This is a genomic window from Sulfitobacter sp. EhC04 (assembly GCF_001650875.1).
Lineage (GTDB): Bacteria > Pseudomonadota > Alphaproteobacteria > Rhodobacterales > Rhodobacteraceae > Sulfitobacter.
This window is the reverse complement of record NZ_LXYI01000008.1, coordinates 110063-165537: the sequence shown is the minus strand read 5'-3', so window position 1 is coordinate 165537 and position 55475 is coordinate 110063. Positions and strand designations below refer to the sequence as shown.

Sequence of the window (55475 nt, the reverse complement as noted above, 5' to 3'; positions counted from 1 at the left end):
TGGACGCCTTCGGCGGCGTAGAGCAGCCCGAGCCTGCGTTTCAGATCCTGCGCCTCCGGGCTGATCTTGCGGGCGAAAAGGTAATCCTGGCTAAGCAGCAGCTCATAGTGGTCATTGTAGAAATTGACCGGCATCCCGTAATCCGTGAACATCAGGAAGGTCAGGGTCCGGCATCGGATTTCGACCTCGGGCACCAGGTGGCGAACCAGCGTCTGAAAGAAGGTTTCATCGGGTATCCAGGTGGACCGGAAGAAGCGGACGACATCGCGGCGCTTTTTCACGAAATCCAGCAGCCATTCCACCGTGCGGCGGCGCAGGCACCACCACTGGCTGCCGATCATGATCTGCAGGTCGGCGGGAATGTTGCGGGTCAGCCCCAGTTTTTTCTGGACCTCGTACATCCAGTAGAACCGCTTTTTCTGGGTCCGTTCATTGAACCAGTGCCGATAGATCAGACGTTCCTCTTTCCAGCCTGTCTTGATCCAGTCGCTTTCGAAGTAGTCGAAGCTTTCGATAAAGTCGGCATCATTGTCGTCAAGAAACTGATGGGTATATTCCGCCGACTTGATCGCCATGCAGTCGCCGGACAGCATGTAGAAATGTGTTGCCCGCGGAAACGCCTCCACTGCTGAGGTCAGGGCGCTGAGCGTTGCCTGCACCAAAGACCATTCTCCCCAGCCGCATTTCACGCGTTTCTTTGCGAAGATCACATTCGGGTTGTCGTCCAATGCCGCGCGGATCTGTTGGTAATGGGCGGGCTTCGCCCGAGAGTCGAAGTGGATCGACATATAGTCCCCGGCCGTCGTCAGCCGCTCAGCCTGCCGGATGATCGCAAACGGGTCCTTGTGACAGAGCAGTATGTAAGCAATTTTGGCCACGGGGGAAACGAACTGCCTCTTTACCTTGTATTGTTTACCTAGATAATGATGAAGCAACATTGAATAAACCGCATTTATTTGCTTTTTTGCGGCAACTCAAAACTGTTGCTGAAAACAGTCATGATAGAATGAGCGAGAGGCAGTCGACTATGGGGTTCCCCGGAACATGGATGACGGAAAGCGAAAGCGTGGTCTATCGGGTGGTGCCCAAGTGTGCCTGTTCGACAATCGGGCAGATCATGTACTACTCCGACCACGGCACGTTTTTCGACGGTGACATCCATGACGCGCAGTCCGGACTGCATAAATGGGCGCTGGATGCATCGCAACTGCCGATCACCGAGAACGTCAAGGGCCACAAGTCCTATGCCTTTACCTGCGTGCGCAATCCCTACACGCGGATATTGAGTTCGTTCTTCGACAAGATCTGTGGCATCCAGCGAAACGGCAAACGGTATCGCGGCAACCTGGTCCCCCTTCTGATCCAGAAATATGGCATCGAGGTGGGGGGCGATGACGGCAAGCAGGAGTTCGACCAGATTGCCAGTTTCCGCAGGTTCCTGTTGTTCGCCCGCGATACCATCCGGTGGCGGCGGCCGATGGACCCTGACATTCACTGGTCGGCCATGTCCGGCCATGTCAGCACCTTCATCGTGAATGGTGGGCGCTATGACAAGATATTCTGGACCGAGGCATTCAATGACGGGATGCAGGACGTGCTGGATGCGATTGACACATCGCACCTGGTCCAACTTGCCGATATCCCGCGCTTCAACGAGAGCGAGGGGCACGGCCCCAAACGGGCACATCCGGTAGAGGATTACTTCGACGATCTGTCGATGCATCTGGTGCGCGAAATCTACAAACGCGACTTTGAATTGTTCAAGTATGATTTCGAGAATCCGGGCAACAAGATGCCGGTGGGTGAAATCGACCTGGACGAAGTGCATGCCAAATTAGGCGACTAGGGGCGATGGCTGGCCCTGCCCAAGGGGCGATGCCATGAGCCTGGAAAGCCTTGTCAGCTATTTTGGTGTGCCGGCGCTTTTTCTTGGGTGTCTTGTCGAAGGGGAATCCGTTGCGATCACCGGGGGCGCGCTGGTGCACCGGCATATGTTGCCGTTTGTCCCGGTTCTGCTGGCCATCGGGTCGGGAGCCTGGGTCGCGGATACGCTGTTTTTCTGGCTCGGGCGGCGGTTCCGGGCTCATCTGTTTGTGCAGCGACAATTGGCGGGCAGCCGGATTGCATCTGTAATGGGCAAGATCAGAGCGCAGCCCGGCCGGTTTGCCGCGTTGTTCCGGTTCATACCCGGCATGCGGATACTGTTCCCCTTTGCATTGGCCCAGACGCAGATCACCTATCGCCGCTATGGTGCGATCACTGCTGCTTCCGCTGCAATTTGGGCAATGTTCTATATCGTGGTCGGGCACCTTGTCGGCGCGATTCTGGCGCGGGTGCTGGGCCACATCCACCATGCTCACGTCATTGTCTGGGGCGGCGGCATTGCCGCCACGCTTTCAGTGCTGCTTGCGGTACATCATCTGCGCCGCGGTCAGAAACGCAGACAATAGGCTAGTGCGCGCCAGAGATTGCTGCCAGGACGCGCTGCGCTGCGGCGGCACTCCCTTTGGCGGAGGGGTGGATCATATCCGCCGCATGAAAGCTGCCGTCGCCATAAGGCACCATGTCAGCGAGCGAGACAAAGGTAAAACCTGGGTCGAGCGCTGCCAGTCTTGCAATCCGCGCTTCCATTTTATCGCCCAAGGGTTTGCAGGCCTCGATCGGAGACCCCCGGCCAGGGCTGCGCAAATAGCCGACATAGATGACCTGCGCACCGTCACGGCGCGCGCGCAGCACGGTCGAAGGGATCGCGCCGCGCTTGCCGTCCGCCGTGATCAGCTTTTCCATCTTGCGGGTACATTTTCCGCAGCCACACCCCATCCATAGGTCGTTGCCACCGCCATTCATCACCACATAATCCCACTTTCCGGCCCGGTATTGCTTGGCGATTTTCATGCCAAGGCTGCCGGTCAGGGGCAGGTTGTAGAGATGCCGCGCGCCGGCGACGGCGGTGCTTTTGATCTTTGTGCGCAGCAGATCAGACAGGACGTCCGGAAAGGATTCATTTTCGGACCCGTTCGACGTCATGAAGCTGTCGCCCATGACAAGGATATTCATTCTTTCAGCGGCGCTGGCAGGGCCGCTGAATGACAGGCTCAGGGCAAGGCCCGCCAAGGCGAGTATAAGACGCATGACATCCCCTTTTCGTCACGTTACTGCCTTTTATCTGCCACATGAATTTGGCGAAAATATGGTGAACTCTCCTCGAAGTTGTGGACAATGCCATCGGTGTTTTCCGTATTGTGGACAATACAACTGCGAAAGCCCGTTGCCGAACCTTGCGCTGGCTTGGGGCGCGCTCTACATCTCCCTGCATGTCCCAGGTCAAAACCGCCACGAAATCTGATCCCAATTACAAGGTGATCGCTGAAAACCGCCGGGCGCGGTATGATTACGCTATCGAGGAAGACATCGAATGCGGTCTCATCCTGGAGGGGTCGGAGGTGAAGTCCCTTCGCCAAGGCGGCGCGAATATCGCGGAAAGCTATGCGGCGGTTGAAGAGGGCGAGCTGTGGTTGGTCAATTCCTACGTTGCGCCCTATGCGCAGGCCAAGACCTTTCAGCATGACGAAAGGCGGCGGCGCAAACTGCTCGTCTCGCGCAAGCAAATGGCGGATTTGTGGAATGCCACCCAGCGCAAGGGGATGACGCTGGTGCCGCTGGTGATGTATTTCAACCATCGCGGCATGGCCAAGCTGAAGATCGGCGTCGCCAAGGGCAAGAAGAATCACGACAAGCGCGAGACTGCGGCAAAGCGCGACTGGTCGCGGCAAAAGGCGCGTCTGCTCAAAGATCATGGCTGACGGGTTCACGCTGATCGGGTTCCGGCATTCGGTTTACACCCGGATCGTCCGGATGGCCCTGATCGAAATGGGCCTGCAGGCCAGCTATATCGAGGTGGACCCGTTTACCGATCCGCCCGCGTTGGTTCGTTTCACGCCGCTTGGTCGGGTGCCGGTCCTGCGCCGCGGTGATTTTTCGCTGACCGAAACGGCGGCGATCCTGCGGTATCTGGCGCGGACCTGCGGTGCCAGGCATCTTATGCCCAATGACGCACAGGCGCTGGCGCGGATGGATCAGGTCTTTGGCATTGTGGATACCAGCCTATACTGGCCGCTTGTCCGGCAGGTGTTCTCCAATGGGTTCTATGCGCCGCTGATGAACGAATCCGGTGACTTCGATCAGGTCGCGACCGGCATCGCAGCAGGCAGGCCGGGCCTGAAGCTTCTCGATACCATCGCGGCGGAAGGGCTGGTGCTGCGCGCGCAGGGTTTGACCCTTGCCGATCTGCATCTGGCCCCGGTCATCGACTATCTGACGCGGGTCAAGGCGGGGGCAGAGGTCCTGGCGGACTATCCTGACCTCTCGGCGTGGTGGTCCGACATTTCGGACAGCGCTTTGTTGCAGGAAACTGACCCGTTTCCCGGTCAGGAACGCCCCTAATCAACCCAACGTCGGGGCGCGCTCTTGCCAGTTTGCATCAGCGCGGCTAGGCAAGAATGGAGCCATTTTCTGGAAGGACTGCCCATGGTTGATGATCCCAAGACGCTCGTGTCCACCGCGTGGCTGGCCAAGCACCTCAAGGACCCGGACCTGCGGTTGCTGGATGCCTCATGGTATCTGCCGGACGCTGGCCGTGACGCCAAGGCCGAATATGACGCTGGCCATATTCCCGGTGCCCGGTTTTTCGACATTGATGAAATTTCGGATGGGCGCTCTGACTTGCCGCATATGGCACCGCCGGTTGAAAAATTCATGTCGCGGATGCGCGCGATGGGCGTGGGCGACGGGCATCAGGTGGTGGTCTATGACGGGGCCGGTCTGCTGTCTGCTGCGCGGGTCTGGTGGCTGTTCCGCCTTATGGGGCAGGAAAATGTCGCTGTGCTGGATGGCGGCTTGCCGAAATGGGTGGCCGAAGGGCAGCCGACAGAAGACATGCCACCAATTCCGCGTGATCGTCACATGACGGTCCGCCTGCAAAACCAGCTTGTCCGGGATGTCACGCAGGTGGCCCAGGCGTCAAAGCTGGGGGACCCGCAGATCGTCGATGCCCGGCCCCCGGCCCGGTTCCGTGGCGATGCGCCCGAACCACGCGAGGGGCTGCGCGCGGGCCACATTCCGGGGTCGCGCAATGTGCATTACGAGACCCTGTTGAACGATGACAAGACCATGAAGGCCCCCGAGGCACTGCGCGCAGTCTTCGAGGCCGCGGGCGTCGATCCCGTGAAACCGGTGATCACGACCTGCGGATCGGGTGTCACCGCCGCGATCCTGGCGCTGGCGCTAGAACGCATGGGACAGACCACTTGGTCGCTTTATGATGGATCATGGGCGGAATGGGGGATGTTCCCCACCGTGCCAATCGCTACCGGAGACGCATAAGATGTTCGAAACCCTACAAAGCCAGCCTGCGGACAAGATCCTTGCCCTGATGCAGATGTACCGCGACGACCCCCGAGACAACAAGATCGACCTTGGTGTCGGCGTCTACAAGGACGCGACGGGCCTCACCCCTGTGATGCGGGCGGTAAAGGCGGCAGAGCAGCAGATTTGGCAGTCACAGAACAGCAAGGTCTATACCGGGCTTGTCGGTGATCCGGCCTTTTCCGATGCGATGATCGAATTGGTGCTGGCGGGGGCTGTCGCGCGTGAAACCGTGGCTGCGGCGGCGACCCCAGGCGGCACCGGTGCGGTGCGTCAGGCGTTTGAGTTGATCCAGATGGCCCGTCCCGATGCGCGGGTGTTTGTGTCGGACCCGACTTGGCCCAACCACCTGTCGATCCTGAAATACCTCGGTATGGAGGTGGTGAATTACCGCTATTTCGACGATGAGACGCGCGGCGTTGATTTCGACGGCATGATCGCGGACCTCAAGGCAGCGCATGCGGGGGACGTGGTCCTGTTGCACGGGTGCTGTCACAACCCGACCGGGGCCAACCTGAACGCCAGCGAATGGGATGCCGTGATCAAGGTGTTGCAGGAAACCGGTGCCACGCCAATGATCGACATCGCCTATCAGGGCTTTGGCGACGGGCTGAACGAAGACGCCGCCGCGACGCGCAAGATCGTGGCAGCGGTGCCGGAATGCCTGATTGCCGCCAGTTGTTCAAAGAACTTCGGGATCTACCGGGAACGGACAGGTCTTCTGATGGCCATTGCTGCCGACCCGGCAGCGCGCAAACTCAATCAGGATACGTTGGCGTTTCTCAACCGCCAGAACTACAGCTTCCCGCCGGACCACGGGGCGCGGATCGTGACGACGATTCTGAATGATGCGGCGCTGCGGGCGGACTGGATGCAGGAGTTGGAAGACGTGCGCGGCACCATGCTGAACCTGCGGACCGAGCTTGCCGGTGAATTGCAACGCCTGTCAGGCTCGGATCGTTTCGGTTTCCTTGCGCAGCACCGCGGGATGTTTTCGCGCCTTGGTACAACGCCGGACAAGGTCGAGGAACTGCGTGCCAAACATGGGGTCTATATGGTGAGTGACAGCCGGATGAACATTGCCGGTCTGAACCAGCAGACGGTGCCGATCCTTGCCCGCGCGATTATCGACGTCGGAATCTGAGAATAACATCAAAGGGGCCCGCGCCGATCATTCGGCGCGGGCCCCCGGATGAATCAATCCCGGAAACCGGCGGGATCAGACCTTGTTGCCGAATGCGCCTTTGATCGCGCCCTTGGCCTTTTGTGCGTCACCCTTGATCTTCTGGGCTTCGCCTTCGGCCCTCAGCTTGTCATTTCCGGTCGCTTTTCCCGCCGCGGATTTCGCGGCGCCGATGGCCTTGTTGGCATTGCCTTTGGTCTTGTCTGCAATCTCACCCATGATCTCATCCTCTCAGGGTAGGTCAGGTACGGTTCGCGGTGATCGCGTGTCCGGCCTGATCTACATGGAAACCCGGCAGGGATGGTTGCGGTTCCCAAAGGGTGATCTTGATGAACGCGGGTCGGCCAGATTTGGCTGGTGGGCCAATTGGCGCAAGCGGCATAAAAAAACCCGGCCTCGAAAGGCCGGGTTCGCTGCCACAGGGTTCGAGGGGGATCAGCCCTTTGAGAACTCCGGATAGGCTTCCATGCCCAACTCGGTGGTATCAAGGCCCTGGATTTCCGCTTCTTCGCTCACCCGGATGCCCACCACGGCTTTCAGGATGCTGAAGACGATGAAGCTTGAGATGAAGACAAAGGCACCGATGGCGACAAAACCGATGATCTGTGTCACGAAGGATGTCCCGTCGGTATAGACCGGCACCACCAATGTGCCCCAGAAACCTGCGATCAGGTGGACCGGGATCGCACCGACCACGTCGTCGATCTTGAGCTTGTCAAGGAACGGCACCGCGAAGACCACGATGATACCGCCCACTGCGCCAATCCAGAGTGCGCCAAAGAGCGTCGGATCGAGCGGTCCAGCGGTGATGGAGACCAGACCGGCAAGTGCGCCGTTCAGAACCATCGTCAGGTCGACCTTGCGGTACAGGATCTGTGTCAGGATCAGTGCCGCGACCGCACCGGCCGCTGCGGCCATGTTGGTGTTGGCAAAGATCTGCGCAACCGCATCGACGTCTTCCAGCGTGCCCATGGCGAGCTGGGATGCACCGTTGAAGCCGAACCAGCCCATCCACAGGATGAACGTACCCAGTGTGGCCAGCGGAAGGCTCGAACCCGGCATGGGGACCACGCGACCGTCCTTTGCGTATTTGCCGATGCGCGGCCCCAGGATGAGAGCACCGGCAAGAGCAGCAAAACCACCTGCGGCATGCACCAGTGTGGAGCCCGCAAAGTCAGAGAAGCCCATCGCGGAAAGGAAACCGCCGCCCCACTGCCAGGATGCCTCGATCGGGTAGATGAGGCCGGTCAGCACGACAACGAAGATCAGGAAGGGCCACAGTTTCACACGTTCGGCCAGTGTGCCGGAAACAATGGAGGCGGTGGTGGCGCAGAACATCAACTGAAAGAAAAAGTCGGAAGCATTGGAATAGCCGCCTGCGTCGATCTCCGTTTTGACGTCCTTGGGGGAAATCGTGCCAAGCACGCCGTCCATCATCCAGTTGCCGTCACCGGGATACATGACGTTGTAGCCGATCAGCCAATACATGATCGCGGCGATGCCAAAGAGGCCCATGTTTTTGGTCAACTGTGTGGTGACGTTCTTGGACCGGACCAGCCCGGCTTCGAGCATGGCAAAGCCTGCGGCCATCCAGAACACCAGAAAGCCGCCGATCAGGAACAGCAGGGTGTTGAAGATGAATGTTGTCTGGGCGAGTGATGCAAATTCCGCATCCTGGGCCGCCCCCAGCGTGGGCACCAACGCAATCGCGGTGGCCAGCGGGATATACTTGAGTTTGTTCATTTCGGGTTTCCTCAGATCTAGGGGGAGGTTCAGATTGCGTCTTCGCCGGTTTCGCCGGTGCGCACGCGAACAGCTTGTTCGACATCGAGCACGAAAATCTTGCCGTCACCGATCTTGCCGGTCTGGGCCGTCTTGGAGATCACTTCGACCATCTGGTCCGCGACACTGTCGGCCACAACGAGTTCCAGCTTCACTTTGGGTACGAAGTTCACGACGTATTCGGCACCGCGATAGATCTCGGTATGACCTGACTGGGCGCCAAAACCCTTGATCTCGGTAACCATCAGCCCGCGGACACCCGCTTCGGTCAGAGCTTCGCGCACTTCCTCGAGCTTGAATGGTTTGATTGTAGCTATGATGAGTTTCACCTTCTGAGTCCCTCTTCCGGTTGGCAGGTTCGACCTGCATGATGCCCCCGCAGAAAACAGGGTATTGAACCTGAGGTGAAAGGTTTGACGCGGTTTTATGCGCTGAAAACCGCCTCCGACTGCGTATAAAATGAGCAAAAAACAATTTATGCCTAAAAAATAATCAAAGAAATGATGGGCTTTCCGGCCGGATGCGCTAAACAATCCAGCATTTGCAGCGTAGGATGCAAAAAAAGACAGGCGAGCAGGCCAGATTCATGAGTGATTCATCAAAACGTAAACGCCCGTTGGTGGCGGACAGGCGCTATCCGCCCAAAGGCAAGGCTGCGACGAAACCGCCCGCCAAGAAACCGACGGCAAAGAAGGCCCCGGTGCGGCGCAAACCGACCCGGACCAAGAAGCCCCGTCGCGGCGGGATCATTGGTCTGCTGTCAGCGCTGGTGTCGTGGATTCTGCGACTGATCTGGAAGATCACCTGGCGTGTGACGGCGGTTGCCATTCTGTGCCTCGCGCTGGCTGTAGGCTATTTCTATACCACACTGCCACCGCTGGAAGCGCTGCTGGATGGCCGTGCGCGCGGCTCTGTCACCCTGCTGGACCGCAACGGCGATGTCTTTGCCTGGCGCGGAGATCAGTTTGGCGGTGTGGTCACGGCGGACAGCGTGTCCAAGCACCTCAAGAACGCCGTTGTCGCGACCGAGGACAAGCGGTTCTATCGCCATCTCGGCGTCAGCCCGCGCGGCATTGCATCTGCTGTGCGCATCAACCTGAGCGAGGGGCGTGGGCCGCTTTCCGGGCACGGCGGTTCGACGATCACCCAGCAGACAGCCAAACTGATCTGCCTGGGCGAACCCTATGACCCCTCGACAGGCCAGACTGAAAAGGAATACGAGGCCGGTTGCCGCGCAGGCAACCTGCAGCGCAAGGCCAAGGAAGCGCTCTATGCCATGGCGATGGAGGTCAAGTATTCCAAGAACGATATCCTGTCGATCTATCTCAATCGCGCCTACATGGGCGGTGGTGCATATGGGGCAGAAGCCGCAGCGCAGCGGTTCTTTGGCAAATCCGCGGCGGCGGTCAACCCTTCCGAGGCCGCGATGCTGGCCGGGTTGCTGACCTCGCCTTCGGTCCTGTCGCCGACAAACGACCTCGACCGGGCGCAGAACCGGGCCGCGACGGTGATCCGGCTGATGCGTGAGCAGGGGTATCTTTCCCCGCAGGAGGCCGAAACGGCCACAGCGAACCCGGCCGAATTGTCCGAAGCGGCAGAAGCCCGCGCGGGCGGCTATTTCGCAGACTGGGTCATGTCCACGGGGCCGGAGTTCTTTACCCGCAACACGACCGAGGATGTAATCATCCGCACCACCCTGGATCAAGGCATCCAGAAGGCCGCCGAGGAAGGCCTGAAATGGGTGTTCGAAAACAAGGTCCGCGAAGGCTCGACAGCGCAGGCGGCGGTCATCATCATGTCGGCAGACGGTGCGGTGCGCGCCATGGTGGGCGGGCGCAAGACCAAGGTGGCAGGGGCCTTCAACCGTGCCACGCAGGCCCTGCGGCAGACGGGGTCCGCCTTCAAACCCTTTGTCTACGCTGCCGCGCTTGATCTGGGATATTCGCCCAATGACATCGTTGTGGATGAACCTTTTTGCATGAACATCCCCGGTTCCGGCCAATGGTGTCCGCGGAACTATACCAACCGCTTTGTCGGCCCGGTGACGCTGACCCATGCCTTGAAGGATTCGCTGAACATTCCTGCGGTAAAGATCTCGGAAAGCGTCGGGCGCGATCTGGTCAGCCGGGTGGCCGATCAATTCGGGATCAAGAATGACCTTGCTGCCGGTCCTGCGCTTGCGCTCGGGGCGTCGGAAAGCACGCTGGTCGAGATGACCGGCGCTTATGCGGGCATTCTCAACGGCGGCTCTTCGGTAACGCCCTACGGGCTGGTGGATCTGCGTCTGATGGGCGACACCGAGCCACTGATGGGGACTGGCGGCGGTATTGGTGAACGGGTCATTCAGGAAGAAGCGGCGCGGCAGCTGGTCTATATGATGGAAAAGGTGATTTCGGACGGCACCGGAAAGCGGGCACAATTCGGCGGGCGTGAGCTGGCCGGCAAAACCGGCACGACCTCGGCGGCCAAGGATGCATGGTTCATCGGATTTTCGGCGGATTATGTCGCCGGGGTCTGGATGGGCTATGATGATAACACACCGCTCAAAGGCGTGACCGGCGGTGGTCTGCCCACCGACATCTGGCGCGAGGCGATGAGCCGCGCGCACGAAGGTGTCGAACTGAAAGGTCTGCCCATGTCGCCCCCCGTCGCGCCCAGTGGTTTGGGTGAGGGTGATCCGATGCTGGCCTCCGATCCGATCCCGGTTGATAATACGGGCGGCAATCAAGGAACCGGCAACATCATTGACCAGGTTCTTCAGGACATCTTTGGCGGTGGCAGTACCGGATCGGGCAGTTCCTCTCCCCCGCCCAACCCATTGGACAGATAGCCTTTCAAAGTCGGTGACGGATATCTGCGGTTCCAGCTGCTGGATGCCCCGGTGTCGGAACGGCGCGCAGGATGTGAACGGGCCACAGTTGCCGGACTTGCTGATTCTTGGAATGGAAATTCCCTGTTAAACTGGCTATGCCATTACTGATCGGGCCTTTTGGGGCATAGTTGGGTCGACGCGCAGCTTTCGTCGCTGTCTGACCCGACACCGGAGATTTTAGACGGCCTTTGGGCGGGAAGGCGCAAATGCGTGATGAAGTAACTCAACGTGGCCTTGCGGAACTACGCTCTGTGCGCAAGCGCAGTCGCGCGCTTTTCTGGACGGTGGCGCTGTTCAGCCTGTTTGCTAACCTGCTTATGCTGACAGGCCCGATGTACATGTTGCAGGTCTACGACCGTGTTCTAGGCTCCGGCTCCGAGGAGACGCTGATCGCCCTGTCGATCCTGGTTGTGTTCCTCTACGGGGTGATGGGCGTGTTGGACCACACGCGGGGCCGTATCATGGCGCGTGTCGGGGCGCGGTTTCAGGATGCACTGGACCGGCGCGTCTTTGATGCGGTTGTGCGGAAATCGGCCATCGCGCCGGATACCCGGACCAATGCCAACCTGGCCGACCTCGAATCGGTGCAGCGTCTGCTGACCTCGCCGGTGTTGATGGCGTTCTTCGACATGCCTTGGACGCCGATCTTTTTCGCGGCGATCTTTATTTTCCACCCGATGTTGGGCTGGCTGGCTGTCTGCGGCGCTGCGGTCTTGATCGCGATTACATTTGCCAACCAGATCCTGTCCCGCAATTCGCAGGCAAAGGCGGGGATGGCAGGTCAGACCGCAGGCGCCATTGCGGACCAGATCAGGACAGAGGCGGAAATGGTGCAGGCCATGGGCATGCGCGACGCGGCCTTTGACCGCTGGCAGAAAGCCCGTGGCGAGGCGCTGGAAAGCCAGATCAGGGCGACGGATGTAGGTGGCACCTTTTCATCAATGACCAAGACGCTGCGCCTGTTCCTGCAGTCGGCGATGCTGGGGCTGGGTGCCTACCTAGTCTTGCAAGGCGAATTGACGCCGGGGGCGATGATCGCAGGGTCCATCCTGCTGGGTCGCGCGCTCGCGCCGGTGGAAATGGCGCTGAACCAGTGGCCCATCGTGCAGCGCGGCCGCGAAGGTTGGCAGAGCCTCGCGACGTTGCTGGGGGCCGTGGCACCCGAACTGCCGCGCACTGCGCTTCCGAAACCGGCGGCGAAACTGGTCGCCAAGAACCTGACCGTTGTCCCGCCGGGCGAAAGACAAGCCTCGCTCAAGTCCATCAACTTCAATGTCGAGCCGGGGCAGGCCGTTGGGGTGATCGGCCCGTCGGGCGCTGGCAAGACCACATTGGCCCGGACCTTGACCGGTGTCTGGCCGCCTGCCGGCGGATATGTGCGGCTCGACGGGGCGGCGCTGGACCATTACGGTGCCGAGGTGCTGGGCCAGCATATCGGCTACCTGCCGCAGCGGGTGCAGTTGTTCGATGGCACGATCGCGGAAAACATCGCACGCCTGTCGTCACAGCCCGACGATGCAAAGGTCGTCGAAGCGGCCAAGAAAGCGGCGGCGCATGAGATGATCCTCGAACTGCCCAAAGGGTATGACACACATGTCAGCGCCGGGCAGGTGCGCTTGTCAGGCGGTCAGATGCAACGGATCGGACTGGCCCGCGCGCTATACGACAATCCGGTGATCCTGGTGCTGGACGAACCGAATTCCAACCTCGACAATGTCGGCTCGCAGGCGCTGAATCACGCGATCCGGTCGATGAAAGCCGATGGTCGGTCTGTGCTGATCATGGCGCACCGCCCGGCGGCGATCCAGGAATGCGACACCCTGCTGGTGCTGGATGGCGGCATGCGCATGGCCTTTGGGCCCAAGGATGAGGTATTGGCAGGCATGGTCAAGAACGCCAAGGCGATCCAGTCGGCCCCTGCCGATGCAGGAGGCGTCACATGACCCCGCAACCGACGAGAAGGTGGTCTGCAACCAAGCCTGTTGTCATCGGGCTGCTGGGCCTTCTGGTGCTGGTCGGTGGGTTTGGCACCTGGGCGATGATGAGCCAGATTGCCGGCGCGGTGGTCGCATCGGGTCGCATCGAAGTGGAACGGAACCGGCAGATCGTGCAGCATGAAAATGGCGGTGTCGTTGCCGAGATCCGCGTCGTTGAGGGCGATACCGTTGTCGCAGGGGACATACTGTTGCAGTTGGACGGCCAGCAGATCGGCTCGCAATTGGCCATCGTCGAAGGGCAATTGTACGAACTGATGGCCCGCCGTGGCCGTTTCGAGGCCGAGCGCGACGAAGCCGAAGAAATTACGTATGACGAGGAACTGATTGCAACCGGCGCAAGCGACCCCGAAATCGCGGAACTGATGGAAGGCCAGCAGAACCTATTCGTCGCCCGCCGCGCCTCTGTCGCGCGGGAAATTGAGCAATTGGGCAAGCGGCGCAACCAGATCGGCGCTCAGATCAACGGCGTAACGGCGCAGGAAGACGCACTTGCCCAACAGCTTGGGCTGATCGAACAGGAACTGGCGAACCAGCAGTCCCTGTTGGATAAGGGATTGGCGCAAGCCTCCACCGTGCTGAACCTGCAAAGGGAAAAGGCCAGGTTGACCGGGCAGATCGGTGAACTTGCGGCCAGCCGGGCACAGTCCGAGGAACGGATTACCGAGATCGAGATCGAAATCCTGAAACTGGGCACCGCAGGTCGGGAAGAGGCGATCACACGTCTGCGCGATCTGCGCTACCGGGAGCTTGAACTGGTCGAGCAACGCCGCGCCTTGCTGAACGAGATCGAGCGCCTGTCGATCCGTGCACCCGTCTCCGGCATCATCTACGGGCTTCAGGTGCAAACGCCCCGCTCGGTCGTGCGGGCGGCGGAACCGCTGATGTTCCTGGTGCCGCAGGACAGGCCACTGGTGATTGCTGCGCGGGTTCTGCCGATCCACATCGACCAGATCGTTGTTGGCCAGCAGGTCAACCTGCGCATGTCGGCGCTGGACCAGCGCACGACGCCCGAGCTGGTGGGCCAGGTCATGCAGATTTCGGCCGATGCGATTGAGGACGACGCCACGGGACAATCCTACTTCCGTGCGGAAATCGCGCTGAACCCCGGTGAGATGGAAAAGCTGCCGGGTGGGACGATCCTGTTACCCGGCATGCCGGTGGAAGCATTTATCCGCACGGGCGAACGGTCCCCCATGGCCTATCTTGTGAAACCTGTTGCCGACTATTTCGCCCGCGCGTTCCGCGAAAGTTGATCGCGGGGCTTTCAGATTCCGCGCTGCGGCGCTAGTTTCTGCGTAAGCAATATTCGCGAAAGGACTTTCCATGAGTTTTGCAGACCGGTTGTCTGAACTGGGCGTTACCTTGCCCGATGCGCCTGCCCCGGCGGCCAACTATGTGCCTTACGTGCAGGTTGGAAACATCCTTTACGTCTCGGGCCAGATTTCCAACGGGCCGGACGGTTTCATCCTGGGGAAGCTGGGGGCTGACATGGCGGTTGAACAGGGGGCCGATGCGGCAAAATCCTGTGCAATCAGCCTGCTTGCACAGGTCAAGGCGGCTTGCGGCGGCGATATCGAGCGGTTGGTCCGGGTTATCAAACTGACCGGTTTCGTCAATTCCACCGCAGATTTCACTGATCAACCCAAGGTCATCAACGGCGCGTCCGACTTTCTGGTTGCAGCGCTGGGGGATGCGGGGCGGCATGCCCGTTCTGCCGTTTCGGCCCCTTCGCTGCCGTTGGGTGTCGCGGTCGAGATCGAAGGCATATTCGAGATCAAATGACCCTGTCGCGCGCATTCCACGCCATTCCGCTGGCCCACAGGGGCCTGCACGATGTGAACGCCGGGCGGCCTGAAAACAGCCGGGCCGCTATCCGCGCGGCCATCGCGGCAGGCTACGGAATCGAGATTGACTTGCAGCTCAGTGCTGATCATGCGGCGATGGTCTTTCACGACTATGCCCTGGAACGCCTGACGGCGGCGACCGGCGCGGTGCGGTTGCGCAAGGCTGACGAACTGGCACAGACCCAGTTGAAAGGCGGTGACGAGGGGATACCGCGCTTGCCAGAAGTCCTTGATCTGGTGGCGGGGCAAGTGCCCCTGCTGATCGAACTGAAGGATCAGGATGGCGGTATGGGCCCCGACATCGGTCCATTGGAAGCGGCGGTTGCCGCTGGGCTTGCTGGGTATGTCGGCCCAGTTGCAGTGATGTCCTTCAATCCGCATTCCGTGGCTCGCATCGCTGAATTGCTGCCCGACGTGCCCCGTGGCATCGTGACCAGCGCCTATCGGTATGAAGACTGGCCTCTGCCGCGTGCGACTTGCGATGCGCTGCGCGAAGTGCCGGATTTCGACCGGGTCGGCGCGTCCTTCATCAGCCACGAAGTTGACGATCTGGCGCGCCCCCGCGTGGTGGAAATCAAGGCGAGCGGTGCGATGGTCTGCTGCTGGACGGTACGCGATGCGGCGCAGGAGGCATGGGCGCGCAAGGTCGCGGATAATATCACCTTTGAAGGCTATATGCCGGCCATTCCCGCTTGAACCGGCGCGCGCCCGGACCAGATAAAGGGCAGGCAGGACAATTGGCATGAGCGCAAACGAGATTGAAATCAGGGTGGTTCCCCACCTGTCCGAGATTGGGCAGGCCGATTGGGATGCCTGTGCCTGCCCCGAGGCCAGCGATGGCAGTGCGCCATACGACCCCTTTACGACCTACCGTTTCCTATGCGCGCTGGAGGAAAGCGGCAGTGTTGGCACCGGCACGGGGTGGCAGCCCCAGTACCTGGCGGCCTCTGTAGCCGGACAGGTCATCGCGGTCGCACCGCTTTATGCGAAATCCCATTCGCAGGGCGAATACATTTTTGACCACAATTGGGCCCATGCCTATGAGCAGGCGGGCGGCCGGTATTACCCCAAGCTTCAGATCGCGGTGCCCCATACCCCCGCAACGGGCCGTCGGTTTCTGACCCGGCCGGGGTTCGAGGAGACAGGGCTGGCGGCATTGGTCCAGGGGGCGATTCAACTCACAGGCAACAATGGCCTGTCTTCCTTGCATGTGACCTTTTGCACTGGCGAAGAGGCTGCCAGGGCCGAGAATTTGGGCATGATGCTGCGCAAGTCACAGCAATTCCACTGGCGCAACGAGGGATATGCGGACTTTGATGGCTTTCTCGCGGGTCTCAACTCGCGCAAGCGCAAGAACCTGCGCAAGGAACGCGCGCAGGCGCAGGGGTTCGGGGGCACGATCCAGACCTTCGCCGGTGACGACCTGCGCCCCGAACACTGGGATGCTTTCTGGCAATTCTATCAGGACACGGGCGCGCGCAAATGGGGCACGCCCTACCTGACGCGCCGGTTCTTTGATATTGCTCAGGAAACCCTGCGCGACGACATGGCGCTGGTGCTGGCGGAGCGTGAGGGAAGATGGGTCGCGGGGGCGCTGAACTTTGTCGGGCGGCAGGCGCTCTACGGGCGTTATTGGGGGTGTATCGAACACCATCCCTGCCTGCATTTCGAACTGTGCTATTATCAGGCAATGGACATTGCCATCGCGCGCGGTCTGAAAACCGTCGAGGCAGGCGCGCAGGGCGAACACAAGCTGGCGCGCGGCTATCTGCCGACCCCGACCTGGTCCTTGCACTGGATGCGCGACGCGGGTTTCGCCCGCGCGGTAGAGGACTATCTACAGCACGAGCGCGAAGCCGTGGATCATGAAATTGAGGTTCTGACCGAATACGGGCCTTTCAAACAAGTTCAGATAGAGGAACAGCAATGACCGAGAAACTGAGTGCAGAGACACGCCGCACCGTGTTGCAGCCCTTGTTCGACAGTGGTTGGGAAATGACCGATGGCCGCGATGCCATCCACAAGACATTCGTTTTCCAGAACTTCGTCGAGGCATTTGGCTGGATGACACGGGTGGCCATCTGGGCCGAAAAGTGGGATCACCACCCCGAGTGGGAAAATGTGTACAAGACAGTGAATGTGACGCTGACAACCCATGACGTGGACGGCCTGACGACGCTGGATGCGAAACTGGCCCGCAAGATGGACGGATTGTACGGCACCGAGAAAGACTGATGGATAAAGAGTTGAATAATTTTCTGAGTACCGAGATTTGGAATGGCAAATCGCTTGCCGATCTCTTGACGCTGGAGTTTCTGGCGAGCACGGCAGGCTCCATCCTGGGCGCGATTACCATTCTGCTGGTGGGCTGGATGGTCTCCAGTTGGCTCCAGCGCCGGGTCCAGAACCTGGGCAAGCGGAACCGCCACCTGGACGAAATGCTGTTCGACTTTCTGGCGTCCATCGTGCGCTATGTGGTGCTGGGTTTCACGGTTCTCTTCGTCCTCAACACGTTCGGGGTGCAGACCACTTCGGTTGTGGCTCTCGTTGGTGCCGCCGGTCTGGCGATTGGCCTCGCATTGCAGGGCACGTTGTCCAACGTCGCCGCCGGTGTCATGCTGATCCTGTTTCGCCCGATCAAGATCGGTGACTTTGTCGAGGTCGCCGGCAAGATGGGGACGGTCAAGCAGATCAATCTGAACTTCACCGAACTTGCCGACCTGACGAATGTGCATGTCATCGTGCCGAATTCAGAAGTCTGGGGCAATGTGATCGACAATTACTCGGTCAACCCGACCCGACGCGCTGAATGGACGTTCTGCGTGGGTTATGGTGCGAATCTCAAGGATGCGGAAACCATCATTCGCGACACCATCATGGCGGATGCACGGGCAAAGCCCGAACCGGCCCCTTTCGTTCAGGTCACGAACCTGGGCGACAGTTCTGTCGATTTCCTGGTGCGGGTCTGGTGCGATGCCGGCGATTACTTTGGCTTCAAGGCCGACATGACCCGTCAGGTCAAAGAGGCGCTGGACGCCGGGGGCGTCGATATTCCGTTCCCGACACGGACATTGTACCAGGCAAGCTGAACAGCCATTGCGGGAAAAGAAAGGGCCGGGCCTCTCAGTCAGAGGTCCGGCCCTTTTGGTGTTTACATGCTGGCCAGCAGGCTCTCGCCGCCAGACACGTCGCAGACACCGGAGTTTTCTTCGGGCTGGAACAGCGTGACCTTGCCGTCTTCGACCAGCATCGCATAGCGTTTGGAGCGCGCGACCAGCCCGGCAGGCGGCGCGTCGAAATCCATGCCGATGGCCTTGGTGAATTCCGACGAAGCATCGGCCAGCATGGTGATCCCGGCTTCGGTCGCGCCGGTCGCCTCACCCCAGGCTTTCATCACAAAGGGGTCATTGCAGGAAATGCAGATGATCTCATCCACGCCCTTGGCGTCAAACTGGTCCTTGGTGCGCACAAAGCTGGGCACATGGGCGGAGTGGCATGTGGGTGTGAAGGCACCCGGTACGGCAAAAACCACCACCTTGCGGCCCGCGACCTTGTCGGCCATCTTCACCGGTGCCGGCCCTTCCGCACCCATCTGTACAAGGGTCGCGTCGGGCAGAGTGTCACCTGTTGAAATTGTCATTCGCTGGGCCTTTCCTGTGATTGTGTTTATTCCTCGCAACCATATAGGTTCCCCCAATCGGTGTGACCAGAATAATCGGAAGGAAAGTCTATGGGACATGTGATCGTTGTGGGGGCCGGGCAGGCCGGGTCGTCTTGCGTTGCCAAGCTGCGCAATGGCGGGTTCGATGGTGACGTGACCCTGATCGGCGCGGAGCCGGTGCCGCCCTATCAGCGTCCCCCGCTCAGCAAGGCCTACCTGATGGGCGACATGTCCCTTGAGCGTCTTTTCCTGCGGCCCGAGGCGTTCTATGCCGACAACGGCATTGCGCTGCGCATGCAGTCCGAGGTTGAAAGCCTGGATACCGCCACGCGCACCCTGTCAGTGTCCGGCGAAACGCTGTCCTATGACGAGCTGGTTCTGACCACAGGCTCGACCCCCAACAGGTTGCCCGATGCGATCGGGGGAAATCTGGAAGGCGTATTCGTTGTGCGCGATCTGGCGGATGTGGACGCGATGGCCCCCCGGTTCACAAAGGGCGCAAAGGTGCTGATCGTCGGTGGCGGCTATATCGGGCTGGAGGCGGCATCGGTCGCGGCCAAACTGGGGCTTGAGGTGGTTCTGGTGGAAATGGCTGACCGGATATTGCAGCGGGTGGCGGCACCTGAAACATCCGATTTCTTTCGCGGCCTGCATCGCGGGCATGGTGTGGACATCCGCGAAGGTGTCGGGCTGGACAGGTTGACAGGCACGGGTGCCGTGACCGGTGCGCGGCTGACCGACGGAACCGAGATTGCGGCGGATTTTGTGATCGTTGGCGTGGGCATCCGGCCAGGCACGGCGCTGGCGGAGGCTGCGGGCATCGACGTCGAGAATGGCATCAAGGTCGATGCGCAGGGGCGCACCTCTGCCCCGCATGTCTGGGCGGCGGGCGATTGCACGTCGTTCCCGTATCGCGGCGGGCGCATCCGGCTCGAATCTGTCCCGAACGCGATCGACCAGGCGGAAGTGGTGGCACAGAACATCATGGGTGCGGGCAAGGACTATGTTGCCAAACCCTGGTTCTGGTCTGACCAATATGACGTAAAGCTTCAGATTGCGGGTCTGAACACGGGGTATGACCGGGTGGTGACCCGGCGTGTGGACGCGGATTCGGTCGGGTTCTGGTATTACCGGGGGGATGAGTTGGTCGCGGTGGATGCGATGAATGATCCGCGCGGCTACATGGTGGGCAAACGCCTGATCGAAGGGGGGAAATCGCCTGATCCGGCGGTGATTGCCGACCCTGCGACCGACCTGAAGGCCTTGCTGAAAGGGTGAGGATCATCGCGGGCAGATTTCGGGGCACTGCCCTGGCCGCGTTGGGCAAGGGGGATGCGGGGGCGCATCTGCGACCAACCTCTGACCGGGTGCGTGAGAGCCTGTTTTCCATGCTGACCCACCGCGATGTGATTCACGGGGCGCGTGTGTTGGACCTGTTTGCAGGGACCGGCGCGCTGGGGTTTGAGGTGCTGTCGCGCGGCGCGCGGGAGGTTTGTTTTGTCGAGAATGGTCGCGTGGGCCAGCGGTTGATTTCCGAGAACGTCCAGAAGCTCAGGGTGGCGGACGAGGTGAAGCTGATGCGCAACGACGCGACGCGGCTGGGTGCCTGGCCCGGTGCGCCGTTCGATCTTGTGTTTCTTGACCCGCCCTATGGCAAGGGGATGGGGGAAAAGGCTCTGGCTGCCGCGCATGGGGGCGGATGGCTGGCGGCAGATGCCACCATCGTCTGGGAGGAAAACGCACCGATGATGGCCCCGGACGGCTTTGCCCCAATAGACAGTCGCCGGTTCGGGGACAGCCATGTGACGCTCTTGCGCCACATGGGGTGATATCAGGCGGCGCGGATCGCCGCCGCCAGCCTTTTGATGCCTTCGTTGATCTTGGCGTCATCTTCCAGTGAGAAACTCAGCCGCAGGGTGTTCGCCCCGGACCTGTCGGCAAAGAAGGCCTGACCAGGGACAAAGGCCACGCGCTGCGTTTCCAGGGAGACACGCAGCAAGTCGGCCCCATCCATGTGCTTCGGCAGCGTGATCCAGACGAACATGCCGCCCTCCGGTCTGGTCCATGTCACGCCCTCGGGCATATGGGTTTCAAGCGCCGCCAGCATCGCATCACGCCGTGCGGCATAGGTCTGGCGCAGCTTGGCGGTGTGATCGGCAAAGACACTGCGCGCGACTGTATTGATCGCCATCTGGTTGATGGTCGAGGAATGCAGGTCAGCCGCTTGTTTCATCAGCACAAGTCGGCTGATGACATCTGTCGCGCCGCAAACCCAGCCGACCCTCAACCCCGGTGCCAGTGACTTGGAAAAACTGCCGCAATAGAGTGTCCGGCAGTTTTCGATGCTGCCCTTGCGCGCAACCTCCAGCGCCAGCATGGGTGGGATCGGTTCTCCATCGTAGCGCAGCACCTGATAGGCGGCGTCTTCGATCACGGCGATGTCCATCTCGTCGGCAAGGTCAAGGATGCCCTGACGCGCGGCCAGGTCCAGCGTTTCACCGGTCGGGTTGGCAAAATCGACGGAAGCATAGGCGAATTTCACCCGTCCTCCCTGCGCGCTGGCCGCTGCGGCATAATCTGAAGCGGCCCGGTTTCCACGCGGGATCAACCGGTCGTAGTGGGGTTCATAGGCATTGAACGCCCCCAGCGCGCCCAGATAGGTCGGCCAACCGATCAAGGCGGTGTCACCGGGCGACAGCATCAGCTTGCCTAGGTAGTCCAGCGCCTGTTGGGAGCCGGATGTGATCAGCACATTGTCGCAGGTACAGGGCACGCCCAGGGCTTCCATCTGCGTGACGATCCAGTCGCGCAGTGGGGCGTATCCTTCGGAGACGGAATATTGCAGGGCGGTGCTGGCGTTTTCAGGGGACAAGGCATCGGCCAGGGCCGATTTGAAGGCCTCGGTCGGAAACAGCGCCGGATCGGGAATGCCGCCCGCGAAAGAGATGATATCGGGCTGGTCCAACAGTTTCAGCAACTCGCGGATTTCGCTGGCCTTCATGCGGTCCATGCGCGACGCGAATATATTGTGCCAATCCATGATGAGTCCCTCCCTTTTGGGGACGTAACCATGAAACCAAATCTACGGCAATAGTTCTTACCTAACTTGAAGGATGAATACCGAACGCCGGGCTGAACCGGACTACATCTGATGTTGCAAAATCAAGGGTGGCGGGATGCCATGCGTCCAGCCCTGCCAATGAAGACATGTCATTTATGACATGTCTTCATTGGTGACCAAATGCTCCCCAGTCAGAATTGGGATCTCAAACATTTGGCTTGGTTCAAAAAGCCGTGCTGTGCAAATGACCCGCTAGCGATCAAACGCTGTGAATGCCCCGTGACCTGCCCCCCGGAAGTTCCCTCAGTCTGATGTAGAGTCTGCCCAACCTGAAGGAGCAGACGAGATGAGGAAAAGCCGTTTCACCGAAGCGCAGATTATCGGGATGATCAAAGAGCAGGAGGCTGGTTTGCCGACGGCGGAGCTGTGCCGGAAGCACGGCCTGAGTCCTGCGACGTTCTACAAGCTGAAGGCCAAGTATGGCGGGATGGATTTGTCCGACGCTAAACGCCTGAAGCAGCTTGAGGACGAGAACGCGAAGCTGAAGCGCCTGGTGGCAGATGTGATGCTGGACAATGTTGTTCTCAAGGATCTTCTGGGAAAGCCCTGACGACGCCGATGCAACGGCGGGACGCAGTGCTGCGGGCGATGCGGGATCATCCGATCTCTCAACGCCGGGTCTGCGTGCTGATCGGTGTCGATCCGAAAACCGTGCGGCGCAAGAGACCGCCCGATAACCCGGAGATCCGTCTGGAAATGAACACGATTGCGCAGAAGCGGCGCCGGTTCGGGTATCGGCGCATTGGCGTCCTGCTGGAGCGCGTGGGCATGATTATGAACGAAAAGAAGCTCTACCGCATCTATCGTGAGGAAGGGCTGTCGGTCCGGCGACGTCGTGGCCGGAAACGGGCGCGAGGCAGCCGCACACCAATGCCAGTGCCGTTGCGCCCGAACCAGCGCTGGTCCTTGGACTTCCTGTCCGACACTTTCGGGGCCTGTCGCAAATTCCGCATCTTGGCGGTCAATGACGATTGCTGCCGCGAAAACCTGTGCCTGGTCCCCGACACCAGCATCTCCGGGGCCAGGGTTGCACGGGAGTTGGATGCGCTGGTTCGGATCCATGGGAAACCCACTTGTATCGTTTCCGACAACGGAACGGAGTTCACCAGCAAAGCGATCCTGAAATGGGCAAACGACAACAAGGTCGAGTGGCATTACATCGATCCCGGCAAGCCACAGCAGAATGGTTACATTGAATCATTCAACGGCAGCTTGCGCGACGAATGCCTCAACGAGGAAATCTTCGACAGCCTGGCCGACGCTCGCCGAACTCTGGCCATCTGGCGCTACGATTACAACAACGTCAGGCCGCATTCATCGCTCGGCAACAAGACCCCCGCAGAAGCGCGCCGAGCGCTTGAGCTACTTGACGGCACCGCGCCCGGCGCGCTTGCCACACCTGAAACCGACGACTATCAAACCCAAGGACTCTCGTTATGACTGAGGGACGACCGGGGGGCAGGTCACCCGCTTTCGTGTTACTTTACCCACATGACAGATTTGCCTCTGACACGCTGGTCCCTTCCGACCCTTCAGACAACGACCGATGGCCGAACCGCGCCTGGCCGCAAACCCGTCGGCTCTGCAGTCTTCATCACCGATGCGATCACACCTGTCGCAGGGGAAACGCTATTGGCACTGCTGTTGAAACGGATGTCGGAAGAGAATGACAAACCCGAAGGTCAGCTGCCGTAGGTCGGATGAAACAGGTTCGACGGGGACAGGGTAAAGATCTCGACCCCATCCTCTGTCACACTGACGGAATGCTCAAACTGCGCGGAAAGGGATTTGTCGCGTGTGACAGCTGTCCAGTCGTCCGACAGGGTTTTCGTCTCTGCCCGGCCCAGATTGACCATGGGTTCGATGGTAAAGAACATGCCGGGTTCAAGGATCGCGCCGGTGCCGGGCCTGCCGTAGTGCAGCACGTTGGGCGGCGCGTGAAAGACGCGGCCCAGCCCGTGACCGCAGAAATCCGTGACCACCGACATGCGCTGCGCCTCTACGAAGGACTGGATCGCATGGCCGATGTCGCCAAAGGTGTTTCCGGGTTTCACAGCCGCGATGCCCCGCATCAGGCTGTCATGCGTCACCTCGATCAGCCGCTCCGCCTTGCGGGGCAGCTTGCCTGCGACATACATGCGCGATGTGTCACCAAACCAGCCATCGACAATCACGGTAACGTCGATGTTCAGGATATCGCCGTCTTTCAGCTTCTTGTCGCCGGGAATGCCGTGGCAAACCACATGGTTTACACTGATGCAGGAGGCGTGCTGATACCCTTTGTACCCGATGGTCGCTGATTTCGCGCCGGCGGCATTGACCTTTTCCTCGATGATGCGGTCAATCTCGCCAGTTGTCTGGCCGACGAATACCTGTTCGGCAATCTCATCCAGGATGGTTGCCGCAAGCCGCCCAGCCGCATGCATTCCGGCAAAATCCGACGGATCGTAGATCCGGATGCCGTCCCTTGTGACGCGGCCACGGTGCTGTTCGTTCACCGGTATCTCCATGATTTCACCATTCTCATTCCAATCGGTATTTAACCCGTGGTGCCACGCAATGCCAGAGGGGCGGCCAAAGTGACGCATTCCGGGCTGATATGGGTGCCGACACACAGCGTTTCCACCCCGGCATTCGTTGCCGCCGCATGGGCAGCGGCATAGGCAGGATCAATATCCGCTGCCATTGTAACATCAGTGCAGTCGGTACGCTGCACCAGATAAAGCAGGACGGCACGATGACCAGCGCGTGCCATTTGCGCAAGTTCGCCCAGGTGCTTGGCACCCCGCGCGGTCACGCTATCGGGAAATTCCGCCAGACCGGGTGTACGGCAAAGCGTGACTGATTTGACCTCGACATAGCAATCGCGGCGTCCTTCACCGGACAACAGGAAGTCGATACGGGACTTTTCGCCGTACTTCACTTCGGCGCGTACAGTGTCATACCCTGCCAGTCCGGCGATCTTGTCGGCTTCCAATGCGGCTTTTACGGCCCGGTTGGGCAGACTGGTATCGACGCCGGTGAAATGACCATTCTCGTGATCGACCAGCCGCCAGCCGAATTTCAGCTTTTTCTTCGGATCGTCATTGGGTTCCAGCCAGACCTTGCTGCCGGGGTCGGCGAGCCCCATCATCGAGCCGGGGTTGGCGCAATGGGCGGTGACCTCGCGCCCGTCCTCCAGCCTGCAATCGGCCAGGAACCTCTTGTAGCGGCGGATCAGCCGGGCAGGGACAAGTTGGGTTTGAAAGCGCATGAGGTGCGGCCTATACCGATCCTGAGAATGCCTCAAGGAGAACCCGATGCCAAACCCTACCGCCGCCATGATTGTCATCGGAGACGAGATATTGTCGGGTCGAACGCGGGACAGCAACATGCACCATCTGGCGGGCAAGCTGGCAGAGGCGGGGATTGACCTGAAAGAAGTGCGCATGATCAGCGATGACCATGACGCAATTGTCAGCGCCGTGCAGGAGGTGTCAGCCCTGTACGATCATGTCTTTACCAGCGGTGGCATTGGCCCGACGCATGATGACATCACCGCCGACGGCATCGCGGCGGCCTTTGGTCAGCGGATCGACGTGCGCGACGATGCCCGCGCCATCCTTGCCGCGCATTATGCCAAATCCGGGACAGAGCTGAACACGGCGCGCCTGCGCATGGCACGTATTCCCGACGGGGCGTCACTGATCGAAAATCCGGTATCTGCCGCGCCGGGTTTCAAGCTTGAAAATGTGCATGTCATGGCGGGGGTGCCCAGCGTATTTCAGGCCATGGTCGAATCCGTCCTGCCCAGCTTGACCGGTGGTGCCCCGCTGATCAGCCGCAGTTTGCGTGTCGAACGGGGCGAGGGCGACATTGCCGAACCGCTGGGCGCTTTGGCCAGGGCCTATCCGATGTTGTCGATGGGATCGTACCCATTCCAGAAAGACGGGAAGTACGGCGCGCATGTCGTGATCCGGGGCAGTGATGCGGCGGCTGTCGACGCAGCACTGGTCGAACTACAGGCAGCCTTTCCATGACACCTGAAATTGCCCGGCTTTACGAGGCCTGCGACCAGACATGGCCTGCCGCACGCCGTTTTGACCAAGGGGCCTGGACGCTGCGAGAGGGGCTGGGCGGCGGCAAGCGTGTTTCTGCGGCGACAGCTCTCGGGCAAGTCGATGCTGCCGACATCGACACTGCCGAAACCGCGATGCGCCGGTTGGAACAGACGCCTTTGTTTATGATCCGCGACGGGGACGCCGCGCTTGACGGGATACTTGAGGCGCGCGGCTATCGGGTTGTCGATCCGGTTGTCATCTACACCCTGCCGATTGAACGGCTGACCGATGTGCCGATCCCCCGCGTCACAGCTTTCAACATCTGGGAGCCGCTGGCCATCATGCACGAAATCTGGGCGCAGGGCGGGGTTGGTCCTGCGCGCATTCAGGTGATGGAACGCGCGCGGGAAAAGACTGCAATCCTCTCCCGCTGGAATGAAAAGCCCGCAGGTGTCGCCTTTGCTGCACTGCATGATGGCATCTGTATGGTTCACGCGGTCGAGGTTCTGGCCCACCAGCGTCGGCAGGGGGTTGCCGGGTGGATGATGCGACGCGCGGCCTTCTGGGCGCAGTCGCGGGGCGCGACGCAAATGGCGGTGCTCTGTGTGGTGCAGAACGCGGGCGCAAATGCGCTTTATCGGGCTATGGGCTTCACCGAGCAAGGGCGCTACCATTATCGTCAATCCCCGGAGTAGAGGAGACTTTCGTGGCCGACACATCCCCAACCGCACTTGACCTGCCCATGGTCCAACCCTTGCCAGAGCAGACGCAGAAATATTTCGATGTCTGCATGGACAAACTGGGGATGATCCCCAATGTACTGCGCGCCTATGCGTTCGACATCGACAAGCTGAACGCCTTTACCGCGATGTATAACGACCTGATGCTGGGCGACAGCGCCCTGACGAAGCTTGAGCGCGAGATGATCGCGGTTGCGGTGTCTTCGGTCAACAAATGCTATTACTGTCTCGTTGCCCATGGGGCCGCTGTGCGACAGCTATCCGGGGATCCGGAACTGGGCGAGGCGCTGGTGATGAATTACAAGGTTGCCAAGATCGACGCGCGGCAGATGGCGATGCTGGACTTTGCCGTCAAGCTGACCCGTGAAAGTGCCGCCGTGGTCGAGGCAGACCGCGAAGCACTGCGCGAACACGGTTTTTCCGACCGGGATATCTTTGACATTGCCAGTGTCGCGGGGTTCTTCAACATGACAAACCGCGTGGCAAGTGGAACGGACATGCGGCCAAATGCCGAATATCACGCGCAGGCGCGATGATCCTCCGCGCGCTGGTTTTGGGCTGTTTTCTGGCCAGCCCGGCGGCGGCGCTGGAATTGTCCTTGCCTGCCGCGGCACGGCTGACGGCGGAACGCAACACCGGACCTGACAGGTATTCCGCCCCGGCGGGCATTTTCCGCAATGGGCAGGTTGTCACGCTTGAGGTCGAAGGTGACGTGCGCCGTGCCGCCTGGCGGTTGAGCCAGCAGGGGCTGACTCCGCTGCAACTGATCCGCCCCCTGCGGCGACAGCTTGTCGATGCGGGATACGAGATTTTGCTGGACTGCGCGGCACCGACCTGCGGCGGATTCGATTTCCGCTTTGCCACGGAAACGCTGCCGGGGCCGAATATGTACGTCAACATCCGGGCGTACCATTTTATCACTGCCGTGCGCCCCTCTGTCACCGCCCCTCAGGAGGTGCTGACGATCCTCGCAAGCACTGCGGCGAACTCGGCCTATATCCAGGTCATACGCGCGGGCGAGGTCAGCGAAGACGAGGTAATGACCGATGCACCGGTGCCCATCTCGCCGACCGCACAGGTCGAGAATGATCTGGGCAATCGGTTGATACAGCAGGGCCATGCCGTGCTGCGGGACCTCGAATTCGAAACCGGCGCTTCCGATCTCAGCGACGGCAGCTACGTGTCGTTGCAAACCCTTGCAGAGGTGCTGGAAGCACGGCCCGACCTGCGCGTAGCGCTTGTCGGACACACGGATTCGGTGGGCGGGCTGGACGGAAATATCGCGCTTAGCCAACGCCGCGCGCAGTCTGTTCGTCGGCGGATGATCGACGGCTACGGAATCGACGGTGCCAGGATGGAGGCCGAAGGCATGGGCTATCTTTCGCCCATTGCAAGCAATCTGGAGGAAACAGGCCGCGAGGAAAACCGCCGGGTCGAGGTGATCGTGCTGGGAGAGTGAGCAGACGGCAAGAAAAAAGCCCCGACACCTGAAAAGCGCCGGGGGGAGTTCACCGAGGGAGGTTGGTGTTCGTAAATCTGTGGCGGTTCACCAGTCGCTGGGGCCCTTGTCGGCAAAGGCATGCACCAGAAAGTCGATAAAGGCGCGGACCTTGGGCTGGGTGAAACGGCCCGGCGGATAGACCGCATAGATGCCTTGCGTCTCAAGCGGCAGATCGGGGATCGCATCTTCGATCAATCCTTTTTCCATCGCATCGGAGTAAAGGAAGCTGGGCAGATAGGCGATGCCAAGCCCCGAGATCGCAGCGTTCAGCAGGGATTGCCCGTCATTGACCGACAACCAGCCCGCCGTGCGCACCTGCCGTTTTTCGCCGGAGGGGGCAGTCAGTTTCCAGACGTTGCCGCTGGACTGGTTGGAATAATGCAGCAGCTTGTGGTCGTTCAGATCGTCGATCTTTTCGGGCCGCCCGTAGGTTTCAAAGTATTTCGGGCTCGCGATCATACGTTTTGTGGTTTCGGTCAGCTTGCGCGCGCGCAGGGTGCTGTCCTCCAGCTCTCCGATGCGCACGGCCATGTCGAAACCTTCGCTGATCAGTTCGACGTACCGGTTGTTGAGGACCATGTTCACAGTGATGTCCGGAAAGTCCTTGAGGAAATCCGACAGTGCCGGTGACAGGTGGTTCACGCCAAAATCGGTGGCCACGGAAATGCGCAACAGGCCGGAAGGCGCGGATTGCATCGAGGTGACAAGCGCATCCGCCTCGCCCGCGTCGTTCAGCACGCGGCGCGCCCGATCATAATAGGCAAGGCCGATTTCCGTGGGCGACACCCGGCGTGTGGTCCGGTTCAGCAGGCGCGCGCCGAGCCTCGCCTCAAGGGACGAAACGTGCTTCGAGACGGCGGATTTGGAAATCCCCATCTTTTTGGCGGCATCGGTAAAGCCCCCCTGATCCACCACGGTGGCGAATGCTTCCATTTCTGTCAGGCGGTCCATACAAGCGTTCCTCGTCATCTTTGTTTCAAGGACCGGGTATGCTGCTCAATTTAGGCAAGATCGCGGCAGGGATGGGACAGTTGCAAGGTCTTTGCCGGGATCGTTGATGGCAGGGAAACGACGGAACAGTCTGTTTCTGCCCTCGATCAGAGCCAGCGAACAAGTTTGAGAATAGCGACCATTACAGCGCCCAGGCCCAGCATTGACAGGCAGAGGATGGCAAAGGCACGAGGCGAATCCACACCCGGCATTCCGCCAACGTTGACCCCGAACAGCCCCGTCAGGAAGCCTAAGGGCAAAAAGATGGCAGCCGCCACTGACAGTACATAACCGTGTCGTGCCTGACGCTGGGCGATATTGCCGTCATGTTCCTCCTGAACGGAAATCAGGCGACCCTGCAATTCGTCCAGTTCTTCGACCGCGATGGCCGCGCGGTTCGCAAGTTCGCGCAATCCCAGGCTGACAGTTTCCGGTATCATCGGCAGATCAAGCGTCGAAAGTTTGCTGAGCGCGGCGCGCTGCGGCTCAAGGTAGCGACGCAGGCGAATGACACTGCGGCGGTTGTCCGGCAGGTCACGGGGCATCGGGGTGTTCTTGTCCTCCAGCGCGATTTCATAGTGGTCTGTGCGTTCGTCGATTGTGGCCACATGCTGATCCACCCGGTCCGTCAGCCCTTCAATCAGGGTCTCAAGGAACGCTGCCGTGCTGCCGGGGGCGTCCTGCGCCTCTGCGCGTTGGCGGATCGCGTCGATGGCAAAGACCTTGTTGCGGCGCACCGTTATCAGGACGTCCTCATCTGCGTAAATGCGCACTGATACCATCTCGTCCGCATCCTGCCCGGCGTTCAGGTTGATACCCCGAAGGTTCAGGATCAATCCGCCCTCGAAACGGTCGCATCTTGGCCGGGTCTTGGGTTGGGTCAGGGCACCGCCCGGTATCATGTGCAAGTGCTCTCTGGTCCAGGTTTCAAGTAACGGATCGGACAGGTCGAAATGCCACCACCGGTAAGCCGCGTCGCCGGTCAGCCTGGTATTCTGCGGCACATTGGTTGTACCGTCCTCGGCAATATCGAAAACACAGATCGGCATTGGCGGCCCCTCGTTACCCAAGGGGAGACTGCACCCGGCGGCCCGTGCCTGCAAGGCATAGTCGTGCCCGGTTCAGAGCGCCGCAGCCAGCCGCGTGCCCTGATTGATCGCGCGTTTCGCGTCCAGTTCTGCCGCGACATCCGCACCACCAATGACGTGGCAGGTCTTGCCCCTGGCCTCCAGCGCATCAGCCAGGGACCGGTCCGAAAGCTGCCCCGCGCACAGCACGATTGTATCAGCCGCGATCAAGGTCGGGTTTTCGCGCGCCTCGCCAAAGCTGATGTGCAGCCCGTCAGCGTCAATTTTTTCATAGTTTACGCCTGCGATCATCTTGACCTCTTTCATGGTCAGGGATGCACGGTGAATCCAGCCTGTGGTTTTTCCCAGGCCCTTGCCCACCTTGCTGGTCTTGCGTTGCAGCATTGTGACCTCTCGGACAGGGGCGTCGGGCTGCGGGCCTTCCGGTGCAAGACCCGCGCGGTGTTCCGCCGGGTCAGACACTCCCCATTCGCGCATCCATTCGGGCAGGTTCAGCGTAGTACTTTCGCCATCGTGAACAAGGTGTTCGGAAACGTCGAAACCGATACCTCCCGCGCCGATGACAGCCACACGCTGGCCTACCTTTGCAGTGCCGTTCAGCACGTCGATATAGCTGACGACATTGCCGCTGTTCTGGCCCGGAATTTGCGGGTCGCGGGGGACGACGCCGGTGGCAATGATCACCTCGTCAAAATCGTCCAGATCATTGGCAGAGACCTCGGTGTCGAGTTTGACCATGATGCCATGGACCGCGACCATGGTGCGATACCAGTCGACAAAGCCCCAGAATTCCTCCTTGCCCGGAACCTGCTTGGCGAGGTTCAACTGGCCACCGATCTCTGACGCCCGGTCGAAGATGGTCACCGAATGGCCGCGCTCGGCGGCGGTGATGGCCGCCGACAGGCCCGCGGGCCCGGCACCGACAACGGCGATGGATTTTGGCGTCGCGGCCGTCTCGATGGTCAGTTCGGTTTCATGGCAGGCGCGCGGATTGACAAGGCAGCTTGATAACTTGCCGCCAAAGGTATGGTCCAGACAGGCCTGGTTGCAGGCGATGCAGGGGGCGATCTGGGCGGCCTGTCCCTCCATCGCCTTTTTCACGAAATCGGCGTCTGCCAACATGGGGCGGGCCAGGCTGACCATGTCGGCACAGCCGTCCGCCAGCACCTGTTCGGCAACGTCGGGTGTGTTGATCCGGTTGGACGTGATCAGCGGGATGCCGACCTTGCCCATCAGATTTTTCGTGACCCAGGCAAAGGCAGCACGCGGCACGGATGTTGCGATGGTCGGAATCCGCGCCTCGTGCCAGCCAATGCCGGTGTTGATGATGGTGGCACCTGCCTTTTCGATCTCCTGCGCCAGTTGCACGACCTCGTCATAGGTTGACCCGTTCGGGATCAGGTCGATCATCGACAGGCGGTAGATGATGATGAAATCGGGGCCCACCGTTTCGCGGACACGTTTGACCACCTCGATCGGCAGGCGCATCCGGTTTTCATAGGAGCCGCCCCATCGGTCGGTGCGCTTGTTGGTGTGGCTGACAAGAAACTGGTTCAGGAAATATCCTTCGGAGCCCATCACCTCGACGCCGTCATAACCCGCATCCCTGGCGCGTCCTGCGCAGGCCACGATGTCGCTGATCTGTTTTTCGATACCCTCTTCGTCCAGTTCCTTGGGAGCGAACATCGAGATGGGGGATTTGATCGCCGAAGGTGCCACGCAGTCGGGCGAGAAGGCATAACGGCCCGCGTGCAGAATCTGCATCGCGATCTTGCCACCCGCTTCGTGCACCCGCTTGGTCATGATGCTGTGGTTGGACACATCCTTGTCATTGATCATCATCGCAGCACCATGCGCAACGGACCCTTCGGCGTTCGGCCCGATGCCGCCGGTGACCATCAGCCCGACCGCGCCGCGAGCACGCGATGCGTAGAACTCCGCAACGCGGTTCCAGTCGCCGGTTTCCTCAAGCCCCGTGTGCATGGACCCCATCAGCACGCGGTTTTTCAACGTGGTAAAGCCAAGATCGAGGGGGGCGAGCATATGCGGATAGCTGGACATGGATAATCCTTTCTGGCTTGCGGGAACTTGCGCGCAAGAACACCCGATCCGGAGGCTTGTGTCACGGCGGACGCAGCGTCATCCTGACCATTGGTAATGATCGCAGCAATGGAGGCAAGGATGCAGGTGCGCGCGCGGCCCGATGAGGGTGAGGTCGATGATGCGCTTGGCCGGATCATGTATGATGCGATTCATCACGGTCCAAGCCAATATTCGCTGGCCGAAAGGCAGGCCTGGCTGCCGACACCGAACGCGGGCGAAGGATGGCGCGCGCGGCTGTCGGCGCAAAAGGTCTGGGTCGCCTATGACAAGACCGGTCCGGTTGGTTTCATGACGCTTGACGGGGATTATATCGACCTGGCCTTTGTTGCCGCCGCCTCGCAGGGCAGGGGTGTTTTCAGGGCCCTTTTTGCGCAGGTTGAGGCGGCGGCGCGCGGTCAACGGCGGCTTTGGACTCACGCCAGTCTGATGGCGCAACCTGCCTTTCTGGCGGTGGGTTTCCGTGTTATCCGTCACGAAAACGTGGCCCAGGGCGGTGAGGTTCTGCGCCGCGCAGAAATGGAGAAGATGCTCGCATGACCCCGGAAGAGATTGCCATACTGCCCTATCGTCCCTGTGTCGGCGTGATGCTGGTCAACGCGGCTGGCGAGGCCTTTGTGGGGCAGCGCAGGGACCGCGACCAGGACGCCTGGCAGATGCCGCAGGGTGGGATCGAAAAGGGCGAGCCCCCGCGCGAGGCGGCGCTGCGCGAATTGGAGGAGGAAACCGGCGTTTCGCGCGATCTGGTGACGGTGATGGCCGAAACGCGGGGCTGGGTGCCCTATGACCTGCCGCATGATCTGGTGCCGAACATCTGGAAAGGCCGGTTTCGCGGGCAGGAACAAAAATGGTTCCTGATGCGTTTCACTGGCACGGACGATCATGTGAACATCGAAACCGAGCACCCCGAATTTTCCCGCTGGCGCTGGATGCCAATGGATCAGCTTGTGCCCAGCATCGTTCCCTTCAAGCAGGCGGTTTACCGCGCTGTCGTAGATGAGTTCGAGGAGTATCTGTAATGCGATTTGTTGCCCTCATGCTGGCCCTGTGCGCCCCGTTGCCGGCACTTGCCCTGTCATGTGTTGCCCCATCGGTCGAACGCACCTTTCACGAGGTCAATGAGGCCAAGGACGAATACGTCGTTGTGCATGGACGGCTGACGCTGGATCAGCGCAAGCTGCCAAGTGACGGTTCGACCCAGTCAAATCCACCCAAGATGACCTTGGTGCCTGCCACGCTGAGCGGAACGTCGCTGAGCGCGTCGGGGTTTCATACCCCCTTTGATAAGGACATCATGCTGGAAGTCGCCTGCTTTGGTCCGTGGTGCGGATCAGTCGCCAATGGCGCGGATGTCCTGGCATTTGTTCGCCGTGATGGCGGGCAGTATGCCTTGGGGATCAATCCTTGCGGTGGGCATGTGTTTACCCCGGTACAACCGGCGCAACTGAAACAGGTGCGACAGTGCTTCACGGGCGGGGCGTGTAAGAAGAAATAGCCTTATGCTGCGGCCCGATGCCGCCACCTGATGCCGGGCCCGCTCAATCCGGCCTGAAGATCGGAACATGGCTGGCCGCCTCAGTGGGCAGGACACCGGACAAGCGCGGATCATCTTCGATTTCGATCTGCTGCCGGTAGGGGGCAAAGCCGTTGCGTATGTAGAACCCCAGGGCCTGCGGGCTGTCCAAGGTGCAGGTATGCACATGAAACCGGGTGATTGGGGCGCGCCACGCCAGTGAAATCGCCTGGTTCATCAGGTATCGTCCGGCCCCTGAGCCGATCAGGCTGGGTGCCAGCCCGAAATAGGCAAGCTCACAGGAACCTTCCTCGCGGAAGTCCAGTTCCAGGATCGCCGCGTCCTCACCATTCTTCCGCAACGTATGGAATGTCACCTTGGGATCATCCAGGATCGCCTGCAGTTCGTCCTCCGGCATCATCCTGCGGCCGAACCAAAGCCAATCGCGCCCGACCCGGTCAAACAGGGCCCTGTAGCGGGCCACGTCTGGCGTGATCTGTTCGAATGCCAGCCCGGCAGGCAGATCGACCGGCCGCATATGTGGTTTTGCCTGCATCTGCAGATGCGTGACAACCATCGCCACCTTGCCCGGCGGTACATCGTGCAGCCCGTCAGCGATCATGGTTCAGATCAGGCCTTCGGTCCGGAACCGCGCCAGCATGTCCGCTTGCGGACGCGGCCCGATGTGGCTGATCACTTCGCCGGCGCAGAGGTTGCCCATGCGACCGCAGGTTTCCAGATCGGCCCCTTTGGCGAGGCCGAACAGGAACCCGGCCGCGAATTGATCGCCCGCGCCCGTGGCATCCACCGGGGTGATTTTCTTGACCGGCACGTCGACCCGCTCACCATCGCGGATCAGGGTTACCCCGTCGCCCGAACGGGTACAGACTACAATGGGACAGATCGCTGCTGTCCTGCTGATCGCCTCTTCCAGATCTTCGGTCTGGAACAGTGATTTCAGTTCGGCCTCGTTGCCGATCACATAGTCGAGGTCATGTTCGATCAGGGTCAGGAAGTCCGCGCGGTGGCGCTCGACGCAGAAGGGGTCCGAAATGGCGATACCCGCCATCCCTCCCGCCGCCTTGGTCGCGCGCGCGGCCTCGCGAAAGGCGGTCTTGCCTGCGTCCTCATCAAACAGATATCCTTCGAGAAACATCATCTTTGCATTGCCCGCGACATCACCCGACACATCCCCCGACCCCAGGCCGGTCGAAATGCCCAGATACGTGTTCATCGACCGCTCACCGTCGGGGGTGACAAAGATCATGCTGCGCGAGGTCGGCATTTCGCCCGAGGTGACGGGCGGATTCACAAAGTCGATCCCGTGGTCCGACATGGCGCTGGCATAGAACTTGCCCAGCGCATCGTCACGCACGCGCCCGATAAAGCCCGTCTGCAACCCCAGCGCCCCGGCCCCCGCGATGGTATTGGCCACCGACCCGCCGGGTGTCTGCACCCGTTCGGTCATCGCGCCATAAAGCGTTTCACCGCGCTCGCGTTCCACCAGCTGCATGATGCCTTTTTCGATCCCCATGTGATCGAGAAAGCTGTCGTCACATTGGGTAATCACATCCACAACGGCGTTGCCGATGCCAACAAGGTCATAGGTCTTCATATTGTCTTTTCCTCAAAGGGGCAGAGATCACGGATAATGCAGGTTTTGCACAAGGGTTTGCGGGCTTTGCAATGGTAGCGACCGTGCAGGATCATCCAGTGATGCGCGTGCAACTGGAAATCCGCCGGTATGTTGTCTTCGATGGCGCGTTCCACCACGTCCACGGTCTTGCCCGGCGCAATGCCGGTGCGGTTTCCGACGCGAAAGATATGGGTGTCCACGGCCTGCGCGGGCTGCCGCCACCACATGTTGAGAACCACGTTGGCGGTCTTGCGCCCGACGCCGGGCAAGCCTTGCAGGGCGGCGCGCGAGTTTGGCACCTCGCCGCCATAGTCATCGACCAGGATCTGGCTCATTTTCATGACGTTCTTGGCCTTTTGCCGGAACAGGCCAATGGTCTTGATGTGTTCTGTCAGGCCCTCGACGCCCAGTTCGACCATCTTCTCTGGCGTATCGACGAGTTTGAACAGGCTGTGCGTTGCCTTGTTCACACCGGCATCGGTGGCCTGCGCGCTCAGGGCGACGGCGACCAGCAGGGTGTAGGCGTTGACGTGATGCAATTCTCCCTCGGGCTCTGGATCAGAAGCCTGGAAACGCAGGAAAATCTCGCGGATCGTATGGTAGTCGAGCTGTTTTGCCATATCGGGCATATGACGCAGAAACGGGGGCGGGGGCAAGGCATGGCGACAAAGGCGCATGTTTCGGGTCGCCTGGGCGCTGCGGGCAGCTTAGATTGATGGCATGACACAGAATGCTTCCTCCTTGGCCGATGACGGCTACCACTTCGGCGTGATGCGCCGGGCGATTGATTTGATTGATGCGTCGGAAGAGCCCCTGACGCTTGAGGTACTGGCGGCGCGGATGGGCATGTCTCCCGCCCATTTCCAGCGGGTGTTTTCGCGCTGGGTTGGCGTGTCGCCCAAAAGGTATCAGCAATACCTGATGCTGGGACAGGCCAAGCAGATGCTGCGTGACCATGCGACAACCCTGCACGCAGCCCATCAGGTTGGCCTGTCAGGGACCGGGCGTCTACACGACATGTTCCTGCGCTGGGAGGCGATGAGTCCGGGCGATTTTGCCCGCAAGGGGGCGGGGCTCACGATCTATTGGGGCTGGTTTGACAGCCCTTTTGGCCCGGCGCTGGTCATGGGGACTGACAAGGGGATCTGCGGCTTGGCCCTTGCCGCCGAGGTCGGCGAAGAGGCGGCGATGGAGGATCTGACCGGTCGCTGGCCATTGGCAAACTTTGTCGAGGACCCGATGCTGCTGCAGCCCTGGGTGCTGGCGGCCTTCGGTGCGCAGGAGGGCAGGCTGGAAAAGGCACCGCTCTATCTGATCGGCGCGCCTTTCCAGATCAAGGTATGGGAGGCGTTGCTGCGCATCCCTTCGGGACAGGTCACGACCTATTCCGATATTGCCCAGGCAATCGGCAGCCCGCGCGCGGTCAGGGCGGTCGGCACGGCGGTGGGCCGCAACCCCGTCAGTTGGTTGATCCCCTGCCACCGGGCGCTGCGCAAATCCGGCGCGCTGGGCGGCTACCACTGGGGCATGCCGGTCAAACGCGCGATGCTCGCCTTCGAGGCCGCCCGCGCGGAGGCGTGAGACAGCCCTGTTAGGCGGGATGCTGCCGATTGAAAATTCCCCCTGAACGCGGGCCGTTTGCACACTATATATGCGCTACATCGAGATGCCGCGCCCGAACGCGGCCCCAAAACCAAAGGCAGTAGATATGATTTCTTCCAAACTTTCCCTCGCCGCGCTGATCGCAGGCGCGCTGACCCTCAGCGCCTGTACAGAACCAGGCCAGTTGGGTGCGGGTCCCAACGATCCGAACCAGAAAACCAAGAATGGCGCGCTGATCGGGGCCGCGTCCGGCGCAGTTCTGGGCGCGCTGACCGCCGATGATGGCAACCGGGGCGACCGCGCTCTTGCCGGTGCTCTGCTTGGTGGTGCCGCAGGGGCGGGTATCGGCTATTCGCTGGACAAGCAGGAGGCCGAGTTGCGCCGCCAGATGGACAGCCGCGTTGTGATCACCAACACCGGTGACCGTCTGATCGTGACCCTTCCGCAGGACATTACCTTTGCCACCGACAGCACCGCCGTGCAGCCGGGCATTCAGGGCGACCTGAGGGCGCTGGCCCAGAACGTGCAGGTCTATGCGAACTCCACGTTGCAGATCGTCGGTCACACGGACAGCGACGGCGACGCTGCCTATAACCAGACCTTGTCCGAAGGTCGTGCGAATGCGGTCGCAAACGTGCTTTACGCAAACGGCGTTCCGGCAAACCGGGTCCAGACTTTCGGGCGCGGTGAAAGCCAACCGGTTGCAAGCAACCTGACGCCGCAGGGCAAGCAGCAGAACCGCCGGGTCGAGATCGTCATTCTGCCCAACGCCCGCTGATCGCTGCGAGCCCCGCATCGGGGCACCCGATTGCCACATTTACGCACAGAGCCCCTGCATATCGCGGGGGCTCCTTGCTTTTCTGCGCCTGTGCCCGACTTTATGGAGGACGTGAATAACAGGAAGGCAGATTGCCATGACCAAGCCAAAACTCCTCGGGATTTCCGGATCGCTCCGGGCCGGGTCTACCAATACCCTTCTCTTGAGCGAAGCCGCACGGCTGTTCGGCGCGGCAGAATATACGCAAGCCGATATTCGCTTTCCCTTGTATGACGCCGATGAACAGGCAGCACAGGGCGTGCCGGATGCAGTGGTCAAGGTTGCCCGACAGATCGAGGCGGCGGACGCGGTGATCATCGCTACCCCGGAATACAACAAGGGACCGTCGGGCGTGATCAAGAATGCGCTGGACTGGATCAGCCGGGTCGACTTCAAACCATGGAACGACAAACCCGTCGCCGTGATGTCGGCGGCTGCCGGTCGCGCGGGCGGGGAACGTGCGCAGATGATCCTGCGGGGCTTCATGGTGCCTTTCCGCCCCCGGATCCTGCAGGGGCCCGAAATTCACCTGGCGGGCAGCGGTGATCAGTTTGACGAGACGGGCAAGCTCAAGGGCGAGATTTACGTCAAGGAACTGACCGATCTCATGCAGGCCCTGCGCCGCATGATCTGACCGGCCCGCCGGACACGGCGTTCATGGCGAACTTGCTAGAGGTTGTCTTCGACCCGAAAACCATCGGGGATGGCATCGACCCCTTCCAGCATGAGATCAGCCATAACCTCAGCCACCTTGGGCGCCATCCCGAACCCGATCTTGAAGCCGCCATTGGCGATGAAGTGGCCGGGTCTGTCGGGCCATGGCCCCAACATCGGGGCGCGGCTGCGCGTCCGGGGCCGCACCCCGGCCCAGCGGGCGATCACAGGTGCATCCGCCAGCACCGGCACCGCAACGCGGGCGCGTTTTATCACATCATCCAGTTGCGCGTCTGTCCGGTCCGGGCTGTCATAATCCCGTTCCGAGGTGGACCCGACGGCGACAGTCCCGTCCTGGTGCGGGATGATGTGAACCCCACCCGCGAACAATTGCGGCGCGCCCTTGGCGTCATATTGCAGCAGGGCAGCCTGTCCTTTGACGCCTGCGCCGATCATGCGGTGATGACCGGCGTTCATCTGTTCCAGACCGGCGACCCCTGTTGCCCAGAGGGTTGCACCTTCATCGGCACCTTCAGCGGTGACCGTGACGCCATGGGCCGCAAGGGCGCGCACCAAAGACGCGCAACCCTTGCGCGGATGCACAAGCCCGCTCAGCGTATCGCGGATCAAAAGACCGGTGGCACTGACCGGTTCCCAGTCCGCGCCACTGGCCGGGATGACCTGCCAGGTCGCGTGATTCTGCCACAGTTCATGTGCGGTTCCGGCGCGGACCCGCGCAAGTTCCAGCAGATGCGGGTCGGCGATGGGTTGCAGGCGACCATGCCGCGCATAGCCGCTGTCGCCGCCGCCCGCTGCGTCCACCTCGCGCCAGAACGAGGCGGCCATCAACAGGCTGTCCAGTTGAAACGCCTTTTTCGGGTTCCAGTTTTCCGGCACATGTGGGGCCAATGCGCCGACAATGCCGCCGCTGCTGCCTGCTGCGGGCCCATGCGGGTCTATCACCTGCACTGTCGCGCCGCGCCGGACGCAGGCCCATGCAATCGACAGGCCGAAAACTCCCGCGCCACGGATGGTGATATCATGCATTGCCATTCCCCGCCTGTTGTCGCACATCTGGCGCAACTCTCCCCAGCGGGCAACCCCATGCAGCAGCAGTCCGATCCGATCACCTGGCGCGACGGCAAAATCCCCGTCTCCACCCGTTTCGACGACCCGTTCTTCAGCCTGGACGACGGGATCGCAGAGACGCGCCATGTCTTTCTGACCGGCAACGACCTGCCGGCGCGGTTTCGCGATGATTTCGCCATCGGCGAATTGGGGTTCGGCACCGGACTGAACCTCTTGGTTGCTTGGGATGCCTTCGCCGCTGCGATGCCGGGGGCGACGCTGCGTTTCACCAGTTTCGAAGCCTTTCCCCTATCGCCCGAAGACATGGCCCGCGCGCATCGTGCCTTCCCCGCATTCGACGACAAGCGCGATGCGCTGTCAGCGGTCTGGACCGGGGCGGACGGATCATTCGATCTGCCGGGGTTGCGGCTGAACGTGATATTTGGCGATGCGCGCGAAACGCTTCCACAATGGACTGGGCATGCCGATGCATGGTTCCTTGACGGTTTCGCCCCTGCCAAGAACCCGGAGCTTTGGTCGCCCGATCTGATGGCAGAGGTCGCCGCGCATACGGCGCAGAACGGTACGGCGGCGACGTATACGGCGGCGGGCGATGTGCGGCGGGGGCTGGCGGCTGCGGGCTTTGACGTGCATCGGGTGCAGGGATTTGGCCGCAAGCGGCACATGACGCGAGCGAGGATTGCAGGGTGAGCCAGGGCAACAATACTCCGCTGGGCATCGGCCTGATGATCGCGACCACATTTGTCTTTGCGGTTCAGGATGGCCTGTCGCGGCATCTGGCGTCGGAATACAATGTTCTGATGGTCGTCATGATCCGCTATTGGTTCTTCGCCGCCTTCGTGATCGCGATTGCGGGGCGCAAGGCGGGCGGTGTGCGTGCGGCGGCCCGAACCTCGCAGCCGATCCTGCAGGGATTTCGCGGTTTCCTGCTGGCCACCGAGATTTGCGTCATGGTTTTTGCCTTCACCATTCTGGGGCTGGTGGAAAGCCACGCGGTCTTTACCTGCTATCCGTTGTTGGTGGCGGCACTGTCGGGGCCGATCCTGGGGGAAAGTGTCGGCTGGCGGCGCTGGGCGGCCATTGCCGTGGGGTTTGTCGGCGTGCTGATCATCCTGCAACCGGGGATGAGCGTCTTTGACCCCGCGGCGCTGATCCCCCTGCTGGCGGCTGCCATGTTCGCGGTCTATGGCCTGCTGACCCGATATGTCGCCAAGAAGGATTCAACGGCCACCAGCTTCTTCTGGACCGGTGTCACAGGTGCCGTCACCATGACCCTCGCAGGTGTCTGGTTCTGGGAACCTATGGCCGGTTCTGACTGGCTGATCATGGCCTGCCTCTGTGTGACGGGCATTTCCGGCCACTGGTTGCTGATCCGCGTCTATGAAGTGGCAGAGGCCAGTTCGGTACAGCCCTTTGCCTATTTCCAGCTCGCCTTTGCCGCCGTCATCGGGCTCAGCTTCTTTGGCGAAACCGTGCGTGCAAACGTGGTTGTGGGGGCCGCCATCATCGTGGCGGCAGGGCTATTCACCTTTTGGCGCGAACGCCTTAAGCGTCGACCCGGTCAGCTCCTCTGAGAAGGGCACCGGCAGCGGGTCCTTGCCCAGCCTTGCGCGATAGGTCGGCAGGCTTTCCGTGACCCGCATGATATAGTTCTGGGTTTCGCGGAACGGCACCATCTCGACCCAGTCAACGATGTCGACCTCTCCCTTGCGCGGATCGCCATAAAGCTGCATCCAGCGCGGCGGACGCGCGGGGCCCGCATTATAGGCCGCCGACATCATCACCACATTGCCATCGAACCGCCCCGCCATCTGGCTGAGGTAGGTTGCCCCCAGCCGTGCGTTGTAGTCCGGGTCGGCGATCATCCTGTCGGTGGTGTGCAGGCTGCTGATGCCCAGGTCACGCGCGATATCGCGGCCCGTGGCCGGCATGATCTGCATCAGGCCCCGTGCGCCCACCGCGCTTTGCACCACCGGGTCGAATTCGCTTTCCCGGCGGGCGATGGACAGGGTCATTTCCGGGGCCATGGGCAGATCCATCTCGACCAGTGAATGCAGTGGGTAATAGGGTGCTGCGACGGTCAGCCCCCGTTGCGCGGCGCGTTTGCCGATCATCACCGCCAGATGGGGCTGGTCGATGTCGATGGCCGCCTGTCCCAGCAGATGCAGGTCCTCTTCGACAAGCTGATCGGCAAGGTGGGTCCAGAAGCGTTCAGCCAGGCTCAACTCACCCGAAGCCTGAAGCAGCAGACCTGCCTCGAACAGCGGGGACTTGGCCAGCGCCGAAGTGCGCCAATCCTGTTCGGGTTCCGGTCCTGCAAGGCTGGTGTCGAACGGCAGCCCGCCGCGTTCCGCCGCCAGCAGCCCGTAAAAGGCGGTCTGAAACTTTGCGCCCATGGCATAGGCCTTGGCGGCCGCTTCGCTGTCGCCCATCGCCTCAAGCGCCCGGCCGCGCCAATAGCCCGCCCGCCCCTGCGAGATCGGAGATTCAACCGCGCTGTCGTGGTTGCTGAAGTGTTTCAGGGCCGTTGCCGGGTCTTTGAGGAAACGCAGCGCGATATAGCCGGACAACCACTCCAGATCCGCATAGTCCGAACCTGGCAGCAGAAAATGCCGGGACGCCATGCGATAAGCGACCTTCGGGTCGCCAGAGCGCATTTCCCCCCGCGCCAGCGCGCGCCGCCGGTTGCCCCATTTGTCGGGCCTGCCCAAGGCTTCAACCGAGGTAGAGCGCTCCAGCATCAGATCCTTGGCGTCATCGACCAGGTTCTTGCGGATGCGCCATTCAAAGCGGTCATGCTGCAACCCGGCGTTGGTCTTTTTGGAGGCAGGCAGGGCGTCGATCATCGCGTTTACGTTGCCTTGCAGGTTTTGCAGGGCGATGCGGGTTTCGGCCAGCGCGATGTCATCCTTGCCCACCAGGTCGAACATCTGCCGCGCCTCGGCATGGTCACGGTCCCACAACAACGCCTCCATCCGGGCAACGTGGTGGGGTTTCAGCAGCTCGGCATGGTCCTTCAGGAACAACGCCTGCGAGGTCGCATTCATCGGCATCGTGCGCCATGCCAGAACCAGGTCGGCCTGTGCATCGCCCAGCTTTCCCGCCTCGGCCAGGGCGGCGGCATGGGCCAATACGCCGCGGGGTGTCTGCGGGGCGACATTCTTGAAAAAGGCCAGGATGGCTTCATTGCCCGCCTCGATAACCGCCTCTTCACTCTGTCGGCGCAAATAGTCTTCTCCGGGCCAGTCGGATCGGCGCGCAAGGAAGTCCCGGACCTCGGCATAGGTGCCGCGGCCCGCGCGCAGGCGGTGCCATTCGATCACGTCTGCCGCGACCTCTCCGTCGCGGGCAGCGATCATCCTGGCCGTTTCCCAATTGCCGTTACGCAGGGCGTCCATCGCCCAGCCCAGGGGGCGCGGGCGCTGTTCCGCCGCTGCCGCAAACGCGACAGTGCAAACCAGCATCATGGCAGTCAGAAGTCGTGTCATCGCTTGAGTTTCCATGGGTCAGGGGCTAGAGGCTTTCAACATATGGCATGCTGAGGTGAGTTCAAATCACTTGGCCGTGCCTGACAATGTATTCCAGTCCGGCAGCCCGCCGGCCAGCACAAAAGGAGCGTGCAAATGTTCAAAGGCTCACTGCCTGCCCTCGTCACGCCGTTCAGGAACGGCGAGCTGGATCTGGGTACATTGAAGAAACTTGTGGAATGGCACATCGGTGAGGGGTCGAACGGTCTTGTCCCGGTGGGCACCACTGGCGAATCCCCCACCCTGACACATCGCGAGCATGAGCAAGTGGTCGAAGAGGTGGTAAAGGCAGTGGCGGGCCGCATCCCGGTGATTGCCGGGGCCGGTTCGAACAACACGCTTGAAAGCATCCGGCTGGCGCGGCATGCCGAAAAGGTGGGTGCAGATGGCATTCTGGTGGTCACACCCTATTACAACAAGCCGACCCAGCGGGGGTTGATTGCGCATTTTACGGCGATCCACGATTGCTGCGACCTGCCGATCATCATCTATAACATTCCGCCCCGGTCGGTCATCGACATGGTTCCGGCGACCATGGGCGAACTGGCCAAACTGCCGCGTATCGTCGGGGTCAAGGACGCGACCGGCGATCTGGCCCGTGTCAGCGCCCAACGCATCACCTGCGGCAAGGATTTCATCCAGCTGTCCGGCGAAGACCCCACCGCGCACGGCTTCAACGCGCAAGGTGGCGTCGGCTGCATTTCTGTCACGGCCAATGTCGCCCCCCGGTTGATCAGCCAGATGCAGGCGGCCTGTGCCAAGGGTGATTACGCCGCAGCGCTGGAAATTCAGGATCGCCTGATGCCGCTGCACTCTGCCGTGTTCACCGAGCCGGGTCTGGTTGGTGTGAAATACGCGATGTCGCGGCTTGATCTGTGCAGCGAAGAGGTGCGCCTGCCGCTGACCGGTCTTTCCGACGAGACCAAGAAACTGGTCGACGCTGGCCTGCGTCACGCGGGGCTGATGAACTAGTCCCAATCAGGGTGGGTTTCGCCCGCTCTACACATCCTCCGAAAGCAGGCGTAGGGTTGGACAACCCCACGCCTGACCGGAGTGCCCGACATGAACATTCTACCCACCATCGCCGCGAGCAAGGACGAGCTTGAGGCGATCTTTCGCGATCTGCATGCGCATCCCGAGATCGGCTTTACCGAGGTTCGCACCAGCGGCATTGTCGCGGAAAAGCTGCGCGAATACGGGGTGGACGAGGTTCATACCGGGTTGGGCAGGACCGGTGTCGTCGGGGTGATCCGGGGCAAGGGGCAAGGCAACCGGCGCGTGGGCCTGCGGGCGGACATGGACGCGCTGCCGATCCACGAGGCAACAGGTCTGGACTATGCCTCCACCACACCCGGCGTCATGCATGCCTGCGGGCACGACAGCCACACCACCATGCTGCTTGGTGCGGCGAAACATCTGGCAGCGACACGTGATTTCGACGGAACGGCGGTTGTCGTTTTCCAGCCCGCCGAGGAGGGGCTGGGCGGGGCGCGGCAAATGCTGGCGGATGGTCTGTTCGACCAATTCCCCTGCGACGAGATTTTCGGCATGCACAACGCCCCGAACGGCAAACCCGGCAAGGTCGGGATCTGCAAGGGTGCCGCAATGGCCGGTGCTGCATTTTTCGACATCAATATCAAGGGCAAGGGCAGCCATGCGGCCCGGCCCAGCGACAGCAAGGACAGCCTGATCATCGCCGCGTCACTTGCCAGCGAGCTTCAGACAATCCTCAGCCGGAACGTCCCCGCGCAAGAGGTGGTCGTGCTGTCGGTGACGCAGTTGCACGCGGGATCGGCCTATAACATCGTGCCTGAAACCGCGACGCTTGCGGGCACTGTCCGGTATTTCAAGGACGAGATCTATGCGCTGGCCGCTGCGCGTATGCAGGCGATCTGCGATGGTATGGCGGTGATGCACGACGTCGAGATCACGCTTGAACTGCGCAATGTGTTCGACGTTCTGATCAACGACGACGAACTGTCGGATGTCTATATGCAGGCGGCAGGCGACATCGTGGGAACAGAGAACCTGGACCCGAACACCCCGCCGGTGACCGGATCGGAAGACTTTGCGGACATGCTGCGGGTGATCCCCGGCGCCTATTGCACCGTGGGCCATGCAGGCACCGTGGGGCTGCACAATCCGGGCTATGTGCTGGACACATCTGTCCTGCCCGTCGGCGCGTCGGTTATGGCGCGTGTGGTGGAGCGGCGGTTGCCCCTTTCGGCCTGAGCCGGACCGGGGCGCAGATCAGCGTTTGCCGTAGTAGAGGCCGACCACATGTTCGGCCTCGGCAAAAAACAGCCAGCGGGAGGTCAGAACACCTGCCACATGCGCCAGCACCGCCAGCGCTGCCAACAGGTGATTGAAGGGCAGCAGCAGCAGGATAACCGGCAGGACGATCATCAGGCTCATTGCGATCACCCGCAGTTTTTGCGCGTGTTTGCGACCGATCTGAAAGACGAACTCACGCAGCAGGTAGTTGGTGCCTGTATGCGGCGGTTCGAACGCGCGGACCTGTCCGATGTTGCCCAATTGCGTGGCGCTTGCGATATCGGTCCCGGATTGCTTGAACGCCTTGTCGCCCAGCAGCCATGTCGCGGCCTGAACCGCGCCAGCAGCGATCAGCAGGACGATCCCCCATGTGATCTGACCGGCAAGCAGGGCACCACCGGCAAGACTGAGCGACAGGAAATACACCGGGGTCAACGGCAGGTTCCAGCGTGGCACCGTCTTGAGCTGGGTATAGATCATGGCGGTGGTGAACACGGTCCCAAGGGACAGCAGTGCCCCCAGCATCCCGACGGGCTGCCAGGAGGCATCGAAGAACACCAGACCCGCGCCATGGACCGCCATCACGATCAGGGCGGCAACGGCACAGACGCCTTCACGGCTCAGCCAGCTGGAACGCCATTGCGTGAACGCCTTGAGCGCCCGTTCCGGGTGACCAAGGTGGAAGGTCGAAGAGATCAGACCGCCAACGGCCAGAAGGTAGGCGATGGTGAAAAAGGCAAAGGCGGACCAGCCGCTGACCGCAGGGACACCGAAGCCCAGCCAGAACAACAGGCCGAACCCCAGGCCGGAAAAGGTCGAAAATGCGATGACGGAAGGGGCGGGATGCATCAGAGTTTCTCCAGTGCCTTGTCGAGCCAGGCAAGGAAGCCTGTGGGCTCCTGCGCCACGGGTTCAAGGAAAGGGGCCAGCACGTCGATTTCCGGTAGCGTATCCTTTGGCCGTGGCGGCAGGTATTTATTGACGGGCTTCGTGCCCTGTTCGGGCATCAGGTCCACGCCGCCACGCTCCGCAACCAGGCGGCTGACATCACTGTCGGGATCGCCCAGGTCGCCGAAGTGCCGCGCGCCTGCAGGGCAGGTCCGCACGCAGGTCGGGGTACGGTCCACCTCCGGCAGATTTTCGTTATAGATCCGGTCCACGCAGAGGGTGCATTTCTTCATCACCTTCTCTTCCATGTCCATCTCGCGCGCCCCGTAGGGGCAGGCCCAGGCACAAAGGCCGCAGCCGATGCAGTCGGACTCGTTGACCAGCACAATCCCGTCTTCGACCCGTTTGTAACTGGCACCGGTGGGGCAGACGGTCACGCAAGGCGCATCCTCGCAATGCAGGCAGGACTTGGGAAAATGGATCAACTGCGCATGGCCTTCGGCCGGTTGAACCTCGTAGCTGTGAACGCGGTTCAGGAAGGTGCCCGACGGGTTGCTGCCATAGGCGTCCTGGTCACTGAGCGGCGCGCCGTAGTTCTCTGTGTTCCAGCCCTTGCAGGAGATCACGCAGGCATGACAGCCGACGCAGGTGTCGAGGTCAATGACCAGGCCCAGCTTCTTGCCGGTGGCGGATGGGAGGGTGGTCATCTGATGCGCTCCGTTGTCGGTGTTGCGCCGGGGCGCTGCCCCGGACCCCGGGAAAATTTAAGCCCAAAAAGAAAGGGGATCATTTGCCGACCTTCCAAGCCAGATTGTCCGGGGCTTGCGGGACAGGCGACTCGATTGGCGGATATTCGGGCCGGGATTCCCTGGGGGCGTCGGTCTTTTCGATGCGCACTTTCAGGTCGAACCAGGCCGCCTGGCCGGTGATCGGATCGGAGTTGGCCCAACGCAGCCCGTCCCCCTTGGGGGGCAGCAATTCATGGATGAGATGGTTCAGCAGGAACCCCCTGGTGGCCTCTGGCGCGTCCTTGTCCAGCGCCCAGGCCCCCTTGCGCTTGCCGATGGCGTTCCAGGTCCAGACCGTGTTCTCGTTCAGCGCGGCCATCTCCATCACCGGCACGGTGATTTCTCCGTGCGGCGAGGTGACCCGCGCCCAGTCGCCATCCGACAGGTCGTGCAGGCGCATCAGCTTTGTCGGCAGGTACAGCGGGTTGTGGCCATGCAACTGACGCAGCCAGGCGTTCTGGCTGCCCCAGGAATGATACATTGCCATCGGTCGTTGGGTGAGGGCATTGATGGTGAAACCCTCGTTGCCTTGCTGGTCGGTCTCGTACCAGATCGGCAGGGGTGACATGGTCGCCTTGATCCGGGCGCGCAGATGTTCGGGTGGCTGGCGGTCGCCATGTCCTTCGGCGGCAAGCTGGAATTTGCGCATCGGCTCCACGTAGAGCGAGAACAGATAAGGCTGCGGGCTGTCGTAGAGCCCCAGCTTCACTGCCCAGTCCTGATAGGCCCGGTTCCAGGGTTTGTAGTAATTTGCGCCTTCGGGGATGTGTTCGGCAAAGAAGCCGCCATTGGCGATGTAATTGTCAATCTGCCCGGCGTTGGGCGCGCCGCGTCCCGATTGCAGGCCGCTTTCGCCCATCCGCCAGCCGGCCAGCGGGCCGATGCCGGGGCGGCGCTCGTGGTTGGTGATGTAATCCGCGTAATCCGCATATTTCTGGCTGCCATCTTCGTTCACGAAACCGGGCAGGCCCAGTTTCGCCCCCAGATCGCAAAGCGCGGATTGAAAGCCCTTCACATTGCGGTCCGGCTCCACCACCGGCCAGCGGATCGCATCGGCGGCCGCGTCAGCCTCGCAGATCGGGCGATCCAGCAGGGAAATGCAATCGTGCCGTTCCAGATAGGTCGTGTCGGGCAGGATCAGGTCGGCATAGGCCACCATTTCCGAACTATAGGCGTCCGAATAGATGATATGCGGGATCACGTATTCGCCGTTTTCGTCCTTGTCGGTCAGCATCTGCATCACGCCGCCGGTGTTCATCGAGGAGTTCCACGACATGTTCGCCATGTACATGAACAGCGTGTCGATCTTGTAGGGATCACCCGCGTGGGCGTTAGAGATCACCATATGCATCAGCCCGTGGGAGGACATCGGGTTTTCCCAGGTAAACGCCTTGTCGATGCGTGCAGGCGTGCCGTCTTCCTTCAGCGCCAGATCCTCCGGGCCGTGCACAAAGCCGAGGTGCGGGCCGTTCAGCGGTGCACCGGCGGTCATGCCGACATGGGGCCTGGGGTGGGCCGTCGCGGGTTTCGGGTAGGGCGGTTTGAAGCGGAAACCGCCCGGCACCTCAACCGTGCCGAGGATGATCTGCAGGACATGCAGCGCGCGGCAGGTCTGGAAACCGTTGGCATGGGCCGAGATCCCGCGCATCGCGTGGAAACTGACCGGGCGGCCAATCATCGTGTCGTGCGTCTCGCCCCGGAAGTCGGTCCATTTGTGGTCCAGTTCGAACGCCTCTTCAAAAGCGACTCGGGCAAGTTCCGACGCGATGGCGCGGATACGGTTTGCGGGCAGGCCGCAACGCTCTGCGACAGCCTCGGGGGCGTAATCCTCGCTCAGGTACATTTCGGCCATCTTGTGAAACACGGGCCGGTGGGTCACACCCTTCGCGCGGTGCGTGGCGGACAGGTCCGGCTTCACACCGGGCTGGTCATAGGGTGTCAGCTTTTTCGTCACGCGGTCCATGACCAGTTGCTTGCCGTCCTCGTCGCGCAGGTAAAGCCCGAATTCCGGTGACTTTTCGTCCCCGTTCACCAGAACCGGGGCGTCGGTATATTGCGCAAGGTAATGCAGGTCGATCCTGCCCGCCTGCATCAGACAGTGGATCATCGACAGGATGAACAACCCGTCGGTGCCCGGCGTGATCCCGACCCAATCGTCGGCCACGGCGTTATAGCCGGTGCGGATGGGGTTGACCCCAATGACCCGCGCGCCACGTCCCTTGATCTTGCCGATCCCCATCTTGATGGGGTTGCTGTCGTGATCTTCGGCCACGCCGAACAGCATGAACAGCTTGGTATGGTCCCAGTCGGGCTGGCCGAATTCCCAGAACGCGCCGCCCATGGTGTAGATGCCTGCAGCGGCCATGTTGACCGAACAGAAACCGCCATGTGCCGCATAATTCGGCGTGCCAAAGGCCTGCGCCCAAAGCGACGTGAAGCTTTGCGACTGGTCGCGCCCGGTGAAGAACGCCAGCTTTTCGGGATTTGACTCTCGGATCGGTGTCAGCCAGTCGGCGGCGATCTGATAGGCTTCGTCCCAGCTTATTTCCTCGAACGCGCCCGACCCTCTGGGCCCCACGCGCTTCAGCGGCGCACGCAGGCGCGCGGGCGCGTTGTGCTGCATGATCCCCGCCGACCCCTTGGCGCAAAGCACACCCTTGTTCACCGGATGGTCACGGTTGCCCTCGATATAGGCGACCTTGCCCTCCTTGAGGTGAACGTTGATGCCGCAGCGGCAGGCGCACATGTAGCAGGTCGTCTTGCGCACCTCGTCCGACACTTTCGGGCTCAGGTTCAGCTTGGGCTGGTTCATCACTCGGTCCTTTTCGGGTCAGATCAGGCTGCGGGTCAGCGAGAGGATCGCCAGGCCGATCAGAAGGCTGAGGCAGAAAGGTTTGTAATAGGGTTCCCACCTCGGATTAAAAAGCTTGGTGCCGAGCCAGACGCCAAACAATGTCAGGGGCAACAGGAACACGGCAACCTGTACTGCCGCAAGGGTCATCACGCCAAACGCCAGAAGATATATCAACGACCCCAGAGAGCCCACAAAGAGGAATAGCACCAAAGTGCCACGCATGGCGCGCGCTGTGTCGTTCTGGCTGAGCACGTAAAGCGCCACCACCATCCCGCCCACATGTGCCACGCCAGAGACGATGCCAGCCAGCAATCCGGCTATCAATGTGCCGCCACGGGTGGCAAGGGCGGGGATGTTGACCTTGAGCATCTGTAGAGCGGCCAACACAAGTATCATGCCCAGTGAAATGCGGCCTGACGTAGTGACGGGCAGGCTTACCGTCAGCCAGAGGCCCAGCGGCCAGCCGATCCAGTTGCCTGCCACCAGAAGACCCGCACGGGTTCTGTTCGCGGCTTGCCAGCCGCCGCGTGCCATCAGCAGGCTGGCCGCCATTTCCTGAAACCACAGGATCGGGATCAGCAGGATCGGCGCGATGAAACTGGCCGCCGCCGCCATCACCAGCGCCGACAGGGCAAAGCCCGCGAACCCCCGCACAAGACCCGCAGCGAACGTGATGCCAAGAAGCAGTGCCATGTCGACCGGGGTGAAGGGCAGGGGGAACCACGGATCAGGCATCGGCGGTGTCGATGCCGGTCAGATCCGCGGCATGCATGGCGATATGCGCCTCTTCGGCGGCGGGGACGACATGGACGGGCAGGTCTCCGGCCCAGCGCAGCAGTTCGGTGATGCGGGTGCGGATGTCCGCGTCGTTCTCGCCGATGCCGCCGGTAAAGGCGATGGCGTCGCAGCCGCCCATGGCCGCGAACATCGACCCGGCCTGACGCGCGGCCCAATAGGCGAAATGATCGCGGGCGAAGGCGGCCCGAGGCGTATCACTGGCGGCCAGTTCACGCATGTCGCCGCTGAGGCCCGACAGCCCCAGCAACCCGCTCTGAGCGCTGAGGATCTGATCGGCCTGCGGCAGCCCGACGCGCGAGACCAGCTCCAGCACCGCGCCGGGGTCGATCACGCCGACGCGGGTGCCCATGGTGAGCCCCCCGAGGGGCGAATAACCCATGGTGGTGGCGACAGACACGCCCTCCCGGATCGCGCAGAGCGAGGCACCGTTGCCCAGATGCAGTGCCAGCAATCGCGCGGGCAGCGGCGCGCCGGTCATCTCCGGCAGGGCACGGGTAAGTGCTGCATAGCTGTTGCCATGAAAGCCGTAGCGCCGCAGCCCGCGCGTGGCAGGCAGGTCGGGCAGAGCGTATCGCCGGGCGACCTCGGGCACTGTGGCGTGAAAGGCGGTGTCGAAGCTGGCCACCTGCGGCAGCGTTGGGGCGGCCTGCGCGATCCAGTCGATGGCAGCCAGCTGATGCGGATTATGCAGCGGTGCCAGCGGGATGCAGGCCTCTATGCCCGCGCGGACCTTGTCGGTGATGCGCGTCGGGGCGGTGAATTCATCGCTGCCATGCACCACGCGATGCGCCACCAGCGCGAGCCGGTCCAGCGCTGCACCTTCCGCCGCGAGCGCATCCGCCACCGCGCGCAACGCGGCGGCATTGTCCGGCAGGGACAGGGCGCGCGGCGCTCTGCCATTGACTTTCACTGCACCCTGCGCGCCGATCCCCGTCGCCTCGACTCGCAGCATCTCGCGGAAATGCGCGCCGAAAAGCGCGCATTTGATCGACGAGGAACCCGCATTGAGGACGAGTATAGGCCCCGGCACAGCTCAGACCGACTGCGGCCGCATGTCGGACTTCGAGATGCCCGCAACACTGACCGGCTTTTTCATCGCGTCGCGGCGGAAGGGTTCACCCAGTTCCTGGTTGATCATCGCCTCGATCAGCGTGGTTTTGCCGTGGTTCATCTGGTCGTCGATCGCCTTTTTGAGGGCCGCCGTCAGTTCATCCATGTCGCGCGCCACGACGCCTTGCAGCCCGCAGGCCTGGGCAATGCCCGCATAGGACACATCGGTGTCCAGTTCGGTGCCGACGAAATTGTCATCGAACCACAGGGTCGAGTTCCGCTTTTCCGCGCCCCATTGGTAGTTGCGAAAGACAATCTGCGTGACCGCTGGCCATTCCCCGCGTCCAATCGCCGTCAACTCGTTGACCGCGATGCCAAAGGCCCCGTCACCGGCAAAGCCCACGACCGGCACATCAGGTTGGCCGATCTTGGCGCCCACGATGGCAGGCAGGCCGTAGCCGCAAGGCCCGAACAGACCGGGTGCCAGATATTTCCGGCCAGCGTCGAAATCGGGATAGGCATTGCCGATGGCGCAATTGTTGCCGATGTCCGAGCTGATGATCGCCTCGCGCGGCAGCGCCGACTGGATCGCGCGCCATGCCATGCGGGGTGACATCCAGTCCGGCTTGTCCTTGCGGGCGCGTTCGTTCCAGGTGGTGCCCGGATCGTCGTCTTCGTGGTCCATCGAGGACAACTGCTGCGCCCAGGTTGATTTCGCCTTGGCAATTCTTGCCTTGCGATCTGCGCGTCCGGCGTCGCCCGCATCTTCGGAAAGCTGGTTCAGGATGCCCTTGGCCACCTTGGCCGCGTCGCCCACGATGCCCACCGTGACCTTCTTGGTCAGGCCAATCCTGTCGGCGTTGATGTCCACCTGGATGATCTTGGCGTCCTTGGGCCAGTATTCCATGCCGTACCCCGGCAGGGTCGAGAAGGGGTTCAGCCGGGTGCCGAGGCACAGGACCACATCGGCATCCTTGATCAGCTCCATGCCAGCCTTGGACCCGTTATAGCCCAGCGGACCTGCAAACAGCGGATGCGAGCCGGGGAAGGCGTCATTGTGCTGGTAGCCGACACATACCGGGGCATCCAGCCGCTCTGCCAGCGCCTTGGAAGCGTCAATGCCGCCGTCGGACAGGACCACGCCCGCACCGTTCAGGATCACGGGGTTCTTGGCCCCGCTCAGCAATTTGGCCGCTGCAGTGACAGACCCCTCGCCGCCGGAGGAATGTTCGAACTCCAGAGGGTCGGGGATGTCGATATCCACCACCTGGGTCCAGAAATCGCGCGGGATGTTGATCTGGGTGGGACCGGCCAGACGCTTGGCCTTGGCGATGACGCGGGTCAGGACCTCGGCCACGCGGGTCGGGTCGCGGACCTCTTCCTGATAGGCGACCATATCCTCGAACAGTTTCATCTGCTCGACTTCCTGAAAGCCGCCTTGGCCGATGGTCTTGTTCGCGGCCTGGGGCGTGACCAGCAACAGCGGGGTGTGGTTCCAGTAGGCGGTTTTCACGGCAGTGACGAAGTTGGTGATTCCGGGCCCGTTCTGTGCGATCATCATCGACATCTTGCCGGTGGCGCGCGTATAGCCATCGGCCATCATCCCGGCCGAACCTTCATGGGCGCAATCCCAGAACATGATACCTGCCTGCGGAAACAGGTCAGAGATCGGCATCATCGCAGACCCGATGATACCAAAGGCATTGTCGATGCCATGACGTTGGAGAACTTTTACAAATGCTTCTTCGGTCGTCATTTTCATGGCAGATCTTCCTTAATATTTCGTGAGGCGCGCGATTCTCGGGTGTCTGGTTCACCCTAGGGGGCAATATTCCCTACTGTTAGGGCCAAAAGTGATAGGCGCCTAATACCACTTCAGGCAAAATCCCTGATCGCCTGTGCAACCAGGGCCAGGCCCTCCGGGATGCGGGCGGCGGGGATCGAGGAATAGGCCAGGCGGTAGTAGTTCGACGGTCGATGCCTGCCGGTAAAGAAGGGGTGGCCCGGTTCGATCAATACGTCCTGTTGATGCAGCCTGCGGGCCAGCACATCGGTATCGACCCCGTCGGGGGCGCGCATCCAGAAGGACGATCCGCCGTAGTAGCCACGTCCGGAAATGCGCAGGCCATGCTCTGCCATGGCCCTTTCCATCACCGCGCGCCGGTCCTGCAGGGCGCTGCCCATGCGCCGGATCAGAGCATCATAGTGGCCCAGGGACAGGAAATAGGCGGCGGTGCGCTGGATATGACCTGGCGGGTGCCGCAGGACAGAGGCGCGCAGGGCGCGGGCTTCCTTGATGAAGGGTTCTGACCCCACGAGGTAGCCAAGGCGCAGCCCCGGAAACAGCGACTTGGAAAAGCTGCCGACATAAATCACCCGGCCATCGGTATCGAGAGATTTCAGCGCGGGCGAGGGCGGTTTGAGAAAGGACATCTCGAACTCGTAATCGTCCTCCACAATCAGGGCGTTCATCTCTCCGGCGCGGGCCAGCAGGGCATGGCGGCGCTCCATCGGCATGGTGGCATTGGTCGGGCATTGGTGGCTGGGCGTGGTAAAGATGACGTCGGTATCGGGCGGGATCGCATCGGGGGGGATGCCATCGGCGTCGACGCGGACGGGTGTCATGTGGCAGCGCGACTGGGTCAGGATGTCGCGCAACGCGGGATAGCAGGGGTCTTCGAGTGCGGCGCGCCTGCGCTGGGTCAGCAGCACCTGGGTGGTCAGCCACAGGGCGTTCTGGGCCCCAAGGGTGATCAGGACCTGTTCGGGCCGGGCATTGATGCCCCGGCGGGGCAAGGTGTGCCGGGCGATGAACTCGATCAGCTGCGGGTCGTCGCGGTCGAAATAATCGGTGGTCAAGGCCGAAAAGTCGCGCTGACCCAGTGCCTGCAAAGCACAAAGCCGCCAGTTGGCATGGTCAAACAGGGTCGGGTCGGCCTGGCCATAGATAAAGGGATAGCGGAACTTTGCCCAATCCTGCGGTTTTGATACTGTGGCGCCGCCGCTGAACTTCTGGCCGATCGCGCGCGACCAGTCGACCGCGTCTTGCCGTTCTGCCGCCGGGGCAAAGCTGGGTGGAGTGGGCGCATTGCCTGACACGAAGTAGCCTGACCGCCCTTTGGAGGTCAGATAGTCGTTGGCCAGCAGTTCGGTGTAGGCAATAGTGACGGTGATCCGGCTGACGCCAAGGTGCGCGGCCAGCCTGCGGGTCGAGGGCAGTTTTTCGCCCTGCCGGAACCGCCCCGAAAGGATGCCCTGCGCGATCATTTGCTGGATCTGCTGCTGCAGTGTCCCCTGTGCGTCGGGGTGCAGAAAGAAGGTTTCAACGGGAAGGGCCATGAAGTTACCTTAGATTGGACCTAACGGGCAATCAATCTGGAGATAACGATATGTGAAATGGAATTGCCTTGAAGACGGATGTTAGTGGGCATTCTGACGCATGTAAATTTGAAAATGAGACTCATGGTGTCGTTTTGATACTCATGATCATTAAAATGGGCGGTCACAACCCATGCACAACCCATGCACCGAACGGTGCATCCGCAGTTTGTTCAGCCAGGGACGCCATCCTTGCCGCCATCACATCCCGGCGAAAGGAGAACCGATGAGACGAAAGGATGCGCACACTGAAATGGTGCATGA

General features: G+C 61.3%; 56 protein-coding genes (2 of these 56 running past the window's edge). 32 read left to right on the top strand and 24 right to left on the bottom strand.

The genetic code is table 11. The annotated features are described in order from the left end of the window. Nucleotides 1–878 carry the 5' portion of a DUF5928 domain-containing protein gene (locus A8B82_RS03740; protein ID WP_067288343.1) on the bottom strand. Its footprint begins 700 nt before the window's first position, so 878 of the gene's 1578 nt are visible here — the first part of the coding sequence; it begins with the start codon at nt 876–878; its stop codon lies beyond the left edge, outside the window. 149 nt (nt 879–1027) lie between these two features. Between A8B82_RS03740 and A8B82_RS03735 the strand changes: the two genes are divergently transcribed. After that, entirely contained in the window at nt 1028–1846 is an 819-nt protein-coding gene (locus A8B82_RS03735) for a sulfotransferase family protein (protein ID WP_067288342.1), read from the top strand. A 34-nt stretch (nt 1847–1880) separates the two neighbouring features. Beyond that, nucleotides 1881–2450 (top strand): DedA family protein, encoded by a 570-nt coding sequence (locus tag A8B82_RS03730; protein ID WP_067288340.1) that lies wholly within the window; start codon nt 1881–1883, stop codon nt 2448–2450. 1 nt (nt 2451) lies between these two features. On the opposite strand, the gene A8B82_RS03725 is transcribed toward A8B82_RS03730, so the two are convergent. Then, the gene (locus A8B82_RS03725; protein ID WP_067288334.1) at nt 2452–3132 is read right to left on the bottom strand and encodes an SGNH/GDSL hydrolase family protein; all 681 of its coding nucleotides are present in this window, start codon (nt 3130–3132) and stop codon (nt 2452–2454) included. Between the two features lie 182 nt (nt 3133–3314). Here A8B82_RS03725 and smpB point away from each other — a divergent pair, with 182 nt between their 5' ends. The 4 genes from smpB (at nt 3315) to A8B82_RS03705 (ending at nt 6568) form a co-directional block, all read left to right on the top strand. Further along, a complete protein-coding gene (smpB, locus tag A8B82_RS03720; protein WP_067288333.1) occupies nt 3315–3803 on the top strand; it encodes an SsrA-binding protein SmpB in 489 nt (162 codons plus the stop codon). Further along, on the top strand, nt 3796–4443 hold the full coding sequence (locus A8B82_RS03715) for a glutathione S-transferase family protein (protein ID WP_067288330.1): 648 nt from the start codon (nt 3796–3798) through the stop codon (nt 4441–4443). Before smpB ends, A8B82_RS03715 begins: the two co-directional genes overlap by 8 nt. An 84-nt stretch (nt 4444–4527) precedes the next feature. Further along, on the top strand, nt 4528–5382 hold the full coding sequence (gene sseA, locus A8B82_RS03710; RefSeq protein WP_067288328.1) for a 3-mercaptopyruvate sulfurtransferase: 855 nt from the start codon (nt 4528–4530) through the stop codon (nt 5380–5382). 1 nt (nt 5383) lies between these two features. Next, a complete protein-coding gene (locus tag A8B82_RS03705) occupies nt 5384–6568 on the top strand; it encodes an amino acid aminotransferase (protein ID WP_067288321.1) in 1185 nt (394 codons plus the stop codon). 75 nt (nt 6569–6643) lie between these two features. On the opposite strand, the gene A8B82_RS03700 is transcribed toward A8B82_RS03705, so the two are convergent. From A8B82_RS03700 to A8B82_RS03690, 3 genes are all read right to left on the bottom strand, one after another. Beyond that, nucleotides 6644–6826 carry a CsbD family protein gene (locus tag A8B82_RS03700; RefSeq protein ID WP_067288319.1) on the bottom strand — a complete coding sequence of 61 codons (183 nt, stop codon included), beginning with the start codon at nt 6824–6826 and terminating at the stop codon, nt 6644–6646. Between the two features lie 216 nt (nt 6827–7042). Further along, a complete protein-coding gene (locus A8B82_RS03695; RefSeq protein ID WP_067288317.1) occupies nt 7043–8350 on the bottom strand; it encodes an ammonium transporter in 1308 nt (435 codons plus the stop codon). 29 nt (nt 8351–8379) lie between these two features. Beyond that, nucleotides 8380–8718: a P-II family nitrogen regulator gene (locus A8B82_RS03690; protein ID WP_067288315.1), complete on the bottom strand. Its 339-nt coding sequence runs from the start codon at nt 8716–8718 to the stop codon at nt 8380–8382. Nucleotides 8719–8975: 257 nt separating this feature from the next. Here A8B82_RS03690 and A8B82_RS03685 point away from each other — a divergent pair, with 257 nt between their 5' ends. The 8 genes from A8B82_RS03685 (at nt 8976) to A8B82_RS03650 (ending at nt 18191) form a co-directional block, all read left to right on the top strand. After that, the gene (locus A8B82_RS03685) at nt 8976–11219 is read left to right on the top strand and encodes a transglycosylase domain-containing protein (RefSeq protein ID WP_138069656.1); all 2244 of its coding nucleotides are present in this window, start codon (nt 8976–8978) and stop codon (nt 11217–11219) included. Nucleotides 11220–11467: 248 nt separating this feature from the next. Continuing rightward, on the top strand, nt 11468–13204 hold the full coding sequence (locus tag A8B82_RS03680) for a type I secretion system permease/ATPase (protein ID WP_067288311.1): 1737 nt from the start codon (nt 11468–11470) through the stop codon (nt 13202–13204). Continuing rightward, entirely contained in the window at nt 13201–14511 is a 1311-nt protein-coding gene (locus A8B82_RS03675; protein WP_067288309.1) for an HlyD family type I secretion periplasmic adaptor subunit, read from the top strand. Before A8B82_RS03680 ends, A8B82_RS03675 begins: the two co-directional genes overlap by 4 nt. A 70-nt stretch (nt 14512–14581) precedes the next feature. Continuing rightward, entirely contained in the window at nt 14582–15040 is a 459-nt protein-coding gene (locus A8B82_RS03670) for a RidA family protein (RefSeq protein WP_067288307.1), read from the top strand. After that, nucleotides 15037–15798, top strand: coding sequence for a glycerophosphodiester phosphodiesterase family protein (locus A8B82_RS03665; RefSeq protein ID WP_067288305.1), 762 nt, complete (start codon nt 15037–15039; stop codon nt 15796–15798). The genes A8B82_RS03670 and A8B82_RS03665 overlap by 4 nt, the downstream gene beginning before the upstream one ends. A gap of 46 nt (nt 15799–15844) precedes the next feature. Beyond that, on the top strand, nt 15845–17032 hold the full coding sequence (locus tag A8B82_RS03660; RefSeq protein WP_067288302.1) for a GNAT family N-acetyltransferase: 1188 nt from the start codon (nt 15845–15847) through the stop codon (nt 17030–17032). Beyond that, complete coding sequence (locus A8B82_RS03655) at nt 17029–17337, top strand: 4a-hydroxytetrahydrobiopterin dehydratase (protein WP_067288300.1); 309 nt, start codon at nt 17029–17031, stop codon at nt 17335–17337. Before A8B82_RS03660 ends, A8B82_RS03655 begins: the two co-directional genes overlap by 4 nt. Continuing rightward, nucleotides 17337–18191: a mechanosensitive ion channel family protein gene (locus tag A8B82_RS03650; protein WP_067288298.1), complete on the top strand. Its 855-nt coding sequence runs from the start codon at nt 17337–17339 to the stop codon at nt 18189–18191. The genes A8B82_RS03655 and A8B82_RS03650 overlap by 1 nt, the downstream gene beginning before the upstream one ends. 62 nt (nt 18192–18253) lie before the next feature. Here A8B82_RS03650 and A8B82_RS03645 read toward each other — a convergent pair whose 3' ends face one another. Next, nucleotides 18254–18742, bottom strand: coding sequence for a peroxiredoxin (locus tag A8B82_RS03645; protein ID WP_067288295.1), 489 nt, complete (start codon nt 18740–18742; stop codon nt 18254–18256). Between the two features lie 90 nt (nt 18743–18832). Between A8B82_RS03645 and A8B82_RS03640 the strand changes: the two genes are divergently transcribed. Together A8B82_RS03640 and rsmD are read left to right on the top strand one after the other, a co-directional pair. After that, nucleotides 18833–20041 (top strand): NAD(P)/FAD-dependent oxidoreductase, encoded by a 1209-nt coding sequence (locus tag A8B82_RS03640; protein WP_067288294.1) that lies wholly within the window; start codon nt 18833–18835, stop codon nt 20039–20041. Further along, complete coding sequence (rsmD, locus tag A8B82_RS03635; RefSeq protein ID WP_067288293.1) at nt 20038–20592, top strand: 16S rRNA (guanine(966)-N(2))-methyltransferase RsmD; 555 nt, start codon at nt 20038–20040, stop codon at nt 20590–20592. Before A8B82_RS03640 ends, rsmD begins: the two co-directional genes overlap by 4 nt. A gap of 2 nt (nt 20593–20594) precedes the next feature. On the opposite strand, the gene A8B82_RS03630 is transcribed toward rsmD, so the two are convergent. Further along, complete coding sequence (locus tag A8B82_RS03630; protein ID WP_138069655.1) at nt 20595–21803, bottom strand: aminotransferase-like domain-containing protein; 1209 nt, start codon at nt 21801–21803, stop codon at nt 20595–20597. A 367-nt stretch (nt 21804–22170) separates the two neighbouring features. Between A8B82_RS03630 and A8B82_RS03620 the strand changes: the two genes are divergently transcribed. Continuing rightward, a protein-coding gene (locus A8B82_RS03620) for an IS3 family transposase (RefSeq protein WP_138069654.1) occupies nt 22171–23324 on the top strand; the annotation gives its coding sequence in 2 pieces (ribosomal slippage) (nt 22171–22420 and nt 22420–23324; 1155 coding nt in all). A gap of 242 nt (nt 23325–23566) precedes the next feature. On the opposite strand, the gene map is transcribed toward A8B82_RS03620, so the two are convergent. Both map and sfsA read right to left on the bottom strand, forming a co-directional pair. Further along, a complete protein-coding gene (map, locus tag A8B82_RS03610) occupies nt 23567–24382 on the bottom strand; it encodes a type I methionyl aminopeptidase (RefSeq protein ID WP_235604610.1) in 816 nt (271 codons plus the stop codon). 41 nt (nt 24383–24423) lie between these two features. After that, the gene (gene sfsA / locus A8B82_RS03605) at nt 24424–25137 is read right to left on the bottom strand and encodes a DNA/RNA nuclease SfsA (RefSeq protein ID WP_067288280.1); all 714 of its coding nucleotides are present in this window, start codon (nt 25135–25137) and stop codon (nt 24424–24426) included. A gap of 46 nt (nt 25138–25183) precedes the next feature. Here sfsA and A8B82_RS03600 point away from each other — a divergent pair, with 46 nt between their 5' ends. The 4 genes from A8B82_RS03600 to A8B82_RS03585 are packed head-to-tail and all read left to right on the top strand — an operon-like array spanning nt 25184 to nt 28123. Continuing rightward, nucleotides 25184–25903, top strand: a complete 720-nt coding sequence (locus A8B82_RS03600; protein ID WP_067288278.1) for a competence/damage-inducible protein A — start codon at nt 25184–25186, stop codon at nt 25901–25903. Further along, nucleotides 25900–26619, top strand: a complete 720-nt coding sequence (locus A8B82_RS03595; RefSeq protein WP_067288275.1) for a GNAT family N-acetyltransferase — start codon at nt 25900–25902, stop codon at nt 26617–26619. The genes A8B82_RS03600 and A8B82_RS03595 overlap by 4 nt, the downstream gene beginning before the upstream one ends. Before the next feature lie 11 nt (nt 26620–26630). After that, entirely contained in the window at nt 26631–27200 is a 570-nt protein-coding gene (locus A8B82_RS03590) for a peroxidase-related enzyme (protein WP_067288274.1), read from the top strand. Further along, a complete protein-coding gene (locus A8B82_RS03585; protein WP_067288272.1) occupies nt 27197–28123 on the top strand; it encodes an OmpA family protein in 927 nt (308 codons plus the stop codon). The genes A8B82_RS03590 and A8B82_RS03585 overlap by 4 nt, the downstream gene beginning before the upstream one ends. A gap of 87 nt (nt 28124–28210) precedes the next feature. Here the strand turns inward: A8B82_RS03585 and A8B82_RS03580 are convergent, their stop codons facing one another. The 3 genes from A8B82_RS03580 to A8B82_RS03570 all read right to left on the bottom strand — a co-directional run bounded on the left by A8B82_RS03580 (nt 28211) and on the right by A8B82_RS03570 (nt 32304). Continuing rightward, nucleotides 28211–29116 (bottom strand): LysR family transcriptional regulator, encoded by a 906-nt coding sequence (locus tag A8B82_RS03580; protein WP_067288269.1) that lies wholly within the window; start codon nt 29114–29116, stop codon nt 28211–28213. 146 nt (nt 29117–29262) lie between these two features. Beyond that, on the bottom strand, nt 29263–30204 hold the full coding sequence (locus tag A8B82_RS03575; protein ID WP_067288268.1) for a zinc transporter ZntB: 942 nt from the start codon (nt 30202–30204) through the stop codon (nt 29263–29265). Nucleotides 30205–30276: 72 nt separating this feature from the next. Continuing rightward, on the bottom strand, nt 30277–32304 hold the full coding sequence (locus A8B82_RS03570; protein ID WP_067288265.1) for an NADPH-dependent 2,4-dienoyl-CoA reductase: 2028 nt from the start codon (nt 32302–32304) through the stop codon (nt 30277–30279). A gap of 108 nt (nt 32305–32412) precedes the next feature. Here A8B82_RS03570 and A8B82_RS03565 point away from each other — a divergent pair, with 108 nt between their 5' ends. The 3 genes from A8B82_RS03565 to A8B82_RS03555 are packed head-to-tail and all read left to right on the top strand — an operon-like array spanning nt 32413 to nt 33838. After that, on the top strand, nt 32413–32883 hold the full coding sequence (locus A8B82_RS03565) for a GNAT family N-acetyltransferase (protein WP_161489413.1): 471 nt from the start codon (nt 32413–32415) through the stop codon (nt 32881–32883). Next, a complete protein-coding gene (locus A8B82_RS03560; protein ID WP_067288263.1) occupies nt 32880–33362 on the top strand; it encodes an RNA pyrophosphohydrolase in 483 nt (160 codons plus the stop codon). Before A8B82_RS03565 ends, A8B82_RS03560 begins: the two co-directional genes overlap by 4 nt. Continuing rightward, nucleotides 33362–33838: a hypothetical protein gene (locus A8B82_RS03555; protein WP_067288262.1), complete on the top strand. Its 477-nt coding sequence runs from the start codon at nt 33362–33364 to the stop codon at nt 33836–33838. Before A8B82_RS03560 ends, A8B82_RS03555 begins: the two co-directional genes overlap by 1 nt. A 43-nt stretch (nt 33839–33881) precedes the next feature. Here A8B82_RS03555 and A8B82_RS03550 read toward each other — a convergent pair whose 3' ends face one another. From A8B82_RS03550 to nth, 3 genes are read right to left on the bottom strand one after another with little or no spacing between them, the layout of a single operon-like run. After that, a complete protein-coding gene (locus A8B82_RS03550) occupies nt 33882–34478 on the bottom strand; it encodes a GNAT family N-acetyltransferase (protein WP_067288260.1) in 597 nt (198 codons plus the stop codon). Nucleotides 34479–34481: 3 nt separating this feature from the next. Beyond that, nucleotides 34482–35471: an adenosine kinase gene (locus tag A8B82_RS03545; protein ID WP_067288259.1), complete on the bottom strand. Its 990-nt coding sequence runs from the start codon at nt 35469–35471 to the stop codon at nt 34482–34484. Continuing rightward, entirely contained in the window at nt 35468–36112 is a 645-nt protein-coding gene (gene nth, locus A8B82_RS03540) for an endonuclease III (RefSeq protein ID WP_067288674.1), read from the bottom strand. Before nth ends, A8B82_RS03545 begins: the two co-directional genes overlap by 4 nt. 100 nt (nt 36113–36212) lie before the next feature. Between nth and A8B82_RS03535 the strand changes: the two genes are divergently transcribed. The 3 genes from A8B82_RS03535 (at nt 36213) to A8B82_RS03525 (ending at nt 38545) form a co-directional block, all read left to right on the top strand. Further along, nucleotides 36213–37073, top strand: coding sequence for a methylated-DNA--[protein]-cysteine S-methyltransferase (locus A8B82_RS03535; protein ID WP_067288257.1), 861 nt, complete (start codon nt 36213–36215; stop codon nt 37071–37073). 127 nt (nt 37074–37200) lie between these two features. After that, on the top strand, nt 37201–37872 hold the full coding sequence (locus tag A8B82_RS03530) for an OmpA family protein (protein ID WP_067288671.1): 672 nt from the start codon (nt 37201–37203) through the stop codon (nt 37870–37872). A gap of 136 nt (nt 37873–38008) precedes the next feature. Beyond that, nucleotides 38009–38545 (top strand): NADPH-dependent FMN reductase, encoded by a 537-nt coding sequence (locus tag A8B82_RS03525; protein ID WP_067288255.1) that lies wholly within the window; start codon nt 38009–38011, stop codon nt 38543–38545. Between the two features lie 35 nt (nt 38546–38580). Here the strand turns inward: A8B82_RS03525 and A8B82_RS03520 are convergent, their stop codons facing one another. Then, a complete protein-coding gene (locus A8B82_RS03520) occupies nt 38581–39612 on the bottom strand; it encodes an NAD(P)/FAD-dependent oxidoreductase (protein WP_067288253.1) in 1032 nt (343 codons plus the stop codon). Nucleotides 39613–39669: 57 nt separating this feature from the next. Between A8B82_RS03520 and mnmD the strand changes: the two genes are divergently transcribed. Together mnmD and A8B82_RS03510 are read left to right on the top strand one after the other, a co-directional pair. Beyond that, complete coding sequence (gene mnmD / locus A8B82_RS03515) at nt 39670–40344, top strand: tRNA (5-methylaminomethyl-2-thiouridine)(34)-methyltransferase MnmD (RefSeq protein WP_067288668.1); 675 nt, start codon at nt 39670–39672, stop codon at nt 40342–40344. After that, nucleotides 40341–41228 (top strand): DMT family transporter, encoded by an 888-nt coding sequence (locus tag A8B82_RS03510; protein ID WP_268873789.1) that lies wholly within the window; start codon nt 40341–40343, stop codon nt 41226–41228. The genes mnmD and A8B82_RS03510 overlap by 4 nt, the downstream gene beginning before the upstream one ends. Here the strand turns inward: A8B82_RS03510 and A8B82_RS03505 are convergent. Then, nucleotides 41175–43142 carry a lytic transglycosylase domain-containing protein gene (locus tag A8B82_RS03505; RefSeq protein ID WP_067288251.1) on the bottom strand — a complete coding sequence of 656 codons (1968 nt, stop codon included), beginning with the start codon at nt 43140–43142 and terminating at the stop codon, nt 41175–41177. The genes A8B82_RS03510 and A8B82_RS03505 overlap by 54 nt on opposite strands. A 135-nt stretch (nt 43143–43277) precedes the next feature. Between A8B82_RS03505 and dapA the strand changes: the two genes are divergently transcribed. Together dapA and A8B82_RS03495 are read left to right on the top strand one after the other, a co-directional pair. After that, a complete protein-coding gene (gene dapA / locus A8B82_RS03500; protein ID WP_067288249.1) occupies nt 43278–44153 on the top strand; it encodes a 4-hydroxy-tetrahydrodipicolinate synthase in 876 nt (291 codons plus the stop codon). A 90-nt stretch (nt 44154–44243) separates the two neighbouring features. Further along, entirely contained in the window at nt 44244–45413 is a 1170-nt protein-coding gene (locus A8B82_RS03495) for a M20 aminoacylase family protein (RefSeq protein WP_067288248.1), read from the top strand. Nucleotides 45414–45431: 18 nt separating this feature from the next. Here A8B82_RS03495 and A8B82_RS03490 read toward each other — a convergent pair whose 3' ends face one another. The 7 genes from A8B82_RS03490 to pdxR all read right to left on the bottom strand — a co-directional run bounded on the left by A8B82_RS03490 (nt 45432) and on the right by pdxR (nt 55172). Further along, nucleotides 45432–46304 carry a dimethyl sulfoxide reductase anchor subunit family protein gene (locus tag A8B82_RS03490; protein ID WP_067288243.1) on the bottom strand — a complete coding sequence of 291 codons (873 nt, stop codon included), beginning with the start codon at nt 46302–46304 and terminating at the stop codon, nt 45432–45434. Next, a complete protein-coding gene (locus A8B82_RS03485) occupies nt 46304–47050 on the bottom strand; it encodes a 4Fe-4S dicluster domain-containing protein (RefSeq protein ID WP_067288238.1) in 747 nt (248 codons plus the stop codon). Before A8B82_RS03485 ends, A8B82_RS03490 begins: the two co-directional genes overlap by 1 nt. Before the next feature lie 79 nt (nt 47051–47129). After that, a complete protein-coding gene (locus A8B82_RS03480; RefSeq protein ID WP_067288236.1) occupies nt 47130–49943 on the bottom strand; it encodes a molybdopterin oxidoreductase family protein in 2814 nt (937 codons plus the stop codon). Between the two features lie 18 nt (nt 49944–49961). Then, nucleotides 49962–50720, bottom strand: a complete 759-nt coding sequence (locus A8B82_RS03475; RefSeq protein ID WP_067288234.1) for a sulfite exporter TauE/SafE family protein — start codon at nt 50718–50720, stop codon at nt 49962–49964. Then, nucleotides 50713–51813, bottom strand: coding sequence for an acetate/propionate family kinase (locus A8B82_RS03470; RefSeq protein WP_067288231.1), 1101 nt, complete (start codon nt 51811–51813; stop codon nt 50713–50715). Before A8B82_RS03470 ends, A8B82_RS03475 begins: the two co-directional genes overlap by 8 nt. A gap of 3 nt (nt 51814–51816) precedes the next feature. Beyond that, nucleotides 51817–53595 carry a sulfoacetaldehyde acetyltransferase gene (xsc, locus tag A8B82_RS03465; RefSeq protein ID WP_067288228.1) on the bottom strand — a complete coding sequence of 593 codons (1779 nt, stop codon included), beginning with the start codon at nt 53593–53595 and terminating at the stop codon, nt 51817–51819. 113 nt (nt 53596–53708) lie between these two features. Beyond that, nucleotides 53709–55172 carry a MocR-like pyridoxine biosynthesis transcription factor PdxR gene (gene pdxR / locus A8B82_RS03460; RefSeq protein ID WP_067288224.1) on the bottom strand — a complete coding sequence of 488 codons (1464 nt, stop codon included), beginning with the start codon at nt 55170–55172 and terminating at the stop codon, nt 53709–53711. A 265-nt stretch (nt 55173–55437) separates the two neighbouring features. On the opposite strand from pdxR, the gene A8B82_RS03455 reads away from it, so the two are divergent. Beyond that, nucleotides 55438–55475, top strand: the beginning of a protein-coding gene (locus A8B82_RS03455; protein ID WP_161489412.1) for a BrnA antitoxin family protein. It continues 358 nt past the right edge of the window; only the first 38 of its 396 coding nucleotides appear in the window; it begins with the start codon at nt 55438–55440; its stop codon lies beyond the right edge, outside the window.

What these genes read in the sequence shown, in the direction of transcription:
- A8B82_RS03735 (WP_067288342.1), top strand. Translation starts at nt 1,028, where the DNA reads ATGGGGTTCCCCGGAACATGGATGACGGAAAGCGAAAGCGTGGTCTAT.
- A8B82_RS03730 (WP_067288340.1), top strand. Translation starts at nt 1,881, where the DNA reads ATGAGCCTGGAAAGCCTTGTCAGCTATTTTGGTGTGCCGGCGCTTTTT.
- A8B82_RS03725 (WP_067288334.1), bottom strand. Translation starts at nt 3,132, where the DNA reads ATGCGTCTTATACTCGCCTTGGCGGGCCTTGCCCTGAGCCTGTCATTC.
- smpB (WP_067288333.1), top strand. Translation starts at nt 3,315, where the DNA reads ATGTCCCAGGTCAAAACCGCCACGAAATCTGATCCCAATTACAAGGTG.
- A8B82_RS03715 (WP_067288330.1), top strand. Translation starts at nt 3,796, where the DNA reads ATGGCTGACGGGTTCACGCTGATCGGGTTCCGGCATTCGGTTTACACC.
- sseA (WP_067288328.1), top strand. Translation starts at nt 4,528, where the DNA reads ATGGTTGATGATCCCAAGACGCTCGTGTCCACCGCGTGGCTGGCCAAG.
- A8B82_RS03705 (WP_067288321.1), top strand. Translation starts at nt 5,384, where the DNA reads ATGTTCGAAACCCTACAAAGCCAGCCTGCGGACAAGATCCTTGCCCTG.
- A8B82_RS03700 (WP_067288319.1), bottom strand. Translation starts at nt 6,826, where the DNA reads ATGGGTGAGATTGCAGACAAGACCAAAGGCAATGCCAACAAGGCCATC.
- A8B82_RS03695 (WP_067288317.1), bottom strand. Translation starts at nt 8,350, where the DNA reads ATGAACAAACTCAAGTATATCCCGCTGGCCACCGCGATTGCGTTGGTG.
- A8B82_RS03685 (WP_138069656.1), top strand. Translation starts at nt 8,976, where the DNA reads ATGAGTGATTCATCAAAACGTAAACGCCCGTTGGTGGCGGACAGGCGC.
- A8B82_RS03680 (WP_067288311.1), top strand. Translation starts at nt 11,468, where the DNA reads ATGCGTGATGAAGTAACTCAACGTGGCCTTGCGGAACTACGCTCTGTG.
- A8B82_RS03675 (WP_067288309.1), top strand. Translation starts at nt 13,201, where the DNA reads ATGACCCCGCAACCGACGAGAAGGTGGTCTGCAACCAAGCCTGTTGTC.
- A8B82_RS03670 (WP_067288307.1), top strand. Translation starts at nt 14,582, where the DNA reads ATGAGTTTTGCAGACCGGTTGTCTGAACTGGGCGTTACCTTGCCCGAT.
- A8B82_RS03665 (WP_067288305.1), top strand. Translation starts at nt 15,037, where the DNA reads ATGACCCTGTCGCGCGCATTCCACGCCATTCCGCTGGCCCACAGGGGC.
- A8B82_RS03660 (WP_067288302.1), top strand. Translation starts at nt 15,845, where the DNA reads ATGAGCGCAAACGAGATTGAAATCAGGGTGGTTCCCCACCTGTCCGAG.
- A8B82_RS03655 (WP_067288300.1), top strand. Translation starts at nt 17,029, where the DNA reads ATGACCGAGAAACTGAGTGCAGAGACACGCCGCACCGTGTTGCAGCCC.
- A8B82_RS03650 (WP_067288298.1), top strand. Translation starts at nt 17,337, where the DNA reads ATGGATAAAGAGTTGAATAATTTTCTGAGTACCGAGATTTGGAATGGC.
- A8B82_RS03645 (WP_067288295.1), bottom strand. Translation starts at nt 18,742, where the DNA reads ATGACAATTTCAACAGGTGACACTCTGCCCGACGCGACCCTTGTACAG.
- A8B82_RS03640 (WP_067288294.1), top strand. Translation starts at nt 18,833, where the DNA reads ATGGGACATGTGATCGTTGTGGGGGCCGGGCAGGCCGGGTCGTCTTGC.
- A8B82_RS03630 (WP_138069655.1), bottom strand. Translation starts at nt 21,803, where the DNA reads ATGGATTGGCACAATATATTCGCGTCGCGCATGGACCGCATGAAGGCC.
- sfsA (WP_067288280.1), bottom strand. Translation starts at nt 25,137, where the DNA reads ATGCGCTTTCAAACCCAACTTGTCCCTGCCCGGCTGATCCGCCGCTAC.
- A8B82_RS03600 (WP_067288278.1), top strand. Translation starts at nt 25,184, where the DNA reads ATGCCAAACCCTACCGCCGCCATGATTGTCATCGGAGACGAGATATTG.
- A8B82_RS03595 (WP_067288275.1), top strand. Translation starts at nt 25,900, where the DNA reads ATGACACCTGAAATTGCCCGGCTTTACGAGGCCTGCGACCAGACATGG.
- A8B82_RS03585 (WP_067288272.1), top strand. Translation starts at nt 27,197, where the DNA reads ATGATCCTCCGCGCGCTGGTTTTGGGCTGTTTTCTGGCCAGCCCGGCG.
- A8B82_RS03580 (WP_067288269.1), bottom strand. Translation starts at nt 29,116, where the DNA reads ATGGACCGCCTGACAGAAATGGAAGCATTCGCCACCGTGGTGGATCAG.
- A8B82_RS03575 (WP_067288268.1), bottom strand. Translation starts at nt 30,204, where the DNA reads ATGCCGATCTGTGTTTTCGATATTGCCGAGGACGGTACAACCAATGTG.
- A8B82_RS03570 (WP_067288265.1), bottom strand. Translation starts at nt 32,304, where the DNA reads ATGTCCAGCTATCCGCATATGCTCGCCCCCCTCGATCTTGGCTTTACC.
- A8B82_RS03565 (WP_161489413.1), top strand. Translation starts at nt 32,413, where the DNA reads ATGGAGGCAAGGATGCAGGTGCGCGCGCGGCCCGATGAGGGTGAGGTC.
- A8B82_RS03560 (WP_067288263.1), top strand. Translation starts at nt 32,880, where the DNA reads ATGACCCCGGAAGAGATTGCCATACTGCCCTATCGTCCCTGTGTCGGC.
- A8B82_RS03555 (WP_067288262.1), top strand. Translation starts at nt 33,362, where the DNA reads ATGCGATTTGTTGCCCTCATGCTGGCCCTGTGCGCCCCGTTGCCGGCA.
- A8B82_RS03550 (WP_067288260.1), bottom strand. Translation starts at nt 34,478, where the DNA reads ATGATCGCTGACGGGCTGCACGATGTACCGCCGGGCAAGGTGGCGATG.
- A8B82_RS03545 (WP_067288259.1), bottom strand. Translation starts at nt 35,471, where the DNA reads ATGAAGACCTATGACCTTGTTGGCATCGGCAACGCCGTTGTGGATGTG.
- nth (WP_067288674.1), bottom strand. Translation starts at nt 36,112, where the DNA reads ATGGCAAAACAGCTCGACTACCATACGATCCGCGAGATTTTCCTGCGT.
- A8B82_RS03535 (WP_067288257.1), top strand. Translation starts at nt 36,213, where the DNA reads ATGACACAGAATGCTTCCTCCTTGGCCGATGACGGCTACCACTTCGGC.
- A8B82_RS03530 (WP_067288671.1), top strand. Translation starts at nt 37,201, where the DNA reads ATGATTTCTTCCAAACTTTCCCTCGCCGCGCTGATCGCAGGCGCGCTG.
- A8B82_RS03525 (WP_067288255.1), top strand. Translation starts at nt 38,009, where the DNA reads ATGACCAAGCCAAAACTCCTCGGGATTTCCGGATCGCTCCGGGCCGGG.
- A8B82_RS03520 (WP_067288253.1), bottom strand. Translation starts at nt 39,612, where the DNA reads ATGCATGATATCACCATCCGTGGCGCGGGAGTTTTCGGCCTGTCGATT.
- mnmD (WP_067288668.1), top strand. Translation starts at nt 39,670, where the DNA reads ATGCAGCAGCAGTCCGATCCGATCACCTGGCGCGACGGCAAAATCCCC.
- A8B82_RS03505 (WP_067288251.1), bottom strand. Translation starts at nt 43,142, where the DNA reads ATGACACGACTTCTGACTGCCATGATGCTGGTTTGCACTGTCGCGTTT.
- dapA (WP_067288249.1), top strand. Translation starts at nt 43,278, where the DNA reads ATGTTCAAAGGCTCACTGCCTGCCCTCGTCACGCCGTTCAGGAACGGC.
- A8B82_RS03495 (WP_067288248.1), top strand. Translation starts at nt 44,244, where the DNA reads ATGAACATTCTACCCACCATCGCCGCGAGCAAGGACGAGCTTGAGGCG.
- A8B82_RS03490 (WP_067288243.1), bottom strand. Translation starts at nt 46,304, where the DNA reads ATGCATCCCGCCCCTTCCGTCATCGCATTTTCGACCTTTTCCGGCCTG.
- A8B82_RS03485 (WP_067288238.1), bottom strand. Translation starts at nt 47,050, where the DNA reads ATGACCACCCTCCCATCCGCCACCGGCAAGAAGCTGGGCCTGGTCATT.
- A8B82_RS03480 (WP_067288236.1), bottom strand. Translation starts at nt 49,943, where the DNA reads ATGAACCAGCCCAAGCTGAACCTGAGCCCGAAAGTGTCGGACGAGGTG.
- A8B82_RS03475 (WP_067288234.1), bottom strand. Translation starts at nt 50,720, where the DNA reads ATGCCTGATCCGTGGTTCCCCCTGCCCTTCACCCCGGTCGACATGGCA.
- xsc (WP_067288228.1), bottom strand. Translation starts at nt 53,595, where the DNA reads ATGAAAATGACGACCGAAGAAGCATTTGTAAAAGTTCTCCAACGTCAT.
- pdxR (WP_067288224.1), bottom strand. Translation starts at nt 55,172, where the DNA reads ATGGCCCTTCCCGTTGAAACCTTCTTTCTGCACCCCGACGCACAGGGG.